General features: G+C 72.4%; 50 protein-coding genes. 38 read left to right on the forward strand and 12 right to left on the reverse strand.

Going from position 1 to position 56,176, the window contains the following annotated elements; all coding sequences use genetic code 11:
- The first annotated feature begins 123 nt into the window (after positions 1–123).
- Both AB0A94_RS24405 and holA read left to right on the forward strand, forming a co-directional pair.
- The gene (locus tag AB0A94_RS24405; protein ID WP_361747530.1) at positions 124–378 is read left to right on the forward strand and encodes a hypothetical protein; all 255 of its coding nucleotides are present in this window, start codon (positions 124–126) and stop codon (positions 376–378) included.
- 55 nt (positions 379–433) lie between these two features.
- On the forward strand, positions 434–1,423 hold the full coding sequence (holA, locus tag AB0A94_RS24410; RefSeq protein WP_361747532.1) for a DNA polymerase III subunit delta: 990 nt from the start codon (positions 434–436) through the stop codon (positions 1,421–1,423).
- 195 nt (positions 1,424–1,618) lie between these two features.
- On the opposite strand, the gene rpsT is transcribed toward holA, so the two are convergent.
- Entirely contained in the window at positions 1,619–1,885 is a 267-nt protein-coding gene (rpsT, locus tag AB0A94_RS24415) for a 30S ribosomal protein S20 (protein ID WP_030858234.1), read from the reverse strand.
- 242 nt (positions 1,886–2,127) lie between these two features.
- Between rpsT and lepA the strand changes: the two genes are divergently transcribed.
- The 4 genes from lepA (at position 2,128) to hemW (ending at position 9,989) form a co-directional block, all read left to right on the forward strand.
- The gene (lepA, locus tag AB0A94_RS24420; protein WP_361747534.1) at positions 2,128–3,996 is read left to right on the forward strand and encodes a translation elongation factor 4; all 1,869 of its coding nucleotides are present in this window, start codon (positions 2,128–2,130) and stop codon (positions 3,994–3,996) included.
- A gap of 260 nt (positions 3,997–4,256) precedes the next feature.
- A complete protein-coding gene (locus tag AB0A94_RS24425) occupies positions 4,257–6,131 on the forward strand; it encodes an AMP-dependent synthetase/ligase (protein ID WP_361747536.1) in 1,875 nt (624 codons plus the stop codon).
- Positions 6,132–6,617: 486 nt separating this feature from the next.
- Entirely contained in the window at positions 6,618–8,729 is a 2,112-nt protein-coding gene (locus AB0A94_RS24430) for an ATP-binding SpoIIE family protein phosphatase (RefSeq protein ID WP_361747538.1), read from the forward strand.
- Between the two features lie 27 nt (positions 8,730–8,756).
- On the forward strand, positions 8,757–9,989 hold the full coding sequence (hemW, locus tag AB0A94_RS24435) for a radical SAM family heme chaperone HemW (RefSeq protein WP_361747540.1): 1,233 nt from the start codon (positions 8,757–8,759) through the stop codon (positions 9,987–9,989).
- 118 nt (positions 9,990–10,107) lie between these two features.
- On the opposite strand, the gene AB0A94_RS24440 is transcribed toward hemW, so the two are convergent.
- Together AB0A94_RS24440 and AB0A94_RS24445 are read right to left on the reverse strand one after the other, a co-directional pair.
- Complete coding sequence (locus AB0A94_RS24440; protein ID WP_217127855.1) at positions 10,108–10,914, reverse strand: DUF3097 domain-containing protein; 807 nt, start codon at positions 10,912–10,914, stop codon at positions 10,108–10,110.
- 34 nt (positions 10,915–10,948) lie between these two features.
- On the reverse strand, positions 10,949–11,683 hold the full coding sequence (locus AB0A94_RS24445; protein ID WP_361747542.1) for an MBL fold metallo-hydrolase: 735 nt from the start codon (positions 11,681–11,683) through the stop codon (positions 10,949–10,951).
- Positions 11,684–11,852: 169 nt separating this feature from the next.
- Between AB0A94_RS24445 and hrcA the strand changes: the two genes are divergently transcribed.
- The 9 genes from hrcA to AB0A94_RS24490 all read left to right on the forward strand — a co-directional run bounded on the left by hrcA (position 11,853) and on the right by AB0A94_RS24490 (position 22,279).
- Positions 11,853–12,869, forward strand: coding sequence for a heat-inducible transcriptional repressor HrcA (gene hrcA / locus AB0A94_RS24450; protein ID WP_217127857.1), 1,017 nt, complete (start codon positions 11,853–11,855; stop codon positions 12,867–12,869).
- Positions 12,869–14,005: a molecular chaperone DnaJ gene (gene dnaJ, locus AB0A94_RS24455; protein WP_361747544.1), complete on the forward strand. Its 1,137-nt coding sequence runs from the start codon at positions 12,869–12,871 to the stop codon at positions 14,003–14,005. Before hrcA ends, dnaJ begins: the two co-directional genes overlap by 1 nt.
- 110 nt (positions 14,006–14,115) lie before the next feature.
- The gene (locus AB0A94_RS24460; RefSeq protein ID WP_361747547.1) at positions 14,116–15,189 is read left to right on the forward strand and encodes a nitronate monooxygenase; all 1,074 of its coding nucleotides are present in this window, start codon (positions 14,116–14,118) and stop codon (positions 15,187–15,189) included.
- Entirely contained in the window at positions 15,186–15,926 is a 741-nt protein-coding gene (locus AB0A94_RS24465) for a 16S rRNA (uracil(1498)-N(3))-methyltransferase (protein ID WP_361747549.1), read from the forward strand. The genes AB0A94_RS24460 and AB0A94_RS24465 overlap by 4 nt, the downstream gene beginning before the upstream one ends.
- A gap of 134 nt (positions 15,927–16,060) precedes the next feature.
- Positions 16,061–16,582, forward strand: coding sequence for a hypothetical protein (locus tag AB0A94_RS24470; RefSeq protein ID WP_361747551.1), 522 nt, complete (start codon positions 16,061–16,063; stop codon positions 16,580–16,582).
- 46 nt (positions 16,583–16,628) lie between these two features.
- A complete protein-coding gene (locus AB0A94_RS24475) occupies positions 16,629–19,835 on the forward strand; it encodes a PDZ domain-containing protein (protein ID WP_361747552.1) in 3,207 nt (1,068 codons plus the stop codon).
- Positions 19,836–20,000: 165 nt separating this feature from the next.
- Positions 20,001–20,354, forward strand: a complete 354-nt coding sequence (locus AB0A94_RS24480) for a histidine triad nucleotide-binding protein (RefSeq protein WP_361747554.1) — start codon at positions 20,001–20,003, stop codon at positions 20,352–20,354.
- A gap of 6 nt (positions 20,355–20,360) precedes the next feature.
- Entirely contained in the window at positions 20,361–21,266 is a 906-nt protein-coding gene (locus AB0A94_RS24485) for a ribonuclease Z (protein ID WP_361747557.1), read from the forward strand.
- Positions 21,267–21,286: 20 nt separating this feature from the next.
- Complete coding sequence (locus AB0A94_RS24490; RefSeq protein WP_361747559.1) at positions 21,287–22,279, forward strand: adenosine deaminase; 993 nt, start codon at positions 21,287–21,289, stop codon at positions 22,277–22,279.
- A 361-nt stretch (positions 22,280–22,640) separates the two neighbouring features.
- On the opposite strand, the gene AB0A94_RS24495 is transcribed toward AB0A94_RS24490, so the two are convergent.
- Both AB0A94_RS24495 and AB0A94_RS24500 read right to left on the reverse strand, forming a co-directional pair.
- Positions 22,641–23,975: an MFS transporter gene (locus tag AB0A94_RS24495; protein ID WP_361747561.1), complete on the reverse strand. Its 1,335-nt coding sequence runs from the start codon at positions 23,973–23,975 to the stop codon at positions 22,641–22,643.
- Between the two features lie 186 nt (positions 23,976–24,161).
- Positions 24,162–24,944, reverse strand: a complete 783-nt coding sequence (locus tag AB0A94_RS24500) for an IclR family transcriptional regulator (protein ID WP_217127867.1) — start codon at positions 24,942–24,944, stop codon at positions 24,162–24,164.
- 187 nt (positions 24,945–25,131) lie between these two features.
- On the opposite strand from AB0A94_RS24500, the gene AB0A94_RS24505 reads away from it, so the two are divergent.
- The 7 genes from AB0A94_RS24505 (at position 25,132) to AB0A94_RS24535 (ending at position 32,064) form a co-directional block, all read left to right on the forward strand.
- The gene (locus tag AB0A94_RS24505; protein WP_361747622.1) at positions 25,132–26,028 is read left to right on the forward strand and encodes a 5-dehydro-4-deoxyglucarate dehydratase; all 897 of its coding nucleotides are present in this window, start codon (positions 25,132–25,134) and stop codon (positions 26,026–26,028) included.
- Entirely contained in the window at positions 26,025–27,332 is a 1,308-nt protein-coding gene (locus AB0A94_RS24510) for a glucarate dehydratase family protein (protein ID WP_361747563.1), read from the forward strand. Before AB0A94_RS24505 ends, AB0A94_RS24510 begins: the two co-directional genes overlap by 4 nt.
- Positions 27,333–27,426: 94 nt before the next feature.
- Complete coding sequence (locus tag AB0A94_RS24515) at positions 27,427–28,548, forward strand: PfkB family carbohydrate kinase (RefSeq protein ID WP_361747565.1); 1,122 nt, start codon at positions 27,427–27,429, stop codon at positions 28,546–28,548.
- 284 nt (positions 28,549–28,832) lie between these two features.
- Positions 28,833–29,903 carry a PhoH family protein gene (locus AB0A94_RS24520; RefSeq protein WP_361747566.1) on the forward strand — a complete coding sequence of 357 codons (1,071 nt, stop codon included), beginning with the start codon at positions 28,833–28,835 and terminating at the stop codon, positions 29,901–29,903.
- 12 nt (positions 29,904–29,915) lie between these two features.
- Entirely contained in the window at positions 29,916–30,413 is a 498-nt protein-coding gene (gene ybeY / locus AB0A94_RS24525) for an rRNA maturation RNase YbeY (protein ID WP_217127946.1), read from the forward strand.
- Positions 30,410–31,708: a hemolysin family protein gene (locus tag AB0A94_RS24530; RefSeq protein WP_361747568.1), complete on the forward strand. Its 1,299-nt coding sequence runs from the start codon at positions 30,410–30,412 to the stop codon at positions 31,706–31,708. The genes ybeY and AB0A94_RS24530 overlap by 4 nt, the downstream gene beginning before the upstream one ends.
- On the forward strand, positions 31,705–32,064 hold the full coding sequence (locus tag AB0A94_RS24535) for an MmcQ/YjbR family DNA-binding protein (protein ID WP_361747570.1): 360 nt from the start codon (positions 31,705–31,707) through the stop codon (positions 32,062–32,064). The genes AB0A94_RS24530 and AB0A94_RS24535 overlap by 4 nt, the downstream gene beginning before the upstream one ends.
- A gap of 202 nt (positions 32,065–32,266) precedes the next feature.
- Here the strand turns inward: AB0A94_RS24535 and AB0A94_RS24540 are convergent, their stop codons facing one another.
- Positions 32,267–32,416: a hypothetical protein gene (locus tag AB0A94_RS24540; RefSeq protein WP_361747572.1), complete on the reverse strand. Its 150-nt coding sequence runs from the start codon at positions 32,414–32,416 to the stop codon at positions 32,267–32,269.
- Positions 32,417–32,846: 430 nt separating this feature from the next.
- On the opposite strand from AB0A94_RS24540, the gene AB0A94_RS24545 reads away from it, so the two are divergent.
- The 5 genes from AB0A94_RS24545 to era all read left to right on the forward strand — a co-directional run bounded on the left by AB0A94_RS24545 (position 32,847) and on the right by era (position 36,254).
- On the forward strand, positions 32,847–33,746 hold the full coding sequence (locus tag AB0A94_RS24545; RefSeq protein ID WP_361747574.1) for a helix-turn-helix transcriptional regulator: 900 nt from the start codon (positions 32,847–32,849) through the stop codon (positions 33,744–33,746).
- A 62-nt stretch (positions 33,747–33,808) separates the two neighbouring features.
- Complete coding sequence (locus tag AB0A94_RS24550; protein ID WP_361747576.1) at positions 33,809–34,120, forward strand: DUF397 domain-containing protein; 312 nt, start codon at positions 33,809–33,811, stop codon at positions 34,118–34,120.
- A 45-nt stretch (positions 34,121–34,165) separates the two neighbouring features.
- Positions 34,166–34,519 (forward strand): cytidine deaminase, encoded by a 354-nt coding sequence (locus tag AB0A94_RS24555; RefSeq protein ID WP_361747578.1) that lies wholly within the window; start codon positions 34,166–34,168, stop codon positions 34,517–34,519.
- 198 nt (positions 34,520–34,717) lie between these two features.
- The gene (locus tag AB0A94_RS24560) at positions 34,718–35,197 is read left to right on the forward strand and encodes a hypothetical protein (protein ID WP_361747579.1); all 480 of its coding nucleotides are present in this window, start codon (positions 34,718–34,720) and stop codon (positions 35,195–35,197) included.
- A 103-nt stretch (positions 35,198–35,300) separates the two neighbouring features.
- On the forward strand, positions 35,301–36,254 hold the full coding sequence (gene era / locus AB0A94_RS24565) for a GTPase Era (protein WP_361747581.1): 954 nt from the start codon (positions 35,301–35,303) through the stop codon (positions 36,252–36,254).
- A 95-nt stretch (positions 36,255–36,349) separates the two neighbouring features.
- Here era and AB0A94_RS24570 read toward each other — a convergent pair whose 3' ends face one another.
- The 3 genes from AB0A94_RS24570 to AB0A94_RS24580 are packed head-to-tail and all read right to left on the reverse strand — an operon-like array spanning position 36,350 to position 39,077.
- Entirely contained in the window at positions 36,350–37,660 is a 1,311-nt protein-coding gene (locus AB0A94_RS24570; protein WP_361747583.1) for a GH1 family beta-glucosidase, read from the reverse strand.
- A 58-nt stretch (positions 37,661–37,718) separates the two neighbouring features.
- Positions 37,719–37,985 carry a protealysin inhibitor emfourin gene (locus AB0A94_RS24575; RefSeq protein ID WP_361747585.1) on the reverse strand — a complete coding sequence of 89 codons (267 nt, stop codon included), beginning with the start codon at positions 37,983–37,985 and terminating at the stop codon, positions 37,719–37,721.
- 21 nt (positions 37,986–38,006) lie between these two features.
- Positions 38,007–39,077 carry a M4 family metallopeptidase gene (locus tag AB0A94_RS24580; RefSeq protein ID WP_361747587.1) on the reverse strand — a complete coding sequence of 357 codons (1,071 nt, stop codon included), beginning with the start codon at positions 39,075–39,077 and terminating at the stop codon, positions 38,007–38,009.
- A gap of 319 nt (positions 39,078–39,396) precedes the next feature.
- On the opposite strand from AB0A94_RS24580, the gene leuA reads away from it, so the two are divergent.
- Together leuA and AB0A94_RS24590 are read left to right on the forward strand one after the other, a co-directional pair.
- Positions 39,397–41,118: a 2-isopropylmalate synthase gene (gene leuA / locus AB0A94_RS24585; protein WP_361747588.1), complete on the forward strand. Its 1,722-nt coding sequence runs from the start codon at positions 39,397–39,399 to the stop codon at positions 41,116–41,118.
- A 183-nt stretch (positions 41,119–41,301) separates the two neighbouring features.
- Positions 41,302–42,003 (forward strand): TerB family tellurite resistance protein, encoded by a 702-nt coding sequence (locus AB0A94_RS24590; RefSeq protein WP_361747590.1) that lies wholly within the window; start codon positions 41,302–41,304, stop codon positions 42,001–42,003.
- Between the two features lie 41 nt (positions 42,004–42,044).
- Here AB0A94_RS24590 and AB0A94_RS24595 read toward each other — a convergent pair whose 3' ends face one another.
- Positions 42,045–42,590 carry a GNAT family N-acetyltransferase gene (locus AB0A94_RS24595; RefSeq protein ID WP_361747592.1) on the reverse strand — a complete coding sequence of 182 codons (546 nt, stop codon included), beginning with the start codon at positions 42,588–42,590 and terminating at the stop codon, positions 42,045–42,047.
- Positions 42,591–42,914: 324 nt separating this feature from the next.
- Between AB0A94_RS24595 and AB0A94_RS24600 the strand changes: the two genes are divergently transcribed.
- From AB0A94_RS24600 to AB0A94_RS24640, 9 genes are all read left to right on the forward strand, one after another.
- Entirely contained in the window at positions 42,915–43,685 is a 771-nt protein-coding gene (locus AB0A94_RS24600) for an SCO2525 family SAM-dependent methyltransferase (RefSeq protein ID WP_361747594.1), read from the forward strand.
- A 55-nt stretch (positions 43,686–43,740) separates the two neighbouring features.
- Positions 43,741–45,582, forward strand: coding sequence for an SCO2524 family protein (locus AB0A94_RS24605; protein ID WP_361747596.1), 1,842 nt, complete (start codon positions 43,741–43,743; stop codon positions 45,580–45,582).
- 3 nt (positions 45,583–45,585) lie between these two features.
- On the forward strand, positions 45,586–46,503 hold the full coding sequence (locus AB0A94_RS24610) for an SCO2523 family variant P-loop protein (protein WP_361747598.1): 918 nt from the start codon (positions 45,586–45,588) through the stop codon (positions 46,501–46,503).
- Positions 46,500–47,465, forward strand: coding sequence for an SCO2522 family protein (locus tag AB0A94_RS24615; protein WP_361747600.1), 966 nt, complete (start codon positions 46,500–46,502; stop codon positions 47,463–47,465). The genes AB0A94_RS24610 and AB0A94_RS24615 overlap by 4 nt, the downstream gene beginning before the upstream one ends.
- 1 nt (position 47,466) lies before the next feature.
- Positions 47,467–48,489 carry an SCO2521 family protein gene (locus AB0A94_RS24620; protein ID WP_361747601.1) on the forward strand — a complete coding sequence of 341 codons (1,023 nt, stop codon included), beginning with the start codon at positions 47,467–47,469 and terminating at the stop codon, positions 48,487–48,489.
- Positions 48,490–48,561: 72 nt separating this feature from the next.
- Positions 48,562–49,755, forward strand: coding sequence for a hypothetical protein (locus AB0A94_RS24625; RefSeq protein ID WP_361747603.1), 1,194 nt, complete (start codon positions 48,562–48,564; stop codon positions 49,753–49,755).
- A 162-nt stretch (positions 49,756–49,917) separates the two neighbouring features.
- Entirely contained in the window at positions 49,918–51,999 is a 2,082-nt protein-coding gene (locus tag AB0A94_RS24630; RefSeq protein WP_361747605.1) for an MMPL family transporter, read from the forward strand.
- A 132-nt stretch (positions 52,000–52,131) separates the two neighbouring features.
- On the forward strand, positions 52,132–53,340 hold the full coding sequence (locus tag AB0A94_RS24635) for a sensor histidine kinase (RefSeq protein WP_361747624.1): 1,209 nt from the start codon (positions 52,132–52,134) through the stop codon (positions 53,338–53,340).
- On the forward strand, positions 53,337–53,999 hold the full coding sequence (locus tag AB0A94_RS24640; RefSeq protein WP_361747607.1) for a response regulator transcription factor: 663 nt from the start codon (positions 53,337–53,339) through the stop codon (positions 53,997–53,999). Before AB0A94_RS24635 ends, AB0A94_RS24640 begins: the two co-directional genes overlap by 4 nt.
- A gap of 10 nt (positions 54,000–54,009) precedes the next feature.
- Here AB0A94_RS24640 and AB0A94_RS24645 read toward each other — a convergent pair whose 3' ends face one another.
- Together AB0A94_RS24645 and AB0A94_RS24650 are read right to left on the reverse strand one after the other, a co-directional pair.
- Positions 54,010–54,330: a hypothetical protein gene (locus tag AB0A94_RS24645; protein ID WP_361747609.1), complete on the reverse strand. Its 321-nt coding sequence runs from the start codon at positions 54,328–54,330 to the stop codon at positions 54,010–54,012.
- A 157-nt stretch (positions 54,331–54,487) separates the two neighbouring features.
- Complete coding sequence (locus AB0A94_RS24650) at positions 54,488–55,984, reverse strand: alpha/beta hydrolase (protein WP_361747611.1); 1,497 nt, start codon at positions 55,982–55,984, stop codon at positions 54,488–54,490.
- Positions 55,985–56,176: the final 192 nt, after the last annotated feature.

Raw genomic sequence — 56,176 nt, forward strand, 5'->3', positions numbered from 1 at the left:
ACGGATGGCTGACCCGGCACTGGGACGGATGGCTGACCCGGCACTGGGACGGGCGGCTGACCCGGCACTGGGACGGGCGGTTGACCCCGGCACCGGGACGGGCGGCTGACCCGGTGCCGGACAATGGCCCGTGTGAGTGATGTGCGACATGTGCTGGTGCTGCCCGACCGTGAGGCCGCGGAGGAGGTGGCCGAGGCCCTCGGGGAACGGTTCGGCGTGGACGAGGAGCCCCGGCTGGTGCGGGACGCGCTCGCCGGTGAGGACGACGCGGAGGACGCGCAGTGGCTCGTCGTCCTGCGGGACGAGTCGGCCCGGCTGGACCCCGCGGAGCTGGACGGGTTCGTGGCGGAGTGGGACGGCTGGCGGGAGGAGCCGTAGCCCGGCAGCCGCCGACCGGGCGGCGTTGTCGGTGGCGCGTGGGATGCTTGTCGCGATGGCCAGGAAGACCGCATCCGACGACCCCCTCGCCCCGGTGACGCTCGCCGTGGGCCAGGAGGACCTGCTGCTCGACCGCGCCGTGCGGGAGGTGGTGGCCGCCGCGAGGGCCGCCGACGCCGACACGGACGTACGCGACCTGACACCGGACCAGCTCCAGCCCGGCACCCTCGCCGAGCTGACCAGCCCGTCGCTCTTCGCGGAGCGCAAGGTCGTCGTCGTACGCAACGCGCAGGACCTGTCGGCCGACACCGTCAAGGACGTGAAGGCGTACCTCGGCTCGCCCGCCGAGGAGATCACCCTCGTCCTGCTGCACGCGGGCGGTGCCAAGGGCAAGGGACTGCTCGACGCGGCGCGCAAGGCGGGGGCGCGGGAGGTGGCGTGCCCGAAGATGACCAAGCCGGCGGACCGGCTGGCCTTCGTGCGGGGCGAGTTCCGCACCACCGGCCGATCGGCCACCCCGGAGGCGTGCCAGGCGCTGGTCGACGCCATCGGCAGCGACCTGCGGGAGCTGGCCTCGGCGGTGACCCAGCTGGTCGCGGACGTCGAGGGCACGATCGACGAGGTGGTCGTCGGGCGGTACTACACCGGGCGGGCCGAGGCGTCGAGTTTCGAGGTCGCCGACCGGGCGGTCGAGGGACGCGCGGCGGAGGCCCTGGAGGCCCTGCGCTGGTCGCTGTCGACGGGAGTGGCCCCGGTGCTGATCACCAGCGCGCTGGCCCAGGGCGTACGGGCGATCGGCAAGCTGTCGTCGGCGCGCGGCGGCAGACCGGCCGATCTCGCCCGCGAGCTGGGCATGCCGCCGTGGAAGATCGACCGGGTGCGGCAGCAGATGCGCGGCTGGACCCCGGACGGCGTGGCCGTCGCCCTGCGCGCGGTCGCCGAGGCGGACGCGGGCGTGAAGGGCGGCGGGGACGACCCGGAGTACGCCCTGGAGAAGGCGGTCGTCACGATCGCCCGCGCGGCCCGCTCGCGGGGACGGGCTTAGCGGAACGGAACGGGGAAGGCCGAAGGCCCCGCCCACCACCCGGGGAAGGGTGTGAGGGCGGGGCCTTCGGTCGAAACGTGTGAGCCCGTACCCGCGTGGCGAACGCAGGCCGCGTACGGGCTCGGGGTGCCGGCCGGGGGCGGATGAGAGAGGGCCCGCCCGGAGTCCCGCCGACGGTCAGATCAAAAGGGTGGTTCAGCCCTTGACGGCCGCGACCTTCTGCGCCAGCGCCGACTTCTTGTTGGCGGCCTGGTTCTTGTGGATGACGCCCTTGGAGACGGCCTTGTCGAGCTGACGCGCGGCGGCGCGCTGGTACTCGGTGGCCTTCTCGACGTCACCCGCGGCGGCGGCCTCGCGGGCCTTGCGGATCGCGGTCTTCAGAGAGGACTTGACGGCCTTGTTGCGCAGCCGGGCCTTCTCGTTGGTCTTGTTCCGCTTGATCTGGGACTTGATGTTCGCCACGAATGAGCCTCTACAGGTTCTGGTACGGGATCGCAGTGGACCCGCACCGGTGATTTCTTGGGGTGTGCCTCGCGCTGAGAGGGCATGAGACACAGCCCCCCACACTACCAGCGGCTCATTCAGTGGCCCAAACCCGTCTCCGGTCGCCACCCGTGGGACGATGGAAGCTACGTATCGATCCGACCCGAGACCGCAGACGCACAAGCACACGTATGCGGACGCCTCAAGAATCAGGACCCTGCGTGCCCGCGATCCCCAGCCATGTGCCCGAGCCGAGCCGTACCGACCCCGCGCTGATCCGCAATTTCTGCATCATCGCGCACATCGACCACGGCAAGTCCACGCTCGCCGACCGGATGCTCCAGCTGACCGGTGTGGTCGAGCAGCGGCAGATGCGCGCTCAGTACCTCGACCGCATGGACATCGAGCGCGAGCGCGGCATCACGATCAAGTCCCAGGCGGTGCGGTTGCCGTGGGCGCCCACCCACGACCAGGGCAACACGCACATCCTCAACATGATCGACACCCCCGGGCACGTCGACTTCACCTACGAGGTCTCGCGGTCGCTCGCCGCGTGCGAGGGGACCATCCTCCTCGTCGACGCCGCCCAGGGCATCGAGGCCCAGACCCTCGCCAACCTCTACCTGGCGATGGAGAACGACCTCACGATCATCCCCGTACTGAACAAGATCGACCTGCCGGCCGCGCAGCCGGAGAAGTTCGCCGAGGAGCTGGCGAACCTGGTCGGCTGCGACCCCGACGACGTGCTCAAGGTCTCCGCGAAGACCGGTCTCGGCGTCGAGGCGCTGCTGGACAAGGTGGTCGCCGAGATCCCGCCCCCGGTCGGCGTCAAGGACGCCCCCGCCCGCGCGATGATCTTCGACTCGGTCTACGACTCCTACCGCGGTGTCGTGACGTACGTCCGTGTCATCGACGGCCAGCTCAACAAGCGCGAGCGGATCCGGATGATGTCCACCGGCGCGACCCACGAGCTGCTGGAGATCGGCACCAACTCCCCGGAGATGCTGCCCGCCGACGGCCTCGGCGTCGGCGAGGTGGGCTACCTCATCACCGGTGTGAAGGACGTCCGCCAGTCGAAGGTCGGTGACACCGTCACCAGCCAGCACAAGGGCGCCGAGGAGGCGCTCGGCGGCTACAAGGACCCCAAGCCGATGGTGTTCTCCGGCCTCTACCCGCTGGACGGCTCCGACTACCCGGAGCTGCGCGAGGCCCTCGACAAGCTCCAGCTCAACGACGCCGCCCTGGTCTACGAGCCGGAGACCTCCGCCGCCCTCGGCTTCGGTTTCCGCGTCGGCTTCCTCGGCCTGCTGCACCTGGACGTGATCCGCGAGCGCCTGGAGCGCGAGTTCGGCCTCGACCTGATCGCCACCGCGCCGAACGTGGTCTACCGGGTGGTCATGGAGGACGGCAGCGAGCACATCGTCACCAACCCGAGCGAGTTCCCCGAGGGGAAGATCGGCGAGGTGTACGAGCCGGTGGTGCGCGCCACCATCCTGGCGCCCAGCGAGTTCATCGGCTCGATCATGGAGCTGTGCCAGACCCGGCGCGGCGTCCTGCTCGGCATGGACTACCTCTCCGAGGACCGGGTGGAGATCCGCTACACCCTCCCGCTCGCCGAGATCGTCTTCGACTTCTTCGACCAGCTGAAGTCCAAGACTCGCGGCTACGCCTCCCTGGACTACGAGCCCACCGGCGAGCAGACCTCCAGCCTGGTGAAGGTCGACATCCTGCTGCACGGCGACAAGGTGGACGCGTTCTCCGCGATCACCCACAAGGACCAGGCGTACGCGTACGGCGTACGGCTCGTCGCCAAGCTCAAGGAGCTCATCCCGCGGCAGGCCTTCGAGGTCCCGGTGCAGGCCGCCATCGGCTCCCGGGTCATCGCCCGCGAGACCATCCGCGCCATCCGCAAGGACGTCCTCGCCAAGTGCTACGGCGGTGACATCTCCCGCAAGCGGAAGCTGCTGGAGAAGCAGAAGGAGGGCAAGAAGCGGATGAAGATGGTGGGTTCCGTGGAGGTCCCGCAGGAGGCCTTCATCGCCGTCCTCTCCAGTGACGACAGCGCGGGATCCGGCAAGGGCAAGAAGTAGCCGGGGAAGCGGCCCGGCGGTTACCGCGGGTCACTCCGCGAACCGGGCGGAACGGGGGCCCGTCGCACGCGAGTGCGGCGGGCCCCGCGCGTTCACGGGGTAGCCATCTGTACGAAGTAACAGGCCGCAGGCCCTTACGTCATCGCCGGTCGGCCTCTACTCTGATCCCCACTCGATAGTTACTCGCCAGTTAAACAACGGCGCGAGGAAACCCAAGCCCCACTGAGCCAGCCGCACCGTCGCGGGCCCCGGAGGACGTCGTGAGCGACACACAGACACTGATCGAGAACCGTCCGCCGAGCGTGGCGACCCTCTTCCTGGAGCGCGTGGCGGCCACACCGGACGCCGAGGCCTACCGCTACCCGGTCCCGGCGGCCTCCGGTACGGGCCCCGACGACTGGAAGTCCCTCACCTGGGCGGGCGCCGCCGAGCGGGTCCACGCCATCGCGGCCGGCCTGATCGAGCTGGGCGTCGAGCCCGAGGAGCGGGTCGCGCTGGCCTCCGCCACCCGGGTCGAGTGGATCCTCGCCGACCTCGGCATCCTCTGCGCCGGCGCCGCCACCACCACGGTCTACCCGCAGACCAACGCCGACGAGTCCGCCTACATCCTGTCCGACTCCCAGAGCCGGGTGCTCATCGCGGAGAACGCCGAGCAGGCGGCCAAGGCGGTCGAGAAGCGCGCCGAGCTGCCCGAGCTCACCCGCGTCGTGGTCGTCGACCCGGCCGGCGCCGAGACCGACGACTTCGTGATCACCCTCGCCGACCTGGAGAAGCGCGGCGCCGCCCGGCTCCAGCAGGAACCGGAGCTGATCAAGGAGCGGGTCGCCGCGCTCACCAAGGACCAGCTCGCCACCCTGATCTACACCTCCGGCACCACCGGCCGCCCCAAGGGCGTGCGCCTGCCGCACGACTGCTGGTCGTACATGGCGAAGGCGATCGCCGCGACCGGGCTGGTCGGCGGCGACGACGTGCAGTACCTGTGGCTGCCGCTCGCGCACGTCTTCGGCAAGGTGCTCACCTCCGGCCAGATCGAGGTCGGCCACGTCACCGCCGTCGACGGCCGCGTCGACAAGATCATCGAGAACCTCCCGGTGGTCCGGCCGACCTACATGGCGGCCGTGCCCCGCATCTTCGAGAAGGTCTACAACGGCGTGGCCGCCAAGGCGAAGGCCGGCGGCGGAGCCAAGTACAAGATCTTCCAGTGGGCCGCGGGCGTCGCCCGCGAGTACGCCAAGGTCACCCAGGACAACTTCCGCCGCACCGGCACCGCGAGCGCCCCCTTCGGCCTCTCGGCGAAGCACGGCGTCGCCGACAAGCTCGTCTACGCCAAGATCCGCGAGGCCTTCGGCGGCAACCTGCGCGCCTGCGTCTCCGGCTCGGCGGCGCTCGCCCCCGAGATCGGCTACTTCTTCTCCGGCGCCGGCATCCACATCCTGGAGGGCTACGGCCTCACCGAGTCCTCCGCCGCCTCCTTCGTCAACCCGGGGGAGGCCTACCGCACCGGCACCGTCGGCAAGCCGCTGCCCGGCACCGAGGTCCGCATCGCCGACGACGGCGAGATCCTGCTGCGCGGCCCCGGCATCATGCAGGGCTACCACAACCTGCCCGAGAAGACCGCCGAGGTCCTGGAGGAGGACGGCTGGTTCCACACCGGCGACATCGGCGAACTCTCGCCCGACGGCTACCTGCGCATCACCGACCGCAAGAAGGACCTGATCAAGACCTCCGGTGGCAAGTACATCGCCCCCGCCGAGGTCGAGGGCCAGTTCAAGGCGGTCTGCCCCTACGTCTCCAACATCCTCGTCCACGGTGCCGACCGGAACTACTGCACCGCCCTCATCGCCCTCGACGAGGCCGCCCTCGCCCCCTGGGCGGCCGAGAACGGCCTGGCGGGCAAGCCGTACGCGGAGATCGTCGCCGCCCCCGCCACGGTCGAGATGGTCGACGGCTACGTCAGGCAGCTCAACGAGGGCCTGCAGCGCTGGCAGACCATCAAGAAGTTCCGCCTCCTGCCCCGCGACCTCGACGTCGAGCACGGCGAGATCACCCCGAGCCTGAAGCTGAAGCGCCCGGTGGTGGAGCGCGAGTACAAGCACCTCATCGAGGAGATGTACGAGGGCACGCGCGAGGCGTGACCGTCACGCAGTGACGAGCGGGCGGGGCGGGGTGGTCCCCGCCCCGCCCGCTGTGCCCGGGGAGGGGGCGGCTCGGCCGGCCGCCGCGAAGTCCGTGAACGCCGCCCGGCCGGCCGCGGGCTGCCGGGAGGAGCGGCTGCCTGCACCGGCGGAGGCCCCTGCCTGCTCGGCGCACACGGGCGTGGACTGCTCCTCGTGGACGCGCTCGCCTTCCGGCGGGGCGTCACACCCCGGCCCCCGTCATCTTCTTCGCGGTCCTGCAAGAGGGCCGCCGGCCCCCGGGCCCGTCACGGCGCGAGCTCCCGGCCGTATTCCGGTGCTGCCAGGAACGGGCCGACTTTCTGTTCGTTCCTGAACGCGTGCGTAGCACTGTTTTCACTCCTGACGGTCCACTTCGGTGACTCGGCGCATATGAGCGGGTCCGGTCTGTCACCCTGTCGGCAGCGATCGAGGTTCTATTCGTACGAACTGTCCGGGGAGCTGCCCATGAGGGCCATTCCGACCCAACGGGAGACCGCCTCGTGCGCCTCCGGCGCGCGGGAGCGCGCGTGGGTGGACGCGACCCTGCCCGGGAGCCCCCTCGCGCCGGGTACCGCACGCGCCCTGCTGCGCAAGGCGCTCACCGAGTGGGCGGAACTCGCCCTGCCCGGCGCCGAACACCTCACCGGCCGCGTCGGCGACGACGTCACGCTGATCGCCAGCGAACTCGTCACCAACGCCGTCGTGCACGCCGGCACCGAGGTGCGTCTGACGTGCGGGCTGGAGGAGGCGACCGGCGCACTCGTCGTCGAGGTCGCCGACCGGCACCCCTCCCGCGCGCCGCGCGGCAACGAGCCGGGGGGATCGCCCCACGACACCCCCGAGTACGGGCGCGGCCTGCGCCTCGTCGCCGCGCTCTCTGAGGCCTGGGGCATCACCTACCGTCCGGGCACGAAGACGGTGTGGGCGCGCCTGACCGCCGGGGGGTGCGCGGCGGACGACCAGATCGAGGCGTACGCGGGGGAGCGCACGCTGGCGCGCGACCTGAGGGTGGCGGAGATCCTCGCGCCGGAGCCGCCCCGGCCGGAGCAGGGCGCCCCCGACCCGCCGGCCGCCCCCGGCCCGCTGGCCTCCCGACGCCCGCCCGGCCACCGGGAAGCGTCCGGTCCCTCCCGTGACACCTGGCGCGGCGGCTCGTACGGCGACGACTGGCTCGCCCGCCGGCCCGGGCGGGACGGCACCTGGCTGGGGCGCGGCGCCCTCTCCTTCCTCGCCGAGGCCTCCGACCTGCTCGCCGGACAGCTGGACGAGGACCTGGTCACCTCGCTCACCGGGCAGCTGATCGTGCCGCGACTGGCCGACTGGTGCGCGGTGTGGCTGGAGGACGAGACCACCGGCCACGGCGGCGGCTGGAGCGAGGTGAGCCGGGCCGACGGCTCCCGCCTCGCCCGTGTCTGGCACGCGAGTGAGAACCGCATCGAGGATCTGAGCCGTTCCCTGGAGCGGAACCCGCCCCACACAGGCGACCCGTTACAGGCCGGACCCGTCCCCTACCCGTGGCCGGACGGAGCACTCGACACCCCGGACGCCCTGGACGCCCTGGACGCCCCGGGCACCCCGGACGCCGACGACCGGGCCGCCGGGCACCCCACCGCCCCCGGCACCGCCCTCGCCTACCGGCTCGTCGCCGGCGGGCGCCCGCTCGGCACGCTGGTGATCGGCCGGGGCGGCATCGACCGCTTCCCCGACGAGATCACCGGGCTGGCCGAGGACCTCGGCCGGCGCGTCGCGCTCGCCATCGGGGCCGCCCGGCAGTACTCCCGCCAGGCCACCATCAGCGCCGTCCTCCAGCGCGGACTGCTGCCCGGCGCCGTCGCCGAGATCCCCGGCGTGCGCAGCGCCCTCGTCTACGAACCCTGCGACAAGGGCGGGCCGAGCGGCGACTTCTACGACCTCTTCCCGGCGGGCCGGGGCCGCTGGTGCTTCACCGTCGGCGACGTCCAGGGCAAGGGACCCGAGGCCGCCGTCGTCATCGGCCTCGCCCGGCCCTGGCTGCGGCTGCTCGCCCGCGAGGGCTACCGCGTCGCCGACGTCCTCGACCGCCTCAACCAGCTCCTCCTCGACGACGCCACCGAGGCCGCCGACGCCGCGGCCCGCGCCCTGGTGGCCGCCGGGGCCCGCCCGACCGCCCCCGGCGACGGCCCCCAGACCCGCTTCCTCTCCCTCCTCTACGGCGAACTCGTCCCCTTCGCCGGCGGCGTCCGCTGCACCCTTGCCTCCGCCGGACACCCCCTGCCCCTGCTGCTCGCCCCCGACGGCTCGGTCCGTGCCGTCGCCCAGCCGCAGACCCTGCTCGGGGTCGTCGAGGACGCCACCTACACCAGCGAGACCTTCGAGATGTACTCGGGCGACACCCTGCTCTGCGTCACCGACGGAGTCACCGAGCGGCGCTCCGGCTCCCGCCAGTTCGACGACGGCGACGGGCTCGCCGTGGCCCTGGCGGGGTGCGCGGGGATGGACGCCGAGCTGATAGCGGAACGGATCACACAGCTCGTGCATGAGTTCGGGGCCCGTCCACCGGCCGACGATCTCGCCCTGCTGGTGCTCCAGGCGGAATGACGCGGCCGGTGCGGGACAATGGAGCACATGCCTTCCGCACTCCCCGACGGCGAGCCCGTCCCCGCCGACGGCGCGCTGCCCGCGTCCGCGCTCGCCGGGGCCGCCGACCGCCCCCTCGGGTTCTACCTGCACGTCCCGTACTGCGCGACCCGCTGCGGCTACTGCGACTTCAACACCTACACCGCGACCGAGCTGCGCGGCAGCGGCGGGGTGCTGGCCTCCCGCGACAACTACGCCGGGACCCTGACCGACGAGGTCCGCCTGGCCCGCAAGGTGCTGGGGGACGACCCGCGCGAGGTCCGCACGGTGTTCGTCGGCGGGGGTACGCCGACCCTGCTGGCCGCCGACGACCTCGTACGGATGCTGGGCGCGATCCGGGAGGAGTTCGGGCTGGCGCCGGACGCGGAGGTCACCACGGAGGCGAACCCGGAGTCGGTCGACCCGGCCTACCTGGCGACCCTCCGCGCGGGCGGCTTCAACCGCATCTCCTTCGGCATGCAGAGCGCCCGGCAGCACGTGCTCAAGGTCCTCGACCGCACGCACACCCCCGGCCGCCCCGAGGCGTGCGTCGCCGAGGCCCGCGCGGCCGGCTTCGAGCACGTCAACCTCGACCTGATCTACGGCACGCCGGGGGAGTCCGACGCCGACTGGCGGGCGTCCCTGGAGGCGGCGATCGGCGCCGGTCCCGACCACGTCTCGGCGTACGCGTTGATCGTCGAGGAGGGCACGCAGCTCGCCCGCCGCATCCGCCGCGGCGAGGTGCCGATGACCGACGACGACGTGCACGCGGACCGCTACCTGATCGCCGAGGAGATGCTGTCCGCGGCGGGCTTCGACTGGTACGAGGTGTCGAACTGGGCCACCTCCGAAGCCGGCCGCTGCCTGCACAACGAGCTGTACTGGCGCGGCGCCGACTGGTGGGGCGCGGGACCCGGCGCCCACTCGCACGTGGGCGGGGTGCGCTGGTGGAACGTCAAGCACCCGGGCGCGTACGCGGCGGCGCTGGCGGAGGGGCGGTCGCCGGGGGCGGGGCGCGAGGTCCTGACGGACGAGGACCGGCGGGTGGAGCGGATCCTGCTGGAGCTGCGGCTCGAGGAGGGCGTGCCGCTGTCTCTGCTGAAGGAGGCGGGGCTGGAGGCGTCGCGGCGGGCCCTGACGGACGGGCTGCTCCGGCAGGGGGCGTACGACGAGGGCCGCGCGGCCCTCACCCTGCGGGGGCGGTTGCTCGCCGACGCGGTGGTGCGGGACCTGGTGGACTGAACAGGGGTCTCTTCGCCCCCGCCGCCCTTTCCCGTCCCGACCCGGGGCTCCGCCCCGGACCCCGCTCCTCAAACGCCGGAAGGGCTGGAAAGGGGGCCCGGGAGCGCGGCCCCCGGGGTCAGGCCGGTGCCGTGACGAAGTCGATCAGTTCCTCCACGCGGCCCAGGAGCTGCGGCTCCAGGTCCTTGTACGAGCGCACCGAGCCGAGGATCCGCTGCCACGCCTCCCCGGTGTTCGCCACGCGCCAGCCCAGCGCCCGGCACACCCCCGTCTTCCAGTCCTGACCGCGCGGCACCCGGGGCCACGCCTCGATGCCGACCGACGCCGGCTTCACCGCCTCCCAGACGTCGATGTACGGGTGGCCCACCACCAGCGCGTGCTCGCTCGTCACCGCCTCCGCGATCCGCCACTCCTTCGACCCCGGCACCAGGTGGTCCACCAGGACGCCCAGCCGCGCGTCCGGGCCGGGGGAGAAGTCCTCGACGATCGACGGCAGGTCGTCCACGCCCTCCAGGTACTCCACGACCACCCCCTCGACGCGCAGGTCGTCGCCCCACACCTTCTCGACCAGCTCGGCGTCGTGCCGCCCCTCGACGTAGATGCGCCCCGCGCGGGCCACCCGCGCCCGCGCGCCGGGGACGGCCACCGAACCGGATGCCGTACGGGCGGGCCGCCGAGGACCGGCGGCCGGCCGCACCAGCGTCACCACGCGTCCCTCCAGCAGGAAGCCCCGCGGCTCCAGCGGGAACACCCGGTGCTTGCCGAAGCGGTCCTCCAGCGTCACCGTGCCCGCCTCGCAGCGGATCACCGCGCCGCAGAAGCCGGTGCCGGGCTCCTCCACCACCAGGCCGGGCTCGGCCGCGACCTCGGGGACCGGCTGCGGTTTCTTCCACGGAGGGGTCAGATCGGCGGAGTACTGGCGCATTCTGATGACGATACGAGGATCCCGTCCGCGGCGATCAGTGCGACACGCCGAAACGGGCCGCCAGGGCGTCGCGCTGGGCCCGTACGAACGCCGCGTCCACCACCGCGCCGTGGCCGGGGACGTACCGCGCGTCCTCGCCGCCCAACTCCAGGAGCCGGTCCAGCGCGGCCGGCCAGTGGGACGGTACGGCGTCGGGGCCGGCCTGCGGTTCGCCCGACTCCTCGACCAGGTCGCCGCAGAACACCACCTCCGGGTCGCCGGGGACGAGGACCGCGAGGTCGTGGGCGGTGTGGCCCGGGCCCACGTTCGCCAGCAGCACCTGCCGGCCGCCGGCCGGGCCGAGGTCGAGCGTCCACTCGCCGGACACCGCGTGCCGCGGCGGGACCAGTGCGTCCACGGCCTCCTCGGCCACGCGCGCGTCCAGCCCGTGACGCACCGCGTCCGCGCGCAGCTCCTCGCGCCCGCGGCCCGTCAGCACCGTGTCCATGCCCACCGCGCCGAACACCTCCGCGCCCGCGAACGCCCCCGCCCCGAGGACGTGGTCGAAGTGGGGGTGGGTGAGCGCGAGATGCGTCACACGGCGACCGGTGAGCGCCTGCGCCTCCGTCCGCAACCGCGCGCCCTCGCCCAGGCCGGAACCCGCGTCGACGAGCAGCACCCCGTCCGCGCCGGCGACGAGCCCCACCGTGCAGTCCCACCCCGGCAGCCGGCACCGCCCCACTCCGGAGGCCACTTGCTCCCATCCCGACTCTTCCCAAGTCACGGTCATACCGGGACGCTATCGGGGACGACGCCGCCCGGCGCGGGGGCGCGGGGACCGGCCTTGCCCGGGGCGTACCCTCCGGCCGTACACTGGGCGGGGAAGTCTGGCACTCGCGTACGAAGAGTGCCAGGCGGACAGGGAAGGTACCGCGCGGAAGGCTCTGGAGGTGTGCGCGATGCTCAGTGAACGCAGGCTCCAGGTGCTGCGCGCCATCGTCCAGGACTACGTGGGCACCGAGGAGCCCGTCGGCTCCAAGGCCCTCACCGAGCGGCACAACCTCGGCGTCTCCCCGGCCACCGTGCGCAACGACATGGCGGCCCTGGAGGACGAGGGCTTCATCGCCCAGCCGCACACCAGCGCCGGGCGCATCCCCACCGACAAGGGCTACCGCCTGTTCGTCGACAAGCTCGCCGGCGTCAAGCCCATGAGCCCGCCCGAGCGGCGGGCCATCCAGAACTTCCTCGACGGCGCCGTCGACCTCGACGACGTGGTGGCCAGGACCGTGCGGCTGCTCGCGCAGCTGACCCGGCAGGTCGCCGTCGTGCAGTACCCGTCGCTGACCCGCTCCACGGTGCGGCACGTGGAACTGCTGTCCCTGGCCCCCGCGCGGCTGATGCTGGTGCTGATCACGGACACCGGCCGGGTGGAGCAGCGCATGGTCGACTGCCCGGCGCCGTTCGGCGAGTCCTCCCTGGCGGACCTGCGGGCCCGTCTGAACAGCAGGGTCGCGGGCCGCCGGTTCGCCGATGTGCCGAGCCTGGTGGAGGATCTCCCCGAGGCGTTCGAGGCAGAGGACCGCGGTACGGTCTCGACGGTGCTCTCCACCCTCCTGGAGACGCTCGTCGAGGAGAACGAGGAGCGGCTGATGATCGGCGGCACCGCCAATCTCACCCGCTTCGGACATGACTTCCCCCTCACGATCCGGCCCGTCCTCGAGGCGCTCGAGGAGCAGGTCGTGCTCCTCAAACTCCTCGGTGAGGCGGGGGATTCGGGCATGACCGTGCGCATCGGGCACGAGAACGCCTACGAGGGACTCAACTCCACGTCCGTCGTGTCGGTCGGCTACGGTTCGGGCGGCGAGGCGGTTGCCAAGCTCGGCGTGGTCGGACCGACCCGCATGGATTACCCGGGAACGATGGGAGCGGTACGCGCAGTGGCACGGTACGTCGGACAGATCCTGGCGGAGTCGTAGTGGCCACGGACTACTACGCCGTACTCGGCGTGCGCCGCGACGCCTCGCAGGAGGAGATCAAGAAGGCCTTCCGGCGGCTCGCCCGCGAGCTGCACCCGGACGTCAATCCTGATCCCAAGACGCAGGAGCGGTTCAAGGAGATCAACGCCGCCTACGAGGTGCTGTCGGACCCGCAGAAGAAGCAGGTCTACGACCTCGGCGGCGACCCCCTCTCGCAGACCGGCGGCGGTGGCGCGGGCGGCTTCGGGGCGGGTGGCTTCGGCAACTTCTCCGACATCATGGACGCGTTCTTCGGCACGGCGTCGCAGCGCGGGCCGCGCTCGCGCACCCGCCGGGGCCAGGACGCGATGATCCGCATCGACGTCGAGCTCGACGAGGCCGCGTTCGGCACGACCAAGGACATCCAGGTCGACACGGCCGTCGTCTGCACGACGTGCAGCGGTGAGGGCGCCGCGCCCGGCACCAGCGCGCAGACCTGTGACATGTGCCGGGGCCGCGGTGAGGTCTCGCAGGTCACGCGGTCCTTCCTGGGCCAGGTCATGACCTCCCGCCCCTGCCCGCAGTGCCAGGGCTTCGGCACCGTCGTCCCCACCCCGTGCCCGGAGTGCGCGGGCGACGGCCGGATCCGTTCCCGGCGCACCCTCACGGTCAAGATCCCGGCCGGTGTGGACAACGGCACCCGGATCCAGCTGGCCGGCGAGGGCGAGGTCGGGCCCGGCGGCGGTCCCGCCGGAGACCTGTACGTGGAGATCCACGAGCTCCCGCACGCGCAGTTCCAGCGGCGCGGCGACGACCTGCACTGCACGGTCACCCTCCCGATGACGGCGGCGGCCCTCGGCACCAAGGTGCCGCTGGAGACGCTGGACGGCATGGAGGAGGTCGACATCCGGCCCGGTACCCAGTCCGGCCAGTCGATCCCGCTGCACGGCCGGGGCGTCACGCACCTGCGCGGCGGCGGCCGGGGCGACCTCATCGTCCACGTCGAGGTCCAGACCCCGACCAAGCTCGACCCGGAACAGGAACGCCTGCTCCGCGAGCTGGCCAAGCTCCGGGGAGAGGAACGGCCCACGGGGCAGTTCCAGCCGGGGCAGCAAGGGCTGTTCTCGCGGTTGAAGGACGCCTTCAACGGGCGCTGACGCGCTCGTTCGGCGGGGCGGCGCCCTTGTCGCCGCCCCGCCGAAAAGTGGCTTATGCCAAGAGGAAGGGCGGATTCGGCGTTGGTCGGAGGACGTGACAACATGCCGTCATGTCCTCCGTGCTGACCGATATCTGCCCGCACCCGATCGTGCAGGCACCCATGGCGGGCGGTGTCGCCGTGCCGCAGCTCGCCGCGGCCGTGTCCGAGGCGGGCGGGCTCGGTTTCCTGGCCGCCGGGTACAAGACCGCGGACGGGATGTACCAGGAGATCAAGCAACTGCGGGGACTGACCTCCCGGCCCTTCGGCGTCAACCTCTTCCTGCCGCAGCCGGAGACGGCCGCCCCGGCCGCCGTCGGCGTCTACGCCCACCAGCTGGCCGGTGAGGCCTCCTGGTACGAGACCGAGCTCGGCGACCCCGACAGCGGCCGCGACGACGGCTACGACGCCAAGCTCGCCGTGCTGCTGGACAACCCGGTGCCGGTGGTGTCGTTCCACTTCGGTGTGCCGGCCCGCGAGGTCCTGGACTCCCTGCGCCGCGTCGGTACGCTCACGCTGGTCACCGCCACGACCGCGGAGGAGGCCCAGGCCGTGGAACGGGCCGGCGCCGACGCGGTGATCGCGCAGGGCGTGGAGGCCGGCGGCCACCAGGGCACCCACCGCGACATGCCGGAGGTGGACGGCTCCGGCCTCGGACTGCTCTCCCTCGTCGCCCAGGTCCGGGAGTCCGTCGGCATCCCGGTCGTCGCCGCCGGCGGCATCATGCGCGGCGGCCAGATCGCCGCGGTCCTCGCGGCCGGTGCCGACGCGGCCCAGCTCGGCACGGCCTTCGTCGCCGCCCACGAGTCCGGCGCCCACGCCCTGCACAAGCAGGCCCTCACCGACCCCCTGTACGGCCGCACCGAGCTGACCCGCGCCTTCTCCGGCCGCCCGGCCCGCGCCCTGGTCAACCGCTTCCTGCGCGAGCACGGCCCGTACGCGCCCGCCGCCTACCCGGACGTCCACCACCTCACCGCGCCGCTGCGCAAGGCCGCCGCCAAGGCCGGTGACGCGCAGGGCCTGGCGCTGTGGGCGGGGCAGGGCCACCGGATGGCCCGCGAACTGCCCGCCGGGCAGCTGGTGGAGGTGCTGGCCGCCGAACTGGCCGCCGCCCGCACGGCGTTGTCGGCGGGAGGTGCCCGATGACCGCGCCGGTGTTCGTCGTCGACCACTTCGACACGGACGGCACCGGCCGTTACGTGCTCGACGGCCCCGAGGGGCGGCACGCCGTCTCCGTGAAGCGGCTGCGGGCCGGTGAGGGGGTCGTCCTCACCGACGGGGCCGGGCGCTGGGCCGAGGGCGAGGTGGATGCCGCCGAGGGCAAGGACCGGTTGATCGTGCGGCTCGGTGAAGTCGTCGAGGAACCCGAGGAGTTCCCCCGGCTGACGGTCGTCCAGGCGCTGCCCAAGGGTGACCGGGGCGAGGTGGCCGTGGAGACGATGACCGAGGTCGGCGTCGACGTGGTCGTGCCGTGGGCGGCCTCCCGCTGCATCACGCAGTGGAAGGGCGAGCGCGGGCTGAAGTCCCTCGCCAAGTGGCGGGCGACGGCCCGGGAGGCCGGCAAGCAGTCCCGCCGGGTGCGCTTCCCCGAGGTCGCGGACGCGGCGACGAGCAGGCGGGTTGCCTCACTTCTCGCCGATGCGGAGTTCGCGGCCGTGCTGCACGAGAGCGGCACCGAACCCCTCGCGACCGCCGAACTCCCCACCTCCGGCGAGATCGTGCTGGTCGTCGGGCCCGAGGGCGGTGTCTCCCCGGAGGAGTTGGCCCTCTTCGAGGCGGCCGGGGCGCGGGCCTACCGGCTGGGGCGGAGTGTGCTGCGTACGTCCACGGCCGGTACGGCTGCGGCGGCGCTGTTGCTCGGGCGTACGGGGCGCTGGTCCTGACCGGGGGTTTCCTCGCCGCCGCCGCCCCTTCCCGTCCCGAACCCGGGGCGGAGCCCCCGAGGACGGGGACGGAAGGAAGCAAGTGGCCGTATGCGCCCTACCGCGCCGCCGGTGACGGTGGCAGGCTGCCGTTCATGGGGGCGATGAAACGGATCCCGCGACCGGTGCTCGCCGTCGGCTTCGCCGTGGCCGCCGTGGCCGGGGTCACCGCGTGCGAGGGCGGCGGACTCAGCTCCGCGGCCGTCGCGTTCACGACCGACGAGACCGTGACCGAGGAGCTCAACCGGCAGAAGGCCGGCGTGCGCTGGCTCAGCTGCACCGCGTCCTTCGGGGACAAGGACCGCTCACCGTCCGCGGACGAGGACACCGTCGCCTCCGTTGACTGCCAGGGCGAGACGCGGGACGGCAAGGAGATCACCGTCACCGGGAAGATCACCCACGCCGTCAACGGTGCCTGCGTCCGCGGGAACATCACCGCGAAGGTCGGCGGGAAGCAGGTGTTCCGGGTCGACGGCCTGGGCGACTGCGACTCCACCAGCCCGCCGCGCGTGGGCGACCCCACGCACCGAGGCCCGGACCCCACCGTCACCGTGACCGTCACGACGACCGTGTGGTGCGAGCAGTACCCGTCGTGTCGCCCCGTCGAGGGCAAGTGATCGGAACCCCTGTCCAGGACCGCCCGCGCCTGCATAGGGTGATCGGGTGACACAGCCCGCATCGGTCGCATCCGCCGCTTATCTCCGGTTTCCGCATCTGCACGGCGAGTTGGTCGCCTTCACCGCCGAGGACGACGTGTGGCTCGCCCCGCTCGACGGCGGCCGGGCCTGGCGGGTCAGCGCCGACAACGTGCCCGTGACCCACCCCCGTATCTCGCCCGACGGCACCACCGTCGCCTGGACCTCCACCCGCGACGGCGCCCCCGAGGTGCACGTCGCGCCCGTCGAGGGCGGCCCCGCCAGACGCCTGACCCACTGGGGCAGCCCCACCACCCGGACGCGCGGCTGGACGGCGGACGGCCGGGTCCTGGTGACCAGTTCCCAGGGCCAGGCCAGTTTCCGCCGCACCTGGGCCCGCGCCGTCCCCCTCGACGGCGGTCCCGCCACCACCCTGCCCCACGGCCCCGTCGGCGACGTCGCCCAGGGCCCGCACACCGTGCTGCTGTCCGCGCCGATGAGCCGTGAGGCCGCCTGGTGGAAGCGCTACCGGGGCGGTACGGCGGGCAAGCTGTGGATCGACCGCGAGGGCGACGGCGAGTTCGTACGGCTGCACGAGGACCTCGACGGGAACATCGAGTACCCGCTGTGGGCGGGGGACCGGATCGCGTTCCTCTCCGACCACGAGGGCACCGGAGCCCTGTACTCCTCCCTCGCCGACGGATCGGACCTCCGCAGGCACACCCCCCTCGACGGCTTCTACGCCCGCCACGCCGCCGGCGACGGCACCCGCGTCGTCTACTCCAGCGCCGGTGAACTGTGGCTCCTCGACGACCTCGACGGCGCGGAGCCGCGCCGCCTCGACGTCCGGCTCGGCGGGCAGCGCGTCGACCTCCAGCCGTTCCCGGTGAACGCCGCCCGCTGGTTCGGCTCCGCGTCGCCCGACCACACCGCGCGCGGCAGCGCCGTCTGCGTGCGCGGCACCGTCCACTGGGTCACCCACCGCGCCGGCCCCGCCCGCGCGCTCGCCGCGACCCCGGGCGTACGGGCCCGGCGGCCCCGCACCTTCCGCGCGGACGGCGAGGAGTGGGTGGTGTGGGTGACCGACGCCGAGGGCGACGACGCCCTGGAGTTCGCCCCCGCCACCGGACTCGCCCCGGGCGCCACCCCCCGCCGGATCGCCGCCGGGCAGCTGGGCCGCGTCGTGGGACTCGCCATGGCACCCGACGGCGGCCGTGCCGCGGTCGCCTCCCACGACGGCCGGGTCCTCCTCGTCGAGCGGGAGACCGGCGAGGTCCGGGAGGTCGACCGCAGCGAGGACGGCGACGTCTCCGGGCTGGTCTTCTCGCCCGACTCCTCCTGGCTCGCCTGGTCCCACCCAGGGCCGCGCCCGCTCAGCCAGCTCAAGCTCGCCAGCACCACCGACCTGTCGGTCACCGAGGCGACCCCGCTGCGCTTCCAGGACTACGCGCCCGCCTTCACCCTCGACGGCAAGCACCTCGCGTTCCTGTCGACCCGCTCCTTCGACCCGGTCTACGACGAGCACGTCTTCGACCTGGCCTTCGTCGAGGGCGTACGTCCGTATCTGATCACCCTCGCGGCGACCACCCCGTCGCCGTTCGGCCCGCAGCGCCACGGCCGGCCCTTCGAGACGCCGGACCGGGACGGGACCCCCGACAGCGAGGGCACCCCCACCACCCGCGTCGACCTCGACGGTCTCGCCGACCGCATCGTGCCGTTCCCGGTGGAGGCCGCCCGCTACACCAACCTGCGCGCCGCCAAGGACGGGGTGCTGTGGCTGCGGCACCCGGTGCGCGGCGTGCTCGGCGCGTCCCGCGCCACGCCCGACGACCCGGACCCCAAGACCGACCTGGAGCGCTACGACCTCGACCGGCAGCGCATCGAGCACCTGGCCGTGGACGCCGACCACTTCGAGGTCAGCGGCGACGGCAAGCGGGTGTTGCTGTGGACCGACGGGCGGCTGAAGGTCGTGCCCAGCGACCGGCGCGCCTCCGGCGACGACGACAGCGACACCAACATCACCGTCGACCTGGACCGGGTCCGCCAGTTCGTCGACCCGGCCGTCGAGTGGCGGCAGATGTTCGACGAGAACGGCCGCATCATGCGGGACAACTTCTGGCGCCCCGACATGAGCGGTGTGGACTGGGACGGGGTCCTCGACCGGTACCGGCCCGTGCTCGACCGGCTCGCCACCCACGACGACCTGGTGGACCTGCTGTGGGAGGTGCACGGCGAGCTCGGCACCTCGCACGCCTACGTCATCCCGCGCGGCGGCTACGGCGACGGTGCGCGGCAGGGGCTGCTCGGTGCGGACATCTCCCGGCACGAGGACGGCAGTTGGCGGGTCGACCGCGTCCTGCCCGCGGAGACGTCCGATCCGGACGCCCGCTCGCCGCTCGCCGCGCCGGGGGTCGCCGTCCGGCCCGGTGACGCGATCGTCGCCGTCGCCGGGCAGCCGGTCGACCCGGTGACCGGGCCGGCGCCGCTGCTGGTCGGGACGGCGGGGAAGCCGGTGGAGCTGACGGTGTCGCCGGCGGGGGGAGGCGAGCCGCGGCACGCGGTGGTGGTGCCGCTCGCCGACGAGGAGCCGCTGCGGTACCACGCGTGGGTCGCGGACCGGCGGGCGTACGTGCTGGAGAAGTCCGGCGGGCGGCTGGGGTACCTCCACGTTCCCGACATGCAGGCGCCCGGGTGGGCGCAGATCCATCGCGACCTGCGGGTGGAGGTGCTGCGGGAGGGCCTGATCGTGGACGTGCGGGAGAACCGGGGCGGGCACACGTCGCAGCTCGTGGTGGAGAAGCTGGCCCGGCGGATCGTGGGATGGGACCTGCCCCGGGGGATGCGGGCGGAGAGTTATCCGCGGGACGCGCCGCGGGGGCCGGTGGTGGCTGTCGCCAACGAGTTCTCCGGGTCCGACGGGGACATCGTGAACGCGGCGATCCGCGCGCTGGGGATCGGGCCGGTGGTGGGTACCCGTACGTGGGGCGGCGTGATCGGCATCGACAGCCGGTACCGGCTGGTCGACGGGACGCTCGTCACCCAGCCCAAGTACGCCTTCTGGCTGGAGGGGTACGGGTGGGGCGTGGAGAACCACGGGGTCGACCCGGACGTGGAGGTCGTGCAGCGGCCGCAGGATTACGCGGCGGGGCGGGACGTGCAGTTGGACGAGGCGGTGCGGCTGGCGTTGGAGGCGCTGGAGTCGACGCCGGCGAAGGTGCCGCCGGCGCTGTCGTAGCCGGGGGGTGTTCGCGCGGTCCGGCGCTCGCCGGGTGCCTCCCCCGCTCCCGGCCCCGCTCGGACGGGAGGTACCCCCACCGCCCACCCGTGCCCCCTGCGGCACGGGTGCCCGCGGGTACGATGACGATGCTTCGTACGTGATCAGCTGGCTTGAGGAGGGTTCATGGCTGGGGAGCCTCAGGACGACTGTCTGTTCTGCAAGATCGTGGACGGGAGCATTCCCGCGACGATCGTGCGGGAGACCGAGACCACCGTCGCGTTCCGGGACATCAACCCCCAGGCGCCCACCCATGTGCTGGTGATCCCGAAGGCGCACCACCGGGACGCCGCCGCCCTCGCCGCCGCCGCGCCCGAACTCGCCGCGGACGTGCTGCGGGAGACGCAGGCCGTCGCCGACGAGGAGAAGCTGGAGAGCTACCGGATCATCTTCAACACCGGCAGCGGCGCCGGCCAGACCGTCTGGCACGCGCACGCCCACGTCCTGGGCGGCCGCGGTCTCGAGTGGCCCCCCGGATAGGCAGCCTTGTCCGCACGCGAACTGGTGGTCCTCGGCACCGCCAGCCAGGTCCCCACCCGGCACCGCAACCACAACGGCTACCTGCTGCGCTGGGACGGCGAGGGCATCCTGTTCGACCCCGGCGAGGGCACCCAGCGCCAGATGCTGCGCGCCGGGGTGGCCGTCCACGACCTGAACCGGATCTGTGTCACCCACTTCCACGGCGACCACTCCCTCGGTCTCGCCGGGGTGATCCAGCGGATCAACCTCGACAAGGTGCCGCACGAGATCACCGCCCACTACCCGCGCTCCGGGCAGCGCTTCTTCGACCGTCTGCGGTACGCCACCGCCTACCGCGAGACGGTCGCCCTCACCGAGGCCCCGGCCGACACCGACGGCCCCCTCGCCCGTACCCCCGGATACACGCTGGAGGCGCGGAAGCTCTCCCACCCCGTCGAGGCGTACGGCTACCGGCTCGTCGAACCCGACGGCCGGCGCATGCTGCCCGACCGGCTGGCCGCGCACGGCATCAAGGGCCCGGACGTCGGCCGCATCCTGCGCGAGGGCACGCTCGACGGGGTCCCGCTGGAGGAGGTCAGCGAGGTGCGGCGCGGGCAGCGGTTCGCGTTCGTCATGGACACCCGGCTGTGCGACGGGGTGTACGCGCTCGCCGAGGGCTGCGACATGCTGGTCATCGAGTCGACGTTCCTCGACGAGGACGAGGCGCTCGCCGTCGACTTCGGTCATCTGACCGCAGGGCAGGCGGCCCGCGTGGCGCGCGACGCGGGCGTACGGCACCTCGTCCTCACCCACTTCAGCCAGCGCTACTCCGACCCGGAGGAGTTCGAGCGGCAGGCGCGGGCGGCCGGGTACGAGGGCGAGCTGACCGTGGCACGGGACCTGCAACGGGTGGCGCTTCCGAAGCGTCGGTGAAACCGCCGTACGATGTTTCGATGTCCGTACCGAAAGCCGAACTGCACCTTCACATCGAAGGCACCCTGGAGCCCGAGCTGGCCTTCGCGCTCGCCGCGCGCAACGGCGTCGAGCTGCCCTACGCCGACACCGACGCGCTCCGTGAGGCGTACCGCTTCGAGGACCTGCAGTCCTTCCTGAACCTGTACTACGAACTCATGGCCGTCCTGCGCACCGAGCGGGACTTCGAGGACCTCGCCGACGCCTATCTCGCCCGCGCCGCCGCGCAGGGCGTGCGGCACGCGGAGATCTTCTTCGATCCGCAGGCGCACCTGGCGCGCGGTGTCGGCATGGGCACCGTCGTCGAGGGGCTGTGGCGGGCGCTGGGCCGGAGCGAGGAGACGCACGGGGTCTCCACCCGGCTGATCATGTGCTTCCTGCGGGACGAGTCCGCCGAGTCGGCCCTGGCCACCCTGGACGCCGCGAAGCCGTACCTGGACCGGATCACCGGCGTCGGGCTCGACTCGGCCGAGGTCGGGCACCCGCCGGTGAAGTTCCGCGAGGTGTACGAGGCCGCCGCCGCGCTGGGGCTGCGGCGGGTCGCTCACGCGGGGGAGGAGGGGCCGCCGGAGTACATCACCGAGGCGCTGGACGTCCTCGGTGTGGAACGGGTCGACCACGGGCTGCGCTGCGTGGAGGACCCGGCGCTGGTGGAGCGGCTGGTGCGGGAACGCGTGCCGCTGACGCTGTGCCCGCTGTCCAACGTGCGGCTGCGCACGGTCGACGTCCTTGCCGATCATCCGCTGCCGGCGATGCTCGAGGCGGGGCTGATGTGCACGGTCAACTCCGACGACCCGGCGTACTTCGGCGGCTACGCCGGGGACAACTTCGACGCGGTGCGCGAGGCCCTGGGCCTCGGCCCGGAGCGGCTGCGCGAGCTGGCCCGCAACTCGTTCCTGGCCTCCTTCCTGGAGGACGACGAGGAGCGGCGTGCGCGGTACCTCGCGGAGGTGGAGGCGTACGACTTCGGCTGACCGCATGGCTGCACAGCTGCGGGCAGCCGTGCCGACGCAGCTGCGGGCAGTCGTGCCGCTGGGGCGGCGCCCACCCCCCCCAGCTGCGGGCAGTCGTGCCGCTGGGGCGGCACGGGTGGGCGCAGCGGCACCCGGCAAGCGCCGGCGAGTGAACCCACCCCCGCTCAGCTGAAGCCGGCGTTGTCGTGAGCCGGGGGTGTCGCGCGGCCCGGCGCTCATGGGGTGCCGTCGCGCCCACCCGTGCCGCCCTGCGGCACGATTGCCCGCGGGAACGGGGGAACGGGGGAACGGGGGAACGCGGGAGTGCGGGAACGGGGGAGCGGGGGAGTGTGGGAACGGGGGAGCGGGGGAGCGGGAGGTCTCAGTGGGCGGCGCCCGGTGCCCGGGTCGCCGCTGCCGTGTCGTAGGTGACCTGGGCCGGGGCCGGGGTGCCGTCGAGGGGGATCTCGACCACCGGCTGTTCCGGGGCGCCGACCTCGGGGACCGTGCCCGTCGGGGTGCCCGGCGCCGCCGCGATCACCGCCGCCGGGTGGCCGCCGCGACGGCGGACCGCGCCCGGCAGCAGCGGGCGTCCGCCGGTGTGCAGGGCGACGGCGGTCATCGGCAGCGCGACCAGCAGCAGACCGGTGGCGAGCACCGTGCCCATCACCGGGAACCCGGCCTGCGCGGACAGCACGCTGCCGGTCAGCGGCCCCGCGGCGGTCCCCAGGGACGACGCCGAGCCGACCAGCACGGCCCAGCGCCCCCGCGGGTCCAGCGAGGCCGCCAGCCCGATCAGATACGAAAGCACCACCGGGTAGATCGTGTTCCAGGCGATCTCACCGGCGGCGAAGCTGCCCAGACCGGTCGCGGAGGCGCTGAGCGCGATGCAGCCGGCGATGAGGACCGTGCCGCCGCCGATGGGCAGCGCCCGCCCCAGCCGCGACCCCAGCGCGCCCGCGCCCAGCACACCCAGCAGTCCGGCGCCCAGCGCCACCGCGAAGACGACCCCCACGGTCGCCTCGGAGAGGTGCGCCTGGCCGACTCCGATGCGTCCGCTCACGCCCCACAGCGCGTTCTGGGCGAGCGACCACAGCAGCATGGCGCCGGCGAGGACCAGCCCCGAACGCCGGTGCGGCAGACGGGTGGTGGCGCCGCCGGGTGCGGTACGGCGCGGGCCGGGCGTGCCGGCCGGCAGTCGCGAGGTCAGCGGCCACACGGCCAGCGCGGTGAGGGCGATGGCGGCCAGGGTGAGCCCGTGTCCCGGAAGGTGCGGCACCGTCAGGTACACCACGCCCGCGAGCGCGGAGACGCTGAGCAGTCCGAGGGCGGACGCCCGGTGCGGGTCCCGTTCGGCGGCGATCCGGGTGGCGGCCACCGTGGTGGCCGTACCCGAGCCGAACCCGCCGATCATCGCGCCGGCGACGACGGCCGGTACGGCGGTGGTGAGGGCGGCCCCGCCGTAGCCGACGGCGGCCAGCAGCAGGCCCAGCCGGGCCAGGGTCCGTGCCCCGACCCGCTCCACGCGCGACGCCAGCAGGAACCCGGCGGTCGCGGAACTCAGCAGCAGCGCGCTGCCGACGGCTCCCGCCTGGGTGGCGGAGAGGCCGAGGCCGCGTTCCAGCCGGCCGACGGTGGTCGGCAGCAGGTACGGGGCGAGGTACCCGGCCGTGAAAAGGGCGACGAGGGGCCAGGGGGTGGTGCGGGGGGCGAACACGGGCGTTCCCGGGGCGTGCGGAAGGGACGGTGCGGTGACCGTGGGAAGGGAGGGGGCGACGACCGTCGACGGACAGGAGCGCGCGGGCAATTTGTATCAAGTGAGGGGAGGGCGACGGGAGCGCGCAAGGTGTGATCTGAATCACTCTTACGTTTGAGGTCCCGGAAGGTTGGGAAAAGGCGTCCGCTACCGCCAGTGGACGGCCCCGCCACCTGCGGGAATCGTCGTCTCCACCTTCGTCCGGATCTCCCGCATCACGGCGACGATCCGCTCCTCCCGCTCCGGCGTCAGCCGGGCCACCGGCACCGAGCAGCTGATGGCGTCCTGTGCGGGGGAGGCGTACCGCAGGGCGAACCCGAAGCCGACGATCCCGGGCACGCCCTCCTCGCGGTCCACGGAGTAACCGCGCTCCCGCACCCCGGCCAGATCGGCGGCCAGCGACTCCCGCGAGGTGTGCGTGTTCGGTGTGGCCGCCTCGTACGGTCCCTCGGGCAGCTCCTCGTCCGGCCGTTCCGCCAGCAGCGCCTTGCCGAGCGCGCCCACGTGCGCCGGCAGCCGCCGTCCCACCCTGCTGATCGTCCTCAGGTACTCGTGCGACTCGCGGGTCGCCAGGTACGCCACGTCGTGGCCGTCCAGCCGCCCCATGTGGATCGTCTCGCCCAGCGCGTCGGACGCCTCGTCCAGATACGGGCGCACGGCCCGCACGCGCGGGTCCGAGTCGAGGTAGCTGGTGCCGGTGAGCAGGGCGCGGATGCCGATGCCGTACAGCGAGCCGGTGACGTCGGTGCGGACCCAGCCGCGCGCGATCAGGGTCTGCAGCAGCGCGTACATCGAGCTGCGCGGCACCTCCAGCGCGTCCGCCAGTTCCTGGAGGCGCGCCGGGCGGTCGCCGCGCGCGGCGAGCAGTTCCAGTACCTCCATCGTGCGCGCGGCGGACTTCACCTCGCGCACGCCCCCTGTCTCCGGCATGCGCCGATCGTAGTCCGGCCGTAGTCCGGCGGGAGGAGACCCGTACCGGGCCATTGACGGTTCTCGTTCGCCTACTTAACCTTCATTTTCATACATGGACCACGTCTACATGGGGAGATGAGTGAGGGTGAGTCCCGATACGGACCCGAGCGGTACGGCCGCCGTGGCGCGGCGCCTGAAGGACGGGATGGCGAACGGGGTGCTGTCCTTCCCGCTCACCGCCTTCCACGAGGACGGCTCCCTCGACCCGGACGGCTTCCGCGCCTACGTCGCCGAACGGATCGCCACCGCCCCCGGCGCCGTCTTCCCCGCCTGCGGCACCGGCGAGTTCTTCTCCCTGGACGAGGACGAGTACCGGCAGGTCGTCACCATCACCGTCGAGGAGAGCGCCGGCCGGGTACCGGTCGTCGCCGGCACCGGCTACGGGTGGGCCCAGGCCACCCGGTTCGCGCGCATCGCCGAGGACGCCGGCGCCGACGCCCTCCTCGTCCTGCCGCACTACCTCGTCACCGCCCCGCAGGACGGCCTCGTCGCCCAGCTCGAAGCCGTCGCCGCCCGCACCCGGCTGCCGCTGATCACCTACCAGCGCGGCCAGGTCGCCTACACCGCCGACTCGCTGCGGCGGATCGCCGCCCTGCCGAACGTCATCGGCCTCAAGGACGGCCACAGCGACCTCGACCGGCTGCAGCGCCTCACCCTCGCCGCCCCCGAGGACTTCCTCTTCTTCAACGGCGCCGCCACCGCCGAGATCCAGGCCCGCGCCTACGCCGCCGTCGGCGTCCCCGCCTACTCCTCCGCCGTCCACGCCTTCGCCCCCGAGATCGCGACCGCCTGCTTCACCGCCCTGCGCGACGGCGACCACAACACCGTCGACAAGCTGCTGCGCGACTTCTACGTGCCGTTCGTCGAACTGCGCGACCGCGTCCCCGGATACGCGGTGTCGCTGGTGAAGGCGGCGGCCCGGCTGCGCGGACGCCCCGTGGGCCCCGTGCGCGCCCCCCTCACCGACCCCACGCCCGGCGACCTCGCCGACCTGCGCGCCCTGCTCACCGCCGGACTCGACCTCGTAGGAGCCGCCCTGTGACCACACCGACCTCCCGCGACCTGACCGTCACCGAGGTCCGCCTCACGCCGATCCTCGTCGCCGACCCGCCCCTGCTCAACACCCAGGGCGTCCACCAGCCGTACACCCCCCGCCTGATCGTCGAGGTGGTCACCGCCGACGGCACCACCGGCCTCGGCGAGACCTACGGCGACACCAAGTACCTGGACCTGGCGCGGCCCCTCGCGGACCGGCTCGTCGGCCGCCGGGTCAGCGACCTGAACCGGCTGTTCACCGAGGCCGACGAGGTGGCCGTCGACGCCTCCCGGGTCTCCGGCCAGGTCGACGTCGGCGGACTGCGCGGCGTGCAGACCGCCGACAAGCTGCGCCTGTCCGTGCTCTCCGCCTTCGAGGTCGCCTGCCTCGACGCCCTCGGCAAGAGCCTCGGCCTGCCCGTGCACGCCCTGCTCGGCGGCAAGGTGCGCGACGCCGTCGAGTACAGCGCGTACCTCTTCTACAAGTGGGCCGGCCACCCCGAGGGCGTCACCGCCGAGAAGGACGACTGGGGCGCCGCCCTCGACCCGGCCGGCGTCGTCGCACAGGCCCGGACCTTCACGGAGCGGTACGGCTTCACCTCCTTCAAGCTCAAGGGCGGCGTCTTCCCGCCCGACGAGGAGATCGCGGCCGTACGCGCCCTCGCCGCCGCGTTCCCCGGACACCCCCTGCGCCTCGACCCCAACGGCGCCTGGTCGGTGGAGACCTCGCTGAGGGTGGCCGGGGAACTCGGGGACGTCCTCGAGTACCTGGAGGACCCCGCGCTCGGCACCCCCGCCATGGCCGAGGTCGCCGCCCGCACCGACGTGCCGCTCGCCACCAACATGTGCGTCACGACGTTCGCCGAGATCGAGGAGGCCTTCACCCGGAACGCCGTCCAGGTCGTCCTCTCCGACCACCACTACTGGGGCGGACTGCGCAACACCCAGCAGCTCGCCGCGATCTGCCGCACCTTCGGCGTCGGCGTCTCCATGCACTCCAACACCCACCTGGGCATCAGCCTCGCCGCGATGACCCACGTCGCGGCCACCGTGCCCGACCTCCACCACGCCTGCGACTCCCACTACCCCTGGCAGTCGGAGGACGTCCTCACCGAACGCCTCGCCTTCGAGAACGGCGCCGTGCGGGTCTCCGACGCGCCCGGCCTCGGCGTCGAGCTCGACCGCGACCGGCTGGCGGTCCTCCACCAGCGGTGGCTCGACGACGACGGCTCCCTGCGCGACCGCGACGACGCGGCCGCCATGCGCGTCGCCGACCCGGACTGGACCACACCGGCCGTGCCGCGCTGGTGATCCCCCAGGAGTGAACCTGGAGTGACGGCGGTCACGTTGTCGGTGGCGTGGTGCACACTGGCTGAAACCGCACCACGTCAGGGAGCGCACCGTGATGGCGTCCACCAGGAAGGCACGCGTCGAGGGACCGCACTGCTCGTCCCAGATCGATCCCCTCGCCGCCCTGCGCGCACCGGGCGACCCGCCCTGGGACGTCTACCTCACCGGCACCGTCTTCCTCGACATCGTCTTCACCGGGCTCGGCTCCGCCCCGGTGCGCGGGACCGAGTCCTGGGCGCGCGGGATGGGGTCGAGCCCCGGCGGCGTCGCCAACATGGCGACCGCGCTGGCCCGCCTCGGCCTGCGCACCTCCCTCGCGGCGGCCTTCGGCGACGACCACTACGGCGAGTACTGCTGGGACGCGCTGGAGCAGGGCGAGGGCATCGACCTCTCCCTCTCGCGCACGGTCCCCGGCTGGCACTCGCCGGTCACCGTCTCCATGGCCTACGACGGCGAGCGCACGATGGTCTCCCACGGCCACGAACCTCCCCCCGAGGAACCGGCCCCCGACTGCCCGCCCCGCGCGCGGGCCGCCGTCGCCTCCCTCACACCCGGCCGCGGCGCCCCCTGGATCGAGCAGGCCGCGCGCAAGGGCGCCCGCATCTTCGGTGACGTCGGCTGGGACGACACCGGGGCGTGGGACCTGGCCGCGCTGCCCGACCTGCGGCACTGCGAGGCGTTCCTGCCGAACGCGGAGGAGGCGATGCGGTACACCCGCACCGACTGCCCCCGCGCGGCGGCGCACGCCCTCACCGAGCACGTGCCGGTCGCGGTGGTCACCCTCGGCGCGGAGGGCGCGTACGCGGTGGACCGGCGTACGGGGGAGACCGCGTCGGTGCCGGCGATCGACGTCGAGGCGCTCGATCCGACCGGGGCGGGGGACGTGTTCGTCGCCGGGTTCGTCACGGGGACGCTGGCGGGGTGGCCGCTGGCCGACCGGCTCGCCTTCGCGGGGCTCACGGCGGCGTTGTCCGTCCAGGAGTTCGGGGGATCGCTGTCGGCGCCCGGGTGGACGGAGATCGGGGCGTGGTGGCGCAGGGTGCGGTCGGTCGAGGGGCAGGACCCCTCGGCGCTGCGGCGGTACGAGTTCCTGGCGGGGCTGGTCTCGGGGGAACTGGCGCGGCCGTGGCCGCTGCGGAGAGCCGTGCCGACCATCGGCTTCCGCCGGTCGGCTTGACGACGGGGGCCGCTGCAAGGGCTCGGCCCCCGCACCCCCGTGTCGGGGCCCCGCCCCCACACCCCCGCCAGAGGGCTCCCGCCCCCTGGACCCCCGGCCTGTGCCCACCCACCACCCGACTCGGTCGGCCGAGAAGCGGACCATGGGTTCGGGACACGGTCCCGACTCGGTCGGTTAAAAGCCCTACGGGCTTGTCACCCCTCCGTCGTACCCTGGGAATCGCGAGGCCGCCCTCCGCAGCGCGGCCGTGACGAGGAGGATCCGCAGGCCTTCAGAGCCGGCCCATGACTCAGACACCCACAGCTCACACCCCCGCGCAGGGGCAGGCGAGAGTGCAGTTCACCGTCCCCGCCCAGCACCCCATGGTGACCGTGCTGGGTTCCGGAGACGCCCTCCTGCGCGTGATCGAGAAGGCCTTCCCGGGGGCCGACATCCACGTCCGGGGCAATGAGATCAGCGCGGTCGGCGACGCTACCGAGGTCGCCCTCATTTCGCGCGTGTTCGACGAGATGATGCTGGTGCTCCGCACCGGGCAGCCGATGACGGAGGACGCAGTGGAACGCTCGATCGCCATGCTCAAGGCGAGCGAGAACGGGGAGAGCGACGGCCAGGAGACCCCGGCCCAGGTGCTCACGCAGAACATCCTGTCCTCGCGCGGCCGCACGATCCGCCCTAAGACGCTCAACCAGAAGCGCTACGTGGACGCGATCGACAAGCACACCATCGTCTTCGGCATCGGCCCGGCGGGCACCGGCAAGACCTACCTCGCCATGGCCAAGGCGGTGCAGGCCCTGCAGTCCAAGCAGGTCAACCGCATCATCCTGACCCGTCCGGCGGTCGAGGCCGGCGAGCGGCTCGGATTCCTCCCGGGCACGCTCTACGAGAAGATCGACCCGTACCTGCGCCCGCTGTACGACGCGCTGCACGACATGCTCGACCCCGACTCGATCCCGCGCCTGATGGCGGCCGGGACCATCGAGGTCGCGCCGCTGGCGTACATGCGCGGCCGGACGCTGAACGACGCCTTCATCATTCTCGACGAGGCCCAGAACACCAGCCCCGAGCAGATGAAGATGTTCCTCACCCGCCTCGGCTTCGACTCGAAGATAGTCATCACGGGTGACGTCACACAGGTCGACCTGCCCGACGGCACCAAGTCCGGGCTGCGGCAGGTGCAGGACATCCTGGAGGGCCTGGACGACGTCCACTTCTCCCGGCTGTCGTCCCACGACGTCGTCCGGCACAAGCTGGTGGGCCGTATCGTCGACGCGTACGAGCAGTACGACAGCCAGCACGGCACCCAGAACGGCACCCACAAGGGCGGCCGGGGTAAGTCCGGGCACAAGGGGAAGTAGACCGAGCACCAGATGTCGATCGACGTCAACAACGAGTCCGGAACCGAGGTCGACGAGCAGGCGATCCTCGACATCGCCCGCTACGCGCTCGCACGGATGCGCATCCACCCGCTCTCCGAACTCTCGGTGATCGTCGTGGACACGGGCGCCATGGAGCAGCTCCACATCCAGTGGATGGACCTGCCCGGGCCGACGGACGTCATGTCGTTCCCGATGGACGAGCTGCGGCCCCCGTCCAAGGACGACGACGAGCCCCCGCAGGGGCTGCTCGGCGACATCGTGCTCTGCCCCGAGGTCGCCGCCAAGCAGGGTGAGGAAGCGCCGACGCGGCACACCATGGACGAGGAGCTCCAGCTGCTCACCGTCCACGGTGTGCTGCACCTGCTGGGCTACGACCACGAGGAACCGGACGAGAAGGCCGAGATGTTCGGCCTGCAGGCCGCCATCGTGGACGGCTGGCGCGCGGAGAAGGGCCTCACCGGCCCGTCCCCGGCCCCGACCGTGTCATGAGTCCGACACTCGTCCTCGGCGCGATCGCCCTGGTGGTCGTGGCCTGGCTGGCCGCCTGTGCGGAGGCCGGCCTCGCCCGCGTCTCCAGCTTCCGCGCCGAGGAGGCCGTACGCTCCGGCCGCCGGGGCGGCGCCAGGCTCGTGCAGATCGCCGACGACCCCACCCGCTACCTCAACGTGGCGCTGCTGGTCCGCGTCGTCTGCGAGATGGCGGCCGCCTCCCTGATCACCTACGGCTGTCTGCGCGAGTTCGACGGGACCGCCGAGGCGCTGCTGATCGCCATCGCGATCATGGTCCTCGTCTCGTACGTCGCCGTCGGGGTCTCCCCGCGCACTATCGGCCGCCAGCACCCGCTGAACACCGCCACGGCCGCCGCGTACGTCCTGCTGCCGCTGGCGAGGGTCATGGGGCCGGTCCCGTCGCTCCTCATCCTCATCGGCAACGCGCTCACCCCCGGCAAGGGCTTCCGGCGCGGACCCTTCGCCTCCGAGGCGGAGCTGCGCGCGATGGTCGACCTCGCGGAGAAGGAGTCGCTGATCGAGGACGAGGAGCGCCGCATGGTGCACTCGGTCTTCGAACTGGGCGACACGCTCGTGCGCGAGGTCATGGTGCCGCGCACCGACCTCGTGGTGATCGAGCGGTACAAGACCATCCGCCAGGCCCTCACCCTCGCCCTGCGCTCCGGTTTCTCCCGCATCCCGGTGACCGGCGAGAGCGAGGACGACATCGTCGGGATCGTCTACCTCAAGGACCTGGCCCGCAAGACGCACATCAGCCGGGACGCCGAGAGCGAACTGGTGTCCACGGCGATGCGCCCCGCCTTCTTCGTGCCCGACACCAAGAACGCGGGCGACCTGCTGCGCGAGATGCAGAAGGAACGCAACCACGTCGCCGTCGCCGTCGACGAGTACGGCGGCACCGCGGGCATCGTCACCATCGAGGACATCCTCGAGGAGATCGTCGGCGAGATCACCGACGAGTACGACCGTGAGCTGCCGCCCGTGGAGGAGCTGGGCGAGGACCGCTACCGGGTCACCGCCCGCCTCGACATCACCGACCTGGGCGAGCTGTACGGCCTGGAGGAGTACGACGACGAGGACGTCGAGACCGTCGGCGGGCTGCTCGCCAAGCACCTCGGCCGGGTGCCGATCGCGGGCGCCTCGTCCGTGGTCGCGCTCCCCGACGCACGCGGGCTGCGGCTCACGGCCGAGGCGTCGGCCGGGCGCCGGAACAAGATCGTGACGGTGCTGGTGGAGCCGGTGGCCCCGGCGGACGAGGAGGAGAAGCCGGAGTGACCCCGCAGGAGCTGCGCACCCTGTGCCTGTCCTTCAACGCGACGGTGGAGGAGTTCCCCTTCAACCCGGAGACCTCGGTCTTCAAGGTCCTGGGCAAGCTCTTCGCCCTGGCGGACCTGGACGCGCGGCCCCTCAAGGTCAACCTCAAGTGCGACCCGGAGGACGCGATCCGGCTCCGCGCCGAGCACCCGGACCTGATCGTCCCGGGCTGGCACATGAACAAGCGCCACTGGAACACGGTGACGGTCGACGGAACGCTTTCGGACAGCCTGGTCCGGGAGCTGGTCGAGGACTCGTACGACCTGGTCGTGGCGGGACTGCCGAGGGCGGAGCGGCTGCGGCTCGACCGGGCGTGACGTACGCGGACGTGCTCCCGGCGCGTACCGAATTGGCCCGACTGGGCCCTCGCCAACGCCGGGGCACGACGGCAGAATGTACTCACGGTGCGCTACGACGCCACCGCTCCGGGCCGCCTGCCAGGGAAACTCGGAGCGGAAGCGTCTTCCTACGGCGTCCGCCGCTCTCGGCCCCGGCCGCTCAGGTCGGGGCTGACTGCTGTCACACGAACGGGAGAACCCACTCGTCGACGATCGTGTGGATCGCGATGAGGAGGTTGATCAGCGGGAGGGCCAGGGCCACCCGCTCACCCCACGTGCGCTCGACTCGCTCGGGGCGGCGCTCTCCTTCCTCTTCCTGTCGGTCCGACATCGGTGACCGGCTCCTTTCGGCTCCGTCCGTCGCCGTGTCCCGGCGAGCCGCGAACGGGCGGTGTCAGGAGTAAGGCTGACGGCTTCGACGTGTACTCACGGTGTCCGCCGGGCGTCCTGATGGCTGATCAACTCCCTTGCTCATGCGGGCTGTTCGACAAGCGTTACGCTGGACAGCGTAACCTGGCGGGTGCTCATTGGACAGTGCCTGTTGGAAGTCGGCCATGCGAAACGTTTGGAAAGGTCTGTCCGATGTGCAACATGGCAGATTGCAGGGAGCCCGAGTGCGGGTATGCGCCCGCTGTGGTACTCCTCTTCCTGGATCGATGTGCGGTCACCGATTCGATGCTTCACTCTCGAAAGGTCTCGATGAGTAATATGCACATCTGCTATGTTGCACAACGCTGGATCCGATGGGGGGTGGAGCAATCATGGCCGTGACAAGTGCGGCGTTGCTGCGCCTGCGGCTGCGCACCGAACTCCGCAAGGCCCGCATGGCCGCTGGCCTGACACAGCGTGAGGTCGCCGACCGGATGGAGTGGAGTCCGTCCAAGCTCATCCGTATCGAGGCGGGCGAAGTCGGCATCTCGGTCAACGACCTGCGTCCGCTCGCAGCCACCTACGGGATCACGGACCGGCGCAAGCTCGAAGAGCTGCTGGACATGGCCCGGGGCAGTCGGCGGATGCCGTTCACCGAGTACCGGGACCTCTACGGCAAGGACTTCCTGCAGTTCCTCGCCCTGGAGTCGGCCGCCTGGATCAACCGTCAGTACAGTTCGCTCGCCATCCCCGGCCTGCTGCAGACCGAGGAGTACATGCGCGCCGTGATGCAGTCGTTCGGCAAGGACGCGTCGGAAGAGCGCATCGAGCGCGGCGTCGAGGCCCGGCTGGCCCGGCAGGACCTGCTGGAGGAGTCCGACGGGCGTGAGTTCTTCTTCATCCTGGACGAATCGGTGGTGCGCCGGCTGACCGGAGGCCGAGGGGTGATGCGGACGCAGCTGGAGCACCTGGCCGATCTGTCCACGCGCGACCACATCACGATCCAGATCCTGCCGTTCAGTGTGGGCGCCCACCCCGGTATCCACGGGCCCTTCACGCTGTTCGAATTCCAGGCCGAGGAGATGGAGGACACCCTCTTCATCGAGGATTCGCGGGGAGACACCTATCCCGGAGGCTCCGCGGAGGAGACCAGGCGTTACCTGGAGCGCTTCTGGGAGCTCGAGGACCTGGCGCTCAAGGACGGGGTGGACGTGGTGCTCCGCCGCCTTGCGGAGCGTGTCGTCGAAGGAGGGGGCGAACTGGAGGATCTGCTGCAGCAGGAACCTGCCTGATCCGTCGCATGCCCGCCAACTTCCGGTAGGACTCGGTAAGTTGGCGGAATTGCCATGCTCGAATGCATGGCCGATCCAGATATTCTGGGTCTGCTGCTGCGTGTCCCCGCGACAGCTGTACGGGGGCACCCCGGCTGGACCGTCCGCGACCGGGGTGGAGGTTGAGGGTGAGTGGGTCATGGGCATGGCGTAAGAGCAGCCGTAGCACCGAGGCGGGGAGCAACTGCGTCGAGGTCGCCCACACCGGCCGCATGGTCCTGGTCCGCGATTCGAAGCAGCGACACGGCGGCGTCATCGGTGTCACACCTGCCGCCTGGGACTCTTTCCTCTGCCGCCTCGCCGACGAGCCCGCAGCCCCGGGATGTCCTGAGTAGGGACGTGCCCCGGCCTGGTCCGCCCCGCCTCCTTATGCTCACCCCATGACTGAGAGCACCGACCTCACCCCCGAGGACCGCAAGATCGTCACCCTGGCCCGCTCCGCACGGGCCCGCAACGGTGTGCCCGAGGGCGCCGCCGTGCGGGACGAGACCGGCCGTACGTACGTCGCCGGGACCGTCGCCCTGGACTCCCTGAAGCTGAGCGCCCTCCAGACGGCGGTGGCGATGGCCGTGGCGTCCGGCGCGACGTCGCTGGAGGCGGCGGCCGTGGTGACGGAGGCGGAGTCGGCGTCGCCCGAGGACCGGGCGGCCGTACGGGACCTCGGCGGCCCCGCGACCCCGGTCCTGGTGGCCGGTACGGACGGCGCGGTCCGGGAGACGGTCACCGCGGGCTGAGAGCGTGCGGGCCCTCGTCTGTTACCAGCGGTAAACAGGCCGGAATTCAACCTTGTCGCGCGCTGCCTCTCGCGCATCAATGAAACCCGTCGGCGCTGACGGCACGTCAGCGCCGACGGGATCACGGCGGGTCCGGACCCACGTTGCCGAGCAGTCCCCCCACGGAATTCCCCCCACACGGAAAGGGACCGGAATCCTATGAGAGGCAAGCGAATCGGAACGGGCGCGTCGCTGGTGGCAGGGGCCCTCGCGGTCTGCGGGCTCGTCTTCGCCCCCACCGCCGCCGCCGTCGCCCCCGGGTCGGCGACCGTCAACGCCGACTGCGGAAGCTGGGGCGGCGGCGACGCCACCCTCACGGCCACCCAGAACGGCACGTCCGCCACCGTCACCATCCGCACGTCCGCGGTCACCGCGCCCCTCGCGATCGGCCAGGACTCGCTGGTCTCGCGGCTCACCCTGGTCAAGGCCGGCGGCGGCACCACCGTTTTCAGGGGCACCGAGAACCCGGCCATGGCGACCGGCGACGCCCTCGAGGTCGGCCCGCTCACCGGCACCGTGGCCTCCGGCGACAGCCTGGAGGCCTTCGGCGGCACCCTGAGGGTGACCGCGTTCGGCTTCATCACCATCACCTGCACGGCGACCGCACCGCAGTCGCCTGGCCCGTTCGTCTTCGACTGATCCGGCCTGCGCACGGCCGGGCGGGGCCCTCGCGGGTGCCCCGCCCGGCCCGTTCCGGACCGGTGGTGCGGCGCGGCTTCCGGGATCAGGGAGAATGGGCGGCATGAGCGTTCGTACCCAGTCATCCGAGCAGCCTGCCGAAGTTGTCCACCGGGCCGGCTTCGCCTGCTTCGTGGGACGCCCCAACGCGGGCAAGTCCACCCTCACGAACGCTCTGGTCGGGCAGAAGGTGGCGATCACCTCGAACCGGCCGCAGACCACCCGGCACACCGTGCGCGGGATCGTGCACCGCGAGGACGCGCAGCTGATCCTGGTGGACACCCCCGGACTGCACAAGCCGCGCACCCTGCTCGGCGAGCGGCTGAACGACGTGGTCCGCACCACCTGGGCCGAGGTCGACGCGATCGGCTTCTGCATCCCCGCCGACCAGAAGATCGGCCCCGGCGACCGCTTCATCGCCAAGGAACTGGCCGGGATCAAGAAGACCCCGAAGATCGCGATCGTCACCAAGACCGACCTGGTGGACGGCAAGGCGCTGGCCGAGCAGCTGATCGCCGTCGACCAGCTGGGCCAGGAGCTGGGCATCACCTGGGCCGAGATCATCCCGGTCTCGGCGACCGCGAACAAGCAGGTCGACCTGCTGGCCGACCTCCTCATCCCCCTGATGCCGGAGGGCCCCGCCCTCTACCCCGAGGGCGACCTCACCGACGAACCCGAGCAGGTCATGGTCGCGGAACTGATCCGCGAGGCGGCCCTGGAGGGCGTCCGCGACGAGCTCCCGCACTCCATCGCCGTGGTCGTCGAGGAGATGCTCCCGCGCGAGGACCGCCCCGCCGACAAGCCCCTCCTCGACATCCACGCCAACCTCTTCATCGAGCGCCCCAGCCAGAAGGGCATCGTCATCGGCCCCAAGGGCAAGCGCCTGAAGGACGTCGGCATCAAGTCCCGCAAGCAGATCGAGGCCCTCCTGGGAACCCCGGTGTTCCTGGACCTGCACGTGAAGGTCGCCAAGGACTGGCAGCGCGACCCGAAGCAGCTGCGCCGCCTCGGTTTCTGACGGGGGTGGGCGTCGGCATCAGGTCCCGTGAGCAGGTCGAGGTGCTCCTCGGAACGCCCGCCGCGCGGCGGTGGCCGCATATCGGTGCAGCCTGATCACGCGCGCTGCTCGCGCAGCAGCTCCCTGAACCAGCCGTACGACGCCTTCGGGGTCCGCTCCAGCGTGCGGAAGTCGACGTGGACCAGCCCGAAGCGGCGGGCGTAGCCCTCCGCCCACTCGAAGTTGTCCATCAGCGACCACACGAAGTAGCCGCGCACGTCCACGCCCGCCTCCACCGCCCGGTGCAGCGCGCGGATGTGGCCGTCGAGGTAGGCGATGCGGTCCCGGTCGTCCAGACCGTCGTACGCGCAGCCGTTCTCGGTGACGACCACCGGCGGGAGGTGGTCGCCGTACCGGGCGCGGAAGCCGGTGAGGAGTTCCGTCAGGGCCTCGGGCACCACCGGCCAGCCGAAGTCCGTCACCGGGTACCCCTCGGTCTCCCTGACCGAGAAGGGGAGCCCGGCCGGCATCCGGACACCGCCGAACTCGATCTCCGTGCCCCGTGGGGCGCCCACGCTCGTGGGCGCGTAGTAGTTGATCCCGTACCAGTCCAGCGGCTCCGCGACGATCTTCAGGTCCGCCGCGACGTCGCCCGGCATCAGCTCGCCGATGCCCTCCGGGTAGCGGCCGAGCAGCAGCGGGTCGGCGAAGAGGCGGTTCAGCAGCAGGTCGTAGGAGTCGGCCGCCGTCACGTCCGCCTCGTCCCGCGACGCCGGCCACGTCGGACCGTGCGAGTTCGCGATGCCGATGTCACCCGCCCCCGACGCCCGCAGCGCCCGTACCGCCAGACCGTGCGCGAGGAGCTGGTGGTGGGCCACCGGGAGCGCGTCGAAGAGCAGCTTCCGGCCGGGGGCGTGCACCCCCAGCGCGTGCCCCAGCAGGGTGTGTTCGGCGGGCTCGTTGAGGGTGATCCACTTCGTCACCCGGTCGCCGAGCCGCCCGGCGACCTCCGCCACGTACTCGGCGAACCGCTCCGCCGTGCTCCGCTCCAGCCAGTCCAGACCCACCGGCAGATCCCAGTGGAACAGCGTCGGCACCGGCCGTACGCCCGCCGCGCACAGCTCGTCGACCAGCCGGTCGTAGAAGTCCAGGCCGCCCCGCGACCGCACCCTCGGCCAGGAGACCGAGAAGCGGTACGCGTCCACGCCCAGGCCGGCCAGCAGCGCCACGTCCTCGGTGTGACGGTGGACGTGGTCGCAGGCCACCGCCGCCGTCGAGCCGTCCCGCACCCGCCCCGGTTCCGCCGAGAACACGTCCCACACGGACGGCTCCCGCGTGTCCGCCGCCCCCTCGATCTGGTGCGCCGAGGTCGACACGCCCCACAGGAAACCGGCGGGGAAACGGGGGACCGGGTTCGTCGTCGCCATGGCCCGGATCATCCGCACCGTCGGCGAGCGAAGTCAACGCCCTTGCGGGACAGGCTGGTTACGCCCCCTCCTTCAGCACCCTCCTGATCAGCTCCCGCTGCTCCCGGGTCAGCCGGGGATCCGCGCAGTACACCGACCTCCCGTCCACCGTGATCCGGTAGCTGAAGCCGTCCGGCACCCCGGCCGGCGGTGTGCCCCGGCCGGCGGCCAGCACCCGCTCGGCCAGGGCCTGCCACTCGTGGGCGTCGGCCCGCCCCGAGGTGTCCACCTCGGCCCGCCGCTCGATCCCCGCGAACCCGCCCGTGCGCCGCACCTGAATACGCATGGGTCCCTGTCTAGTACGGAACTACAGCGTCCGCACTCCCACCCGCTCCCAGGCCTTCGACACCGCCTGGAGTTCCCCGCCCTCCCCGTACCGGGCGCGCGCCGCCTTCACCGTCAGCGTCGCGAAGTCCGTGAACTGCGCGTCCTGTTCCAGCTCCCCGCCGGTCAGCACGTCGTACCAGACCTGTCCCGCCCGCTCCCAGGCGTGCCCGCCGAGGGTGGTGGCCGCCAGGTAGAAGGCGTGGTTCGGGATGCCCGAGTTGATGTGCACGCCGCCGTTGTCGCGGCCGGTGCGGACGTAGTCGTCCATCGTCGCGGGCTGCGGGTCCTTGCCGAGGACGTCGTCGTCGTACGCCGTGCCCGGCTCCTTCATGGAGCGCAGCGCCTCGCCCGTGACGCGCGGGGCGAGCAGCCCGGCCCCGATCAGCCAGTCGGCCTCGTCGGCGGTCTGGCCGAGCGTGTACTGCTTGATGAGCGAGCCGAAGACGTCCGACACCGACTCGTTGAGCGCGCCGGACTGGCCGAAGTAGTCCAGGTTCGCGGTGTACTGCGTGACGCCGTGGACGAGTTCGTGGCCGATGACGTCGACGGGAAGGGTGAAGTCGAGGAAGATCTCGCCGTCCCCGTCGCCGAACACCATCTGCTCGCCGTTCCAGAAGGCGTTGTTGTACTCCTCGTCGTAGTGCACGGTCGCGTCCATCGGCAGCCCGTCGCCGTCGATCGAGTCGCGGGAGTACATCTTCAGGAACAGCTCGAACGTGGCGCCGAGACCGGCGTAGGCGCGGTTGACGGTGGCGTCCTGGCCGGGCGCCTCGCCCTCGCCGCGCACCTTCGTCCCCGGCAGGGCGGTGCCGTGCCGGGCGTCGTACACGGTGCGCCGCGGCTTGCCGGGCTCGGCCTCGGCGAGCGCGGCGACGGCCGGCGCGCCGACGACCGTGGTCAGGCGGCGCTGGGTGCGCTCGTAGGCGTCGCGCCGGAGGGTCCGGCGCGCGGGACCGTGGAGCAGGGGGTCCTCGGCCTGCGCGAGCCGGTCGAGGACGTGCGGCGGGACGATGGTGCAGAAGACGGGCTCGAAGCCCCCGTTCGTGGTCATGTCCGGAACCATCGCACTGCGTGACGTCGCTGTCACTATCCGCAACCACGATGAGGGAAATCGGCCCCCATCCCGCCTCCCGCGCCCCCTTGAAGTGGTATACGGCACTTTTTGTCCCGTTCATCCCTGCGGTCCCGCATACTGATACGGACCTTCGCACGGTGGGCGACTCGGTTAAGCTGCGGAGCATCATGAGTTTCGGGCTGCTTCTCCTTAGCTGCCGCGGTGAGGGTCTGCAGTAGAGGCCGACCCCCTCCCCGCGGAGTTCGGCGCTGCGCCGTCGGCCGTCCACCAGGACACACCGAGGAGCCCTCGCATCATGGCGAACCGCCAGCAGCCCAGCCCCATGCCGATCAGCAAGTACGGCCGCTACGAGCAGGTCGACATCCCCGACCGCACCTGGCCGCAGCAGCGGATCACCACCGCCCCCCGCTGGCTCTCCACCGACCTGCGCGACGGCAACCAGTCCCTGATCGACCCCATGTCGCCCGCCCGCAAGCGCGCCATGTTCGACCTGCTGGTCAAGATGGGCTACAAGGAGATCGAGGTCGGCTTCCCGGCCTCCGGGCAGACCGACTTCGACTTCGTCCGCTCCATCATCGAGGAGCCCGGCGCGATCCCGGACGACGTCACCATCTCCGTACTGACCCAGGCCCGCGAGGACCTGATCGAGCGCACGGTGGAGTCCCTGAAGGGCGCCAGGCGCGCCACCGTCCACCTGTACAACGCCACCGCGCCCGTCTTCCGCCGGGTCGTCTTCCGCGGCTCGCGCGACGACATCAAGCAGATCGCGGTCGACGGCACCCGCCTGGTCATGGAGTACGCCGAGAAGCTGCTGGGCCCGGAGACCGAGTTCGGCTACCAGTACAGCCCGGAGATCTTCACCGACACCGAGCTGGACTTCGCGCTGGAGGTCTGCGAGGCGGTGATGGACACCTACCAGCCCGGTCCCGGCCGCGAGATCATCCTCAACCTGCCCGCCACCGTGGAGCGTTCCACCCCCTCCACGCACGCCGACCGCTTCGAGTGGATGGGCCGCCACCTGTCCCGCCGCGAGTACGTCTGCCTGTCCGTCCACCCGCACAACGACCGCGGTACGGCGGTGGCGGCGGCCGAGCTGGCGCTGATGGCCGGCGCCGACCGCGTCGAGGGCTGCCTGTTCGGGCAGGGCGAGCGCACCGGCAACGTCGACCTGGTCACCCTGGGCATGAACCTGTTCTCCCAGGGCGTCGACCCGCAGATCGACTTCTCCGACATCGACGAGATCCGCCGCACGTGGGAGTACTGCAACCAGATGGAGGTCCACCCGCGCCACCCGTACGTGGGCGACCTGGTGTACACGTCCTTCTCCGGCTCCCACCAGGACGCCATCAAGAAGGGCTTCGACGCCATGGAGGCCGACGCGGCCGCGAAGGGCGTCACCGTCGACGACATCGAGTGGGCGGTCCCGTACCTGCCGATCGACCCCAAGGACGTCGGCCGCTCCTACGAGGCCGTCATCCGCGTCAACTCGCAGTCCGGCAAGGGCGGCATCGCGTACGTCCTGAAGAACGACCACAAGCTGGACCTGCCGCGCCGGATGCAGATCGAGTTCTCGAAGATCATCCAGGCGAAGACGGACGCCGAGGGCGGCGAGATCACCCCGGCCGACATCTGGGCGGTCTTCCAGGACGAGTACCTGCCCAACCCGGAGAACCCCTGGGGCCGCATCCAGGTCGCCAACGGCCAGACCACGACCGACCGCGACGGCATCGACACCCTCACCGTCGAGGCCACGGTCGACGGCACGGAGACCACCCTGGTCGGCAGCGGCAACGGCCCGATCTCGGCGTTCTTCCACGCGCTGCAGGGCATCGGCATCGACGTACGGCTGCTGGACTACCAGGAGCACACGATGAGCGAGGGCGCCTCCGCGCAGGCCGCCTCCTACATCGAGTGCGCGATCGGCGACAAGGTGCTGTGGGGCATCGGAATCGACGCGAACACCACGCGGGCCTCGCTGAAGGCGGTCGTCTCGGCCGTCAACCGCGCTTCGCGCTGACCAGCCGAATCGGTGGTTCGGGGCCCCGCCCGCCGGGAACCGGCGGGCGGGGCCCCGTCGCATACCGGCCATCTTCGCGCGCGGGTCACGGAAAGGTCTCGTCCCGGGTACTGACTCCACCTCCCGGATGTGGCTAACATCACGCACACGCGGCGACGACGCTGTGGGCTACGGAGGTGCGACGTGCTGCCAGGACGGGGACCCAACGGCCGTGCCGCTGCCGCCAGACTGGCGCGCCTGCTGGGCACCCGCACCGTGTGGACGGCCGTCGGCGACGGGGAGTTCTTCTGTCCCGGCTGCGGTGGTGACCGCAACTACCAGCGGCTGACCGGACACCGCCGCTTCGCCCTCCTCGGGGTGCCGGTGCTGCCGCGCGGCGAGAGCGGGCCGGTCGTCGAGTGCGCGGCCTGCCGCCGCCACTTCGGCACCGACGTCCTGGACCACCCCACCACCACCCGCTTCTCCGCGATGCTCCGCGACGCCGTCCACACCGTCGCCCTCGCGGTGCTGGCCGCCGGCGGCACCTGCTCGCGCGCCTCCCTGGAGACGGCCGCGGTCGGGGTGCGCGCCGCCGGTTTCGACGACTGCACGGAGGAACAGCTGGCCGCGCTCGTCGAGGCGCTGGAGGCGGACACCGGCCGCTTCACCGGGGAGCCCTGCACGGCCGGTCTGGCCATCGAGCTCCACGAGGCCCTGGACCCGCTGGCCCCCCACCTCGCCGCCCCCGGCCGCGAGTCGATCCTCCTCCAGGGCGCCCGCATCGCCCTCGCCGACGGCCCCTACACCCCCGCCGAACGCGACGCCCTGGCCACCGTGGGCGCGGCCCTCACCATCTGCTCGGACGACGTGACCCGCCTGCTGGCGGCGGCACGCACACCGTCCTGATGCGGCGGCGCCCCGGCCGCTCCGGGACGGCCCGGGGCGCGTCACAGCACGAGGCACATCACCTCGCGGTCCTCACCCGGACCGAAGTAGTCCCGGCGCAACCCCCCGTCGGGCGGCTCCGGGCGGAAACCCAGGGAACGGTAGAGCAGGATCGCGGCGTCGTTGGAGGGCTCCACGGTCAGTCGCACCCGTTCGGTCCCGCAGCGGCGCAGGCGCGCCAGGACCTCCACCATCAGTTCCCGGCCCAGCCCGTGCCGGCGCCGGTCCTCGGCCACGCACAGGCCGAGGATCCAGCTGTCCCGGCTGATCGCCGTGGTGGCCGCCAGGACGTAGCCGCGCAGCCGGCCGTCGCCGTCGTCGAGGACGAGCAGATGACCGGTGTGACCGGCGTACAGGTCGAAGAGCTGCCGCAGCAGGAACGCCGGGTAGGCGACCTCCCGGAAGACCTCCTCGTCGAGCCGCTGCAGTTCGGGCAGATCGGACTCCCGTGCCGTCCGCAGCAGCGGGGGCCGTGGTTCCGGTAGAGGTGTCGGCCGGGTGAGGCGCTCCCGGTGGTCCGGGACGCGCTCAAGCGGTTCGGCGGTCATGCCACCCCCAGTCGGGACGTGAGACGTCAACGCGGCAGCGGTGGCCGCCGTTCACACGAAGGAGGGAATGGGGACCCCGGTGGCGGCCGGTGGCTGCTTCTGGCTAGAGTGAGCGTCCAACTCGCCGTGCACAAGGGCGAGTTCAGGTGTGACAGGACTGTGCTGGCGTGCGCCTGATGTGCGCCCGGTCACGGAGGACTGGCGTGTTCCTGGCTGTCTCCGCGTGCCGACCGGGCTTACCGTGCGAGCACCGGAGCCGCTTCTTCGTCCGCCGGCGTCCACCGGGGACTCGTGCGCTGGGCACACGGTCTTGTCCGACACTGAATGGAACTTGGCAGGGTGATGATGGATCGCAACGCCGACGCGCCATGGTCGAAGTTCGATCCGGAGGTGTACGTCGACCTCAATTACCGCACCCCGCTCGAGGTCGATCTGCTGATCGTGGGGCTCATGCGCGACTATTTCAGCCGCTGCTACGAGCAGGGTGTCCCGGCCTCGGTCCGCGGGGTCGACGTGGGCGCCGGCGCGAATCTCTATCCGGCCCTGTCCATGCTGCCCTGGTGCGAAAAGATCCTCCTTCTGGAATACGCGACTCCGAATGTCGAATATCTGGAGAAGCAGGCGTCCGGCGGAGGCTACGACACCGCGTGGGACGCCTTCTGGAACGTACTGAGTCAGGCTCCCGCCTACCGGGAGGTCGAGCCGAGGAGCCGCTTCGGTGAGATCGTCCGGGTGGAACGCGCCAACCTGCTGGACCTCGACGGACAGCGGCGCTGGGACATCGGCACGATGTTCTTCGTCGCCGACTCGATGTCCGAGTGCCCCGACGAGTTCCAGCGGGGAATGGAGTGCTTCATGGACGCGCTGAACGGGGGAGCCCCCTTCGCCGCGGCGTTCATGAAGGAATCCCTCGGATACCAGGTCGGCGCGCACAGGTACCCCGCTTACCGGGTCGACGCGGACCGGGTCCGGGAGAGCCTGGAACCGTTCACCGACGAGTTGGAAATCCACGACATGGACCACATGGTGCGGCCGGGTCACGAGGGAATGATTCTCGCGCTGGGGCGGCGGAATTCGGCGATTGCCACCCCGTAGGAACGGGGACCATGTCTGAACACAGGGCAACGAGATCTGTACGAGGGGTGCGGGGATGCAGATCAAGCCACGGCAGCATCTGCTGGACATCTGGCGGGCCATGGCCCGCCATTCGTTCGACGACGGGAAACTCGTCTGGGAGGACACCGACGGGCTGAGCAGCGTCGCCGACGCCGAGCGGCTGCTCTGCCTGCTCTATCCCGCCACCGAGGTCCCCGCGTTCCGCCTCGACCAGCCGGACACCACCGAGCGGGACGTGCTGCGCGCCTTGGAGGGGGTCGGCAGCCGGCTGGAGATCCCGCCCAACCTGATCACCGCGCTCTCCCAGTTCATGCGCAGCCACACCGGCCCCGACGACAGCCCCACCTTCGCCGGCGGACACTACTTCAGGCCGGCCGAACCCCAGCAGAAACTCACCCACGAGCAGTACCAGCTGGGCGTGGTCGACTCCTACTCCATGTCCGTCACGCTCTGCCTCGCCACGCTCGGATTCCTCAAGGTCTACGAGCCCAGCACCACCCGCCCCGACGTGCGCAAGGCCCTCGCCGAGCTGCGGGAGGCCACCAACACCCGGCTGACCGCCGCGATGATCAGCCTCCTGCGCTCCTTCACCGTCAACGTCTTCGACGCCGAGTCCGAGCAGGGCCGGCGGCTCATCCAGGTCATCGGCCAGGAGAGACAGTCCGACCGGGCCGTCCTCCAGCAGTTCTCCCGCCGGTTCCGCCCGCTGCGCGCCACGATCATCGAAAGCCTCAGCCGCGGCATCCAGGTCGACGAGAGCATCCGCGACGAGAGCCAGCTCTTCGAGTGCGGCTGGGCCTGGGGCGTGGTCAAGGACGCGCCGACCATCACCGACCTGGACGTCCAGGTCCCCGGCCAGCCCGACGGCATCGCCGACCGGCTGCCGTACGTGTACTTCACCGTCATCGCCCTGGACGGCATCCAGGACCTGTTCTCCGACCGCACCCTCACCCTGGGACTGCTCGACGCGGACCAGCAGAAACTCGCCGAGGCGTTACGCCTGCGCTGGGAGCTCAGCCAGCAGTACTGGTCGGCCATCGCCCGGTTCGGCAGCGAGCGCTGGCCCCTGGAGGACCTGCCCTGGCAGACCACCGGACTGCGACTGGAGTCGGAGTACTTCTCCCTGACCGTCGCGGCCATCCTCGTCCACGACCTGGTCCGCCGGAAGGCCACCGACGACGACCTCACCCGCACCGTCGCCATCATGGAGCGCCTCGCCGACCGCGGTCGCGTCACCAGCCGCATGACCAAGAACGATCCCGCCATCGAGCTGCACAACCCGGGCGTCACCATGCCGCTCGCCGGCTCCGAGCGGTCCGGCGGACCGCTGCAGTGGCGGATGACCGACTTCTCCGCCCAGCTGCTCAAGCGGATCATCCAGCTGGCGGAACTCTCCCGGAACATCGAGGCACAGGACCGGCTGCTCCGCCTGGGCGAGCAGTCGTTCGAGCACCTGTGGAACCGGCGCATCGAGGACGGCGAGGGAGCCGGCCTCTGGGACCACGCACGCGCCGTCTACCCGGACGCACGCGTCAGCAAGCGCCTCTCCTGGAGCATCACCGAGCGCGTCACCGAGTGCCTGGTCGCCGCCCGCAACCTCTACGAACAACAGCCCATCCGCAGCCCCGAACTCGCCGAGCTGGCCAGGGACCTGCTCAGCGAGGCCACCCACCTCTTCGGCAGGGAGCAGATGGAGGCCTCCGCCAGCCCCGACGGAAGCCGGGGCCGGGCCATGCGGAGCATAGAAAGCCGCCTCGACCACGCCCGCAGCCTGGTCGACGACCGGCCGGCGACCGCGTTCGCCCTGGCCCTGCCCGTGCTCCAGGAACTCGACACCCTGGCCCAGGCACGGGGCGCCGCCGCGCAGGAGGTGTGAGCCGTGCTCGTCTTCGCCGCCTCCGACAAAGGAGGCACCGGCCGTTCGGTGACCAGCGCCAACCTGGCCTACCAGCGCGCCCTCAGCGGCGACCACGTGGCCTACGTGGACTTCGACTTCGGCTCGCCCACCGCCGCCGCCGTCTTCGACGTACCCGGTGCGATGCGCGGCACCGAGGAACGCGGCCTGCACTCCTACCTGGAGGGCACGGTCACCGAACCGGCCAGGATCGACGTCTGGCGGCAGACCGAGCACCCCCAACTGCGCGCCCGGCCCAACCAGGCGGGCCGCCTGGTGCTGCTCCCCGGCGACGCCGGCGGCGGCGAGTTCGCCATCGGGGAGGACGCCCTCGAACGGTGCGTCGACCTCCTGCTGCGGCTGCACGGCGAGTTCGACCTGATCGTCGTCGACCTCAGCGCCGGCCGCAGCTACGCCGTCGACATGATCCTCGCCGCGACCGCCCACCCCCGGATGCGCTACGTCCCGTTCCGCTGGCTGGTCTTCCACCGCTGGACCCGGCAGCACGTGATCGCCGCCGCCGGACTCGTCCACAAGGACCACGGCATCATCCGGAGCGGCGTCGAACGCGGCCACGACGAGGAGGCGCTGCAGGGCGCCGTCCGCTTCGTCCGGGCCGCCGTACCCGACCCGGACTCGCCGCTGTGGTCCCAGGGCTCGCCCGCCCAGGCCGCCTGGATGCAGTCCTGCGACGAGGCGCTGCGCCGGCTCGCCGCCGAGCACCGCATCGGCGACAGCGTGGTGCTCGGCGTCGTCCCCCTGGAACCCATCCTGCAGTGGCGCGAACAGCTCATCACCGAAGAGGACGTCCTCTCCACACAGATCGCCAACAAGGAGACACTGGAGGCGCTGGAGGAGATCGCGCGACGTCTCACCGACGACGACTGCTGGGGGCGGCCATGACGGAAGCGGTGTTCCGCGAGACGGCCGCCGAACCACGCACCCAGGCCGTGCCCCTGTCCCACCTCTCCCTGGAGCTCGGCCACCTCTACATGGAGGACTTCGAGGCCGGCCCCCGGCACCTGCGGCGGCACTTCGAGCGGGTGCGCCCCTGGGCGGAGGCGGCACGCGCCGGCGCGGCCGCCGCCACCGGCGGCAAACGCCCCCGGATCAGCACCTGCTTCCTCGTCGACGACTACTTCACCCGCTTCTCCGCCCCGGCCGACGTCGTCCCCATGCTGCTGGCGGAAGCCGACCGGGCCGGGCTCGTCGTCGACTACCTGGCCCGCGAGTCCGGCTGCGCCGTCGCCGGCAAGGTGCCCGTCGCCGAGGCCGTGGCCGGGCGGATCGTCGAGGAACCGCCGCCCGGCAGCTACGGCCTGCGCCCGCCGGCCGCGCAGACCGGCTGGCTGGCCAACGGCGAGCGCAGCCCCGTCGCACGCGCCCCGCAGGCCATGAAGAAGGCCACCGCCTGGCGGCCGCCGAAGGAGACCGTGGCCCGCCGCCACTCCGTCTTCCTGGACGTCGAACTCTGGGACGACGGCCCCGACGGGCACCGCACCTGGTCCTGCCCCTTCCTCGCCGCGGTGTGGCAGCTCGCCCGCCTCGGGCTGCTGCGCGACGAGGGCGAGGCCGTCCTCGTACCCCAGCCGCACACCGCCGACGCCTTCCCCGACGACTGGGACGAACTGCCCCCGCTGCTCCGGCTCAACCCCCGGGCGGACCCGTTCGCCGCCTACCGGACCTGCTCGGTGATCCCCAGCCGGTTCTTACCCGTCGAGCACGCCGTCCGCGTGATCCTCGACCAGATCGAGGTCGACCCCGGAGCACTCGCCCAGACCGCCGAGCGCTCCGCCCGCGAGCACGTGACCGTCCCCGACTCGGTGGCCGACCGCGTCTCCTACGTCTTCTACGCGGGGCAGTGACATGACGCCGGGGGACATGACGCCGGGGGAGAAGCAGCCGCCCGTCGTGCTCGCCTGCGGCGAGGTCCGCACCTGCCTGCTGCCCGCCCTGCAGGCCCTCGACAGCCGCGCCGCCGCCCAGCTCCTCGGACTGCGCGCCGACGAACGCGTCCTGCTCTCCGAGCGCCCCAACCTCTACGGCCGCTCCCCGGACACCCTCACCGGCGTCGACTGCCCCCTGCCCAGCGCCGACGGCGCCAGGATCCGCGCCGTCGGCACCGTCGCCGCCCGGGCCTCCCTCACCGAGGGGCGCGTCCTGCAGAGCTCCGCCTACTTCCGGGTCCCCGCCGCCGGACCCGACCACCGGCGCCCCTGGGGCCACTACCTGGTACGGCCCGCGACGGTCGAGCCGTTCGGGAAACTGCCGTACGAGGCGGTCGCCCAGGGCCTGCTGAACGGCGGCCGGCACGGCGAACTCGACATCGGGCTGATCGCCGACAACCTGCTCACCCGCCTGCTGCGCCACCCCCTGCTCGACCAGCGCCCGCCCCTGAAGTCACGCCCCACCCGGCTGCGCTGGGTGGCCCTGCCCACCGAGCGCGACGAGGGGCCGTCGATCGAGCGGTTCACCCTCGCCGAGGACGAACTGCGCACCGTACGGCTCCGCGTCCCCCCGGGCACGCCCGCCGGCGAGATCGCCGTGCTCTGCGACGACCTCGCCCTGCACGACTGGCTGCTCACCACCGTCGTCCGCATCCTGGACGGCATCCGGCTGGGCGCCGCGGAACCGCCCGCCCGGCCGCGGCCCCGGACCGGCGAGGACCGCCCCGCCGTCGTCACGGCGCTGCGGCCCGCCGTCGACCACCTGCTGCACCTGTGGATGCCGCGGGCCCGCGTCGCGCACGGACTCGCCCCCCTCTGGGAGACGCTGGAGGACCGCCCCGGCTTCACCCGGCAGTGGCGGACGCTGGTGCAGCGCATCCGGGACCAGCTCGCCCTGCACGCGATCCCCCCGCCCCACCGGGAGGCCGAGTTGACCACCTGACCTCGCAGTTTCGGCCCCACGCACATCCCCGCACCCCGATCCGACGCGCATCCCAACGGGGGGAGAAGCGAGATGAGCACGGCACAGTCACCCCAGCCCGAGGACACGGCACCCCTGCCCGGCGCGGGGGGCGCGCCCGGACCCGAGGGCGGTCCGGCGGTCCCCGGCCCGACCCGGCCCCGGCCGCCCGGCGTCCCGGACGGCACACCCGCACGCCCCCGGGCGCAGTCGCCCGACCGGACCGAGTGGACGCGCAGGCTCCTGACCGGCCTCACCGTCGGCCTCGCCGTCTGGGGCGCCGCCGCACTGCTGAGTCCGCAGGGCGGAGCGCTCCGGCAGCTCGCCGCCGCCGCGCTCTGCGCCGCCGCCACGGTGGCCCTCCAGTACCTCCTCGTCCGGGACCGGGAACCCGACGAACAGGCCCTGCGGACCCAGAGCGTCCTCGCCGAGACCGCCGCCACCGTGCGGGACGGCCTGGAGCGGCACGACGACGACCTGCGGACCGGTCTGGCCCGGCACGCCGAGGACATCCGGCAACTCGTCGAGAACCGCCTCGCCCAGCAGGCCCCGCCCCCCGAGTCGTACCCGCCGCTCGACCGCGTCCGCACCGACGGCGTACCGGAACTGGCCAAGCGCTTCGCCGAGGCCCTCGCGCCCGGACCGTCGATCCTCTACACGTTCGTCCGCCTGGAGATGCAGCGGGTGGTCGGGCACATGGCGGCGCTCACCAGCATGAGCGTGGAGTGCCACGGCGAGAACCACGACTGGATGCTCAGCCTCACCCACGCCGCGGAGCGCTCCGTCGACGCCATCAGCACCTCCGTCGACCGCGAGTTCTGGAACAGCGAGCCCGCCAGCCGCTACCTCGACGCCCAGCGGGAGGCGATCGAGGAACACGGGGTGCCGGTACGGCGGCTGTTCCTGCTGGCGAGCGCACGCGAACTCGACGACCGGCTGCTGCGCCTGTGCGACGAGCAGAAGGCGCTGCACATCGAGGTCCGGGTGGCGGTGCTGCCCGAGCTGCCGCCGCACCTCCAGCGCGGCACCACCGACGACTTCATCGTCTACGACGAGGAGGTCTCCTTCGAGATCGAACAGGACCTGCGCGACGTCAACGTCAGGACCCGGCTCATCGCGCGACGCGACCACGTCCAGGACCGCATGAAGCGCTTCCGGGAACTGTGGGACGCGGGCATGAGCATCCGCGAACTGGAGGTACGGGTCGACGACGAGGAGGACGGCACCTGGATGGTCGACCGGGCCTGACACCCGTCGGCGCACGGCGGGTTACTCCCCGGGGAGTAGTCCCGCCCGCGTGCCGCCCCACGCAGTACCCCGCAACTCGATCCCACGTCCGACGATCCGCGCCCCTTCCGCCGGGAGTCTGGGAACCGACCCAGACACCCGACCGGAGGGGAGCCCCGACCCATGGGGGACGCAAGGACACGTGTACGGCGACGGCGCCTGGTGCCCTGGGCGGTGGTCGGGCTGTGGCTGGCCGCGCTCGTGCTCGTCGGGCCGCTGGCCGGCAAGTTCGGCGAGGTCCAGCAGAACCGGGCCGTCGACTACCTGCCCGACAGCGCCGACTCCACCCAGGTGGCCCGCATCCAGGACGAGCTGCCCGGCGGCGAGTCCACCGACCTCGTGCTGGTCTACCACCGGGACGGCGGCCTGACCGCAGCCGACCGGCGGACCGCCGCCGCACAGGTCGCCGAGGTCGAGGGCGCCTACGAGCTGACGGACACCCCCCGGGGCGTCCCCTCCGCGGACGGCAGCACCCTCATGTACCCGGTCTCCAGCACCGAGCCGGGCCAGGACGAGGAGGCCCGGAACGCGTTCGTCGACGGGGTGCGCGGGATCGCCGACGGCACCGGCGGACTGAGCGTCGAGGTCGGCGGGCCCGGCGCCCTCGGCACCGACATGGGCAAGGTGTTCGAGACCATCGACGGCACCCTGCTCCTCGCCACCCTCGGCGTCGTCACCGTGCTGCTCGTGCTGATCTACCGCAGCCCGTTCCTCTGGCTGGTCCCGCTCGCCGTCGCGGGCGTCGCCGCCGCCCTCGCGATGGCCGCCGGATACGGCATGCACGAACTCCTCGACGTCACCGTCACCGGCCAGAGCGGCGGCATCATGACCGTGCTCGTCCTCGGCGCCGGCACCGACTACGCGCTGCTGCTCGTCTCCCGCTACCGCGAGGAACTGCGCCGCCACGAGCACCCGTACGACGCCATGCGCGCCGCGCTGCGCGGCTGCGGACCGGCGATCCTCGCCTCCTCCGGCACCGTCGCCGCCGGACTGCTGTGCCTGCTCGCCGCCGACCTCAACAGCAGCAGCGGCATGGGCCCCGTCGGCACGGTCGGCGTACTCGCCGCGCTCGTCGCCATGACGACGCTGCTGCCCGCGGTCCTCGTCCTGCTCGGCCGCCGCGTGTTCTGGCCGCTGGTCCCCGCCTTCGGCAGCGCCCCCAAGGCACGCCGGTCGCTATTCGCCGCGATGGGCACCTCCGCCGCGCGCCGCCCCGCCGCCGTCCTCGCCGGCGGTGCCGCCCTCCTCGGCGCCCTCGCCCTCGGCACCCTCAACCTCACCGGCGACCTCAAGCAGGAGGACTCCTTCACCGACCGGCCCGAGTCCATCACCGCGATGGCGACCCTGGCCGAGGAGTACCCCGAGCGCAGCAGCCGCCCCCTCACCGTGATGGCACCCACCGACCGGGCGGACGCCGTCCTGGCGGAGGCCCGTACCACCGAGGGGGTCGCCGACGCCACCGCCGGACGCAGCGGCGCAGGCTGGACCGAGATCTCCGTGTTCGCCACCGCCGCCCCCGAGACGGCCGGCGAGACCCGCACCATCGAAGCCCTGCGCGACGCACTCGACGACGACCACGGCGCCCACGTCGGAGGCCCCAGCGCCCAGCAGCTCGACCTCGCCGACAGCGAGTCCCGCGACCGCAGGGTGATCGTGCCGCTGGTGCTCGCCGCCGTGTTCGTGATCCTCGTGGTCCTGCTCCGCAGCCTCGTCGCACCGCTGCTGCTGCTCGCCGCGGTCGTCGCCGTCTGGGGCGCCGCCCTCGGCATCGGCGGACTGGTCTTCGAGCCGCTGCTCGGCTTCGCCGGCACCGACCCCGGACTCGGACTGCTCTCCTTCGTCTTCCTGGTCGCCCTCGGCGTCGACTACGGCATCTTCCTCCTGCACCGCATGCGCGAGGAGTCCCTGAACGGCGCCGAACCCGAGGCCGCCGCGCTCACCGCGCTGCGCACCACGGGCGGGGTGATCGCCTCCGCAGGCGTCGTCCTCGCCGCGACCTTCGCCGTGCTCACCACGCTGCCCCTGGTGGCGCTGGTCGAACTCGGCTTCGTCATCGCGGTCGGCGTCCTCCTCGACACGTTCCTCGTCCGCACCTACCTCGTCACCACGGCGAGCGTGCTGCTCCGCCGCCGGCTGTGGTGGCCCGGCGGACTCTCCCGGGCCCCGGAGCCGGTCCCGCGCGAACGGCAGCCGGAACCGGTGTAGCCCCCCGCGTGCCACCCCGGGGCGCCCCTCCCTCCCGGAGGGGCGCCCTCCTCCCGGAGGATGGACCCCGTGCACACGACGACAGCGCCCCCCACGGCGGCGGCGGAACGCCCCCGCATCGGCGAGCGGATCATGGCCGCGGTCAACCGCGACCCCCTGACCGCCCCGCACGCCGTCCGCAACGACGCGGTCCTCGCCGCGTGCACCGCCCTGCTCGCCACCGTCCTCGCGCTGCTCGTGGGTCACGGCCGCGACCCCGACGCGCTCGGCTGGGCCCTGATGCTCACCGCCCACGTCCCGCTGGCGTGGCGCCGCCGCCACCCCCTGCCGGTGCTGCTGCTGGTGCTGCTGCCGGTCGTGCCGTACCACGCCCTCGACAACAACCACGCCGCGCCCGTCGCCGCGACCATGATCGCGCTGTACACCGTCGCGGCGACCGGCACACCGCGCCGCACCCTGCTCCTCGGCACCGTCGTCATCGGCACGACCCTCACCGTGAACGCCCTCACCAACCCCGACGGCTTCGTGGAACTGTTCCGCATCACCGGCTGGGTCGTCGCCGTGCTCTTCCTGGGCGTCGACGTCCGCTTCTACCGCCAGTACGTCGCCGCCATCGTCGAACGCGCCGAACGGGCCGAACGCACCAGGGAGGAGGAGGCCCGCCGCCGGGTCGCCGAGGAGCGCCTGCGCATCGCCCGCGACCTGCACGACCTGCTCGCCCACAGCATCACCCTCATCGGCGTGCAGACCTCCGTGGCCGCGCACGTCCTGGCCGCCGACCCCGAACGCCTCGACCGGGAGACCGTCGCCAAGGCCCTCGACGACATCGCCGAGACCTGCCGGACGGCCCGCGGTGAACTCCGTACGACCCTGGAGGTGCTGCGCGACAACGGCGGTCCTTCGGACGCCCGCGGCCCGTCGGACACCCGCGGCCCGCTGGCCGGCCTGGCCGGGGTCCCCGACCTGGTGGAGGCCGCGCGCCTGGCGGGTGCCCGGGTCGAACCGACCGTCCGGGTGGCTTCCTCCGTTCCGCCCGCCGTCGGAGCCGCCGCGTACCGCCTCGTGCAGGAGGCGCTGACCAACGCGGTCCGGCACGCGGGACCCGAACCGGCCGTCCGTGTCGACCTGCGCGAGGAGGACGGCCTCCTGCGCCTGTCCGTCACCGACGACGGCACCGGACCCACCCCCGGCACCATCCCGGGCTTCGGTCTCGTCGGCATGCGGGAACGGGCCCGCAGCGTGGGTGGCACACTCGACGCCGGACCACGGACGGGCGGCGGTTTCGAGGTCACCGCGGAACTGCCGCTGACGCCCGCGACGACCCGGGAAGGAACCGGATGACCATCCGCGTGCTGCTCGCCGACGACCAGACCCTGGTACGGGAGGCGTTCGCGATGCTCGTCGAGTCGGCGCCCGACATGGAGGTCGTCGGACAGGCGGCCACCGGCCGGCAGGCGGCGGAACTGGCCCGCACCGAGCGCGCCGACCTCGTCGTCATGGACATCCGCATGCCCGACCTCGACGGCATCGAGGCGACCCGCCTGATCGCCGACGACGACGACCTCGCGGGGGTCAGGGTCCTCGTCCTCACCACCTACGACACCGACGAGAACATCGTGGACGCGCTGCGCGCCGGAGCCTCCGGGTTCCTGGTGAAGGACACCCGGCCCGCCGAACTGCTGGACGCCATCCGCACGGTCGCGGCCGGCGAGGCACTGCTCTCCCCGGGCCCCACGGCCCGGCTGATCGAACGGTTCCTGCGCAGCCCGTCCGCGCCCGTCGCCGCCGGTCCCGAGTGCCTGTCCGACCGCGAACGCGAGGTGCTCACCCTGGTCGCCCGCGGGCTGAACAACACCGAGATCGCGGAGTCGCTGGGCCTGAGCCCGCTGACCGCGAAGACCCACGTGAGCCGGACCATGGGCAAGCTCGGGGCGCGGGACCGGGCCCAACTGGTGATCGTGGCCTACGAGTCGGGGCTGGTGGCACCGGGCAGGGCGTGAGCCCGGCGGCTCACCGGGTGTGGTGCAGCCACCGCCGGACGGTGCTGGTGACGCTGCCGGGCAGGGCGCTCAGGCTCTCGACGGCCTCACGGTCCTCGGGGCGCGGCGGAATGCCGGCGGCGGTCAGGGCGGCGTACAGCTCCAGTCGGCGGCGGTCGCGCGGGTCGATGGCGATGTCGAGGCGGTCGGCCGGGTCGGGCGGGGCCAGCAGGTGGTCGCTCTCCGGCTGCCCGGCCGCCGGCGGCCACCAGGTGGAGTCCGCGCCGTCCTGGACGGCGCGGGGGTCGACGAGGACATGGTTCGGGCCGTACTCGAAAGCGGTCGCGGTCATGTCGGTCTCCTCACCGAGAGGTGTCGGTTCTGTCAGGACAGGAGGCCGGTAGCGGGAGGCCCGGTTGCGACCGGGACGAAGCGTCACGCCAACGGCGCCATCGGCAGTTCATCGTCCGGTCGGACGAGCGGCCCGGGGAACGCTTGAACGCCTGTCGTCAGCGGCAGTACACGTCCCGGGCGGGGCGTTCGCCGGTGGACAGGTAGTGGGAGACCGTGCGGTCGCCGCACTCGTTGCCGTTGGCGAGGTAGGCGTCGTGGCCGGTGGAGTTCACGGTGACCATGACCGCCCGCCGGCCGAACGCCTCGCGGAGCTTCAGCGCGCCGCTGAGCGGGGTGGCGACGTCCCGTTCGTTCTGGATCAGGAGGACGTTGGACGGTCCCCGGCCGGTGATGCGGGCGGGTGCCTCGCGGGGCTCGTACGGCCAGGCGGCGCACGGCATCGCGTTGCGGGGCATGCCCGCGGTGAGCGGGAACTTGGCCCGGCTCTCGGCGACATCCTTCCGGTACACGGCGGCGGACTCGGGCCAGGCCACGTCGTTGCAGAGCGTGCCGGCGCCGACGGCGGTCACGTTCTGCAGCACCGACTCGGGCGGGGCGGACGGCGCGGGCGGTACGGTGCCCTGCCGGGCGGCCAGCATCAGCTTGGCGAGGGCCGGGTAACGGCTGGGCCGGTAGAGGCTGTCCAGCATGGTCTGGCGCAGGACGTTGCCGTTCAGCTCCTCGGGGTTGGCGCCCGGCCAGGGGATCGGCTGGCGGTCGAGGCGGGCGGCGAGCCGGAGGAACAGCGGACGGACCTCGGCGGCCGTGTCCGCGATCCGGTCCGGGTTGCCGGGTGCCGACGCCCACGCCGCGAAGTGCGGGAACGTGTCCTCGACGCCCTGCTCGTGCCCGGCGAGCCAGGCGCGGGCCACCCGGGTCGGGTCGGGGTCGTCGTTGCTGTCCAGCACGATCCGGTCCGTGCGGTGCGGGAACATCTGGCTGTAGACGGCTCCGACGTACGTGCCGTACGACACCCCCCACGCGGAGATCTTCCGCTCACCGAGCGCGGCCCGGAGGCGGTCGAGGTCGCGGGCGTTGTTCCGGGTGCTGATGTGGCGGATCAGTTCGCCGCCGTTGTGTGCGCAGGCTGTCGCGATGCGCTCGGCGGTGGCCATGTTCCCGTCGACCGAGCCGTCCGGGGCGGGCCAGGGGCGCAGTTTGGAGGTGGCGAGGTCGGCGTACTCCAGCCCGCAGTCGACGGGGGTGGACGGGGCGAGGCCGCGGGGTGCGAAGCCGATGAGGTCGTACTGGTCGCGGATGTCCTGGGGCAGCTTCTGCCCCTTGCCGGAGGGGTCGTCGAGGCTGGAGCCGCCCGGTCCGCCGGGGATGAGGAAGAGGGTGCCGCGGCGGGATGTGGGGCTCTCGGCGGGGATGCGGGAGACGGCGAGGGAGATCTGCGGGCCGTCGGGGTCGGCGTGGTCCATGGGGACCTGGAGGGTGGCGCACTCCTGGCGGGGGTCGGCGTCGCCGGTGCCCTCGCAGGGCCCCCAGGCGAGGGACGGCCGGGACGTGGGGTCGGGTACGGCTTGGGCGGTCAGGGGTGGGAGCAGGGCGACGAGGAGGGCGGCGGGTACGGCGGTGAGGGCGAGGGTGCGTGATGTGGTCAGCGACATGCCCATGAGCCTCGCGGTGACTCGCCCTCGCCCCCATCCGGTCAACGGGCGTGTTTCTACGGGGGTTTACCCCAGGGCACGCTGACCAGCGGGCGTCGGGCCACTCGCTTCTTTGTCAGTGTCGTGCTTCCGCGAGCCGCGTCAAGGGCGCTGTGTTGCGCTGCGCTCCACTTCGCGTCGCCTTCGGCGATG

It is taken from the genome of Streptomyces sp. NPDC044984, assembly GCF_040646935.1.
Classification (GTDB): Bacteria; Actinomycetota; Actinomycetes; order Streptomycetales; family Streptomycetaceae; genus Streptomyces.

Bases quoted from the DNA above. Each gene is read 5' to 3' on its own strand.
- AB0A94_RS24405 (WP_361747530.1), top strand. From the start codon at position 124: ATGGCCCGTGTGAGTGATGTGCGACATGTGCTGGTGCTGCCCGACCGT.
- holA (WP_361747532.1), top strand. From the start codon at position 434: ATGGCCAGGAAGACCGCATCCGACGACCCCCTCGCCCCGGTGACGCTC.
- AB0A94_RS24430 (WP_361747538.1), top strand. From the start codon at position 6,618: ATGAGGGCCATTCCGACCCAACGGGAGACCGCCTCGTGCGCCTCCGGC.
- hemW (WP_361747540.1), top strand. From the start codon at position 8,757: ATGCCTTCCGCACTCCCCGACGGCGAGCCCGTCCCCGCCGACGGCGCG.
- AB0A94_RS24440 (WP_217127855.1), bottom strand. From the start codon at position 10,914: ATGCGCCAGTACTCCGCCGATCTGACCCCTCCGTGGAAGAAACCGCAG.
- AB0A94_RS24445 (WP_361747542.1), bottom strand. From the start codon at position 11,683: ATGACCGTGACTTGGGAAGAGTCGGGATGGGAGCAAGTGGCCTCCGGA.
- hrcA (WP_217127857.1), top strand. From the start codon at position 11,853: ATGCTCAGTGAACGCAGGCTCCAGGTGCTGCGCGCCATCGTCCAGGAC.
- AB0A94_RS24460 (WP_361747547.1), top strand. From the start codon at position 14,116: ATGTCCTCCGTGCTGACCGATATCTGCCCGCACCCGATCGTGCAGGCA.
- AB0A94_RS24465 (WP_361747549.1), top strand. From the start codon at position 15,186: ATGACCGCGCCGGTGTTCGTCGTCGACCACTTCGACACGGACGGCACC.
- AB0A94_RS24470 (WP_361747551.1), top strand. From the start codon at position 16,061: ATGGGGGCGATGAAACGGATCCCGCGACCGGTGCTCGCCGTCGGCTTC.
- AB0A94_RS24480 (WP_361747554.1), top strand. From the start codon at position 20,001: ATGGCTGGGGAGCCTCAGGACGACTGTCTGTTCTGCAAGATCGTGGAC.
- AB0A94_RS24490 (WP_361747559.1), top strand. From the start codon at position 21,287: ATGTCCGTACCGAAAGCCGAACTGCACCTTCACATCGAAGGCACCCTG.
- AB0A94_RS24500 (WP_217127867.1), bottom strand. From the start codon at position 24,944: ATGCCGGAGACAGGGGGCGTGCGCGAGGTGAAGTCCGCCGCGCGCACG.
- AB0A94_RS24505 (WP_361747622.1), top strand. From the start codon at position 25,132: ATGGCGAACGGGGTGCTGTCCTTCCCGCTCACCGCCTTCCACGAGGAC.
- AB0A94_RS24515 (WP_361747565.1), top strand. From the start codon at position 27,427: ATGGCGTCCACCAGGAAGGCACGCGTCGAGGGACCGCACTGCTCGTCC.
- AB0A94_RS24520 (WP_361747566.1), top strand. From the start codon at position 28,833: ATGACTCAGACACCCACAGCTCACACCCCCGCGCAGGGGCAGGCGAGA.
- ybeY (WP_217127946.1), top strand. From the start codon at position 29,916: ATGTCGATCGACGTCAACAACGAGTCCGGAACCGAGGTCGACGAGCAG.
- AB0A94_RS24530 (WP_361747568.1), top strand. From the start codon at position 30,410: ATGAGTCCGACACTCGTCCTCGGCGCGATCGCCCTGGTGGTCGTGGCC.
- AB0A94_RS24540 (WP_361747572.1), bottom strand. From the start codon at position 32,416: ATGTCGGACCGACAGGAAGAGGAAGGAGAGCGCCGCCCCGAGCGAGTC.
- AB0A94_RS24545 (WP_361747574.1), top strand. From the start codon at position 32,847: ATGGCCGTGACAAGTGCGGCGTTGCTGCGCCTGCGGCTGCGCACCGAA.
- AB0A94_RS24550 (WP_361747576.1), top strand. From the start codon at position 33,809: ATGCATGGCCGATCCAGATATTCTGGGTCTGCTGCTGCGTGTCCCCGC.
- AB0A94_RS24555 (WP_361747578.1), top strand. From the start codon at position 34,166: ATGACTGAGAGCACCGACCTCACCCCCGAGGACCGCAAGATCGTCACC.
- AB0A94_RS24560 (WP_361747579.1), top strand. From the start codon at position 34,718: ATGAGAGGCAAGCGAATCGGAACGGGCGCGTCGCTGGTGGCAGGGGCC.
- era (WP_361747581.1), top strand. From the start codon at position 35,301: ATGAGCGTTCGTACCCAGTCATCCGAGCAGCCTGCCGAAGTTGTCCAC.
- AB0A94_RS24570 (WP_361747583.1), bottom strand. From the start codon at position 37,660: ATGGCGACGACGAACCCGGTCCCCCGTTTCCCCGCCGGTTTCCTGTGG.
- AB0A94_RS24575 (WP_361747585.1), bottom strand. From the start codon at position 37,985: ATGCGTATTCAGGTGCGGCGCACGGGCGGGTTCGCGGGGATCGAGCGG.
- AB0A94_RS24580 (WP_361747587.1), bottom strand. From the start codon at position 39,077: ATGACCACGAACGGGGGCTTCGAGCCCGTCTTCTGCACCATCGTCCCG.
- leuA (WP_361747588.1), top strand. From the start codon at position 39,397: ATGGCGAACCGCCAGCAGCCCAGCCCCATGCCGATCAGCAAGTACGGC.
- AB0A94_RS24595 (WP_361747592.1), bottom strand. From the start codon at position 42,590: ATGACCGCCGAACCGCTTGAGCGCGTCCCGGACCACCGGGAGCGCCTC.
- AB0A94_RS24600 (WP_361747594.1), top strand. From the start codon at position 42,915: ATGGAACTTGGCAGGGTGATGATGGATCGCAACGCCGACGCGCCATGG.
- AB0A94_RS24605 (WP_361747596.1), top strand. From the start codon at position 43,741: ATGCAGATCAAGCCACGGCAGCATCTGCTGGACATCTGGCGGGCCATG.
- AB0A94_RS24615 (WP_361747600.1), top strand. From the start codon at position 46,500: ATGACGGAAGCGGTGTTCCGCGAGACGGCCGCCGAACCACGCACCCAG.
- AB0A94_RS24620 (WP_361747601.1), top strand. From the start codon at position 47,467: ATGACGCCGGGGGACATGACGCCGGGGGAGAAGCAGCCGCCCGTCGTG.
- AB0A94_RS24625 (WP_361747603.1), top strand. From the start codon at position 48,562: ATGAGCACGGCACAGTCACCCCAGCCCGAGGACACGGCACCCCTGCCC.
- AB0A94_RS24630 (WP_361747605.1), top strand. From the start codon at position 49,918: ATGGGGGACGCAAGGACACGTGTACGGCGACGGCGCCTGGTGCCCTGG.
- AB0A94_RS24635 (WP_361747624.1), top strand. From the start codon at position 52,132: ATGGCCGCGGTCAACCGCGACCCCCTGACCGCCCCGCACGCCGTCCGC.
- AB0A94_RS24640 (WP_361747607.1), top strand. From the start codon at position 53,337: ATGACCATCCGCGTGCTGCTCGCCGACGACCAGACCCTGGTACGGGAG.
- AB0A94_RS24645 (WP_361747609.1), bottom strand. From the start codon at position 54,330: ATGACCGCGACCGCTTTCGAGTACGGCCCGAACCATGTCCTCGTCGAC.
- AB0A94_RS24650 (WP_361747611.1), bottom strand. From the start codon at position 55,984: ATGTCGCTGACCACATCACGCACCCTCGCCCTCACCGCCGTACCCGCC.